The following is a 57,671-nucleotide window of genomic DNA, read 5'->3' as shown; positions in this document are numbered from 1 at the left end:
GGGAAACCCAGAGCAACACGTCGGTGACGTCGAAGGTCGGGCAGCGATACCTCAATCACCGCGACCAGGACACGAAGATCCTCATCTTCGCCCGCGAGCACAAGCTCACTGAGCTAGGCACCTCGCCGTACCTCTTCCTCGGCCCAGCCACCTACACCTCCCACACCGGCGACCGTCCAATAGCCATCACCTGGCAACTAGACCACCCGATGCCCACCGAAATGTTCCAAGCCGCGTCGGTCGTGGCATAACCGACCGCCTGGAGGGGTCAAGTCCGGCCGCTGACGTGCTGAGGCAGCTGAGACTGGGTGACAACCGGGGGTTGACATTGACAACTGGGGGTTGTCATTCTCGGGTTATGGCGGACAAGGATCTTTCTGGGCACGAGGGGACGTTTGAGCGGATCAAGGAGGTGCGGGCGCAGGCGCTGCACCATGCTCGGCTGGCTCAGGAGTTGGCTGCCGAGCGTCGGGAGCTGATGCAAGGCCTGCTCGACCAAGGGCTGTCGCGAGCTGACATCGCTCGGGAGCTCGGCGTGACGCGGCAAGCGATTCAGAAGATGTTGGCCTGCTAGACGCTCCCGCCACTCAGAAGGACGAGTAATCGAACTGAGCGGATTCCTCTGTTGGACATGTCAGCTGGGGCGAGGGAGGTTGGAGGGTATGGAATTTACTCAGCTTGGGCGTACGGGACTGAACGTCAGTCGGATCGTGTTGGGGACGATGAACTTCGGGCCTCTGACCGAGGTGGGGGATGCGCACGCGATCATGGATCGGGCGCATGAGGTGGGGATCAACTTCTTTGATACGGCCAACGGGTATGGGCGGTCTATCTACCCGGGGCGGACCGAGGAGATCATCGGGGAGTGGTTCGCCAAGGATGCCAAGAACCGGGAGAAGACGGTGCTGGCGACCAAGGTGTACGGCGACATGGGGCAGGAGTGGCCGAACACGAGCCGGCTGTCCGCGCTCAACATCCGCCGCGCGCTCGATGCGAGCCTGAAGCGGTTGCAGACGGACTACGTGGACCTGTACCAGTTCCACCACATCGACCGGAACACGCCGTGGGAAGAGATCTGGCAGGCGATGGAGGTCGCCGTACAGCAGGGGAAGGTGCTGTACGCCGGGTCGAGCAACTTCGCCGGATGGCACATCGCTCAGGCGCAGGAGGCGGCGGCGCGACGCAACTATGTCGGGCTTGTCAGCGAGCAGTCGCTGTACAACCTCGCACAGCGTGACATCGAGCGGGAGGTGCTGCCGGCGGCGCAGGCGTACGGGTTGGGCGTGATCCCGTGGTCGCCGCTGCACGGTGGGCTGCTGGGCGGCGTGATCCGGAAGGAGAACGAGGGCGTACGGCGCCTCGAGGGCCGGTCCAAGGAGACGCTCGAGAAGCTCCGGCCGCAGATCGAGCAGTACGAGGCGTTCGCGGACGAACTGGGCCACGAGCCGGGTGAGCTCGCGCTCGCGTGGCTGCTGCACCAGCCGGGCGTGACGGGTCCGATCGTCGGCCCGCGGACGATGGAGCAACTGGAGTCCGCCGTACGCGCCGTCGACATCAAGCTCGACGAGAAGTCCCTGACCCGCCTCGACGAAATCTTCCCGGGCTACAAGACCGCCCCGGAGGACTACGCCTGGTAAGGCGGACATGCCGCCGTACACAACCAGGTGTACGGCGGCATTCAGGGCTGGATCGAGTTGAGGAACGCACGTACGGCGTCGCGGTTGTCGGTGCGGCGCCACGCGACCGCCAGCTCAGCAGGTGGGAGATCCGGGACGGGGCGGCAGACGAGGCCGGGGCGTTGGTAGAGACCCGTGTTGCCTTCGGCGAGGAGGGCGATGCCGACGCCGGCGGTGACCAGTTCGAGGACCTCGTCCGCGGCGGTGGCCTCGGCCGCCACGACAGGCGGCCCCGACCGCGCGTCAACGGCCAGCCAGAAGTCGCGGAGTGGACCGGCTGCCGCAGGAAGAGCTACGAAGGGCTCGTCCAGGAGCAACTCGAACGGGACTGATGGGCGGTCCGCCAATGGATGCTGGGTGGGTAGCGCGACCCAGCGGGGTTCGGTGATCAGCACGCGGGTCGCGAAGTCGGCGGAGATCGGGAGCCAGACGAAGGCGACGTCGCTGGTTCCGTCGGCGAGGCCGGCGGTCGGGTCGTCCCAGCCGACCAGGCGCAGCGAGACCGTCCAGCCGGGGAGCGCGGCGCGGAAGCGTTCGACGGCAGGGCGTTGCAGATCGCGGCCGACAGCAGTCTGCATGCCAACCACCAGCTGATTCGGGTGGGCGGCTGCTCGCGCTTCGGCGTACCCGCGGTCCCAAGCGGCGAGCACCTCCCTCGCGACTGGGAGCAAGACCGACCCCTGCGAGGTCAGCGTCAGTCCACGCGGCAGGCGCTCGAAGAGGTCGAAGCCGAGGCGGCGTTCGAGGGCCCGGAGTTGTTTGGACAGAGCGGGCTGTGACACGAAGAGGCGCGCTGCCGCGGCCGTCACGGTCGCCTCCTCGGCGGTCGCGACGAAGTAGCGGAGTTCGCGCAGGTGCGCATCCATAACCAACGGTTATACCAACAGGTCTTGGACCGTGCGGTATCGGCGATCCGATGCTGGACTCATGACAAGCACACGCAATCTCGGTGGACTCGACGTACCGGCGATCGGGTTCGGCGCCATGGTTCTCTCCCCCGGCATGTACGGCGACATCGACGACGACCGCGCGGTCGCGGCACTCGACGCGGCGATCGGGGCCGGTGGGACGTTCATCGACACCAGTGACGCGTACGGCGACGACGGGCACAACGAGAAGGTGGTCGGACGGGCGATTCGCGGGCGGCGCGACGAGGTGACGGTGGCGACCAAGTTCGGTCTCAAGTTGCCTGACGGCGCGCAGCCGCATCCGTTGGCGGTGGGTTTCGCGTTCGAACAGTTACTGGTGAACGCGGAGCCGAAGTACATCCGCGGGTACGCCGACAGCAGTCTGACCAACCTCGGCATCGACGTGATCGACCTGTATTACCTGCACTTCCCGGATCCGCAGGTGCCGATCGAGGATTCGGTCGGCGCGATGGGCGAGCTGGTTGCCGACGGCAAGGTTCGGTATCTGGGGGTGTCCAATGTGACGCCGGACGAGCTTCGTCGGGCGTACGCCGTATATCCGATCGCCGCCGTACAGACCGAGTGGTCGATGTGGCGGCCGATCGATCCGGAGTTGCTCGATGTGGCGCGGGAGCTCGGTGTTGGCGTCGTACCGTGGAGTCCGCTCGGTGCCGGGTTCCTGACGGGCACGGTCGAGAAGTTGGACGACGATGACTTCCGGAACAATGCGCCACGGTTCGATGCGGAGAGCCTGAAGGCCAACAATGCGTCGTACGCCGCCCTCGAAGCGCTGGCCGCTGACCTCGGGATCACCCGGAGCCAGCTCGCGCTCGCGTGGTTACTGCACCAGGATCCGGCGGTGGTGCCGATCCCGGGCAGTCGTACGCCGGCGCACATCGTCGAGAATCTGGCGGCGGCCGACATCACCCTGCACCCGGACACGCTCGAGCGGATCGACGCCGTCCTCGCCCGATTGATGCCGGTGGGCGGCACGTTGCTCCAGGACGAGCGGTGAAGATATCCGCCGTCGCTGCGGTCGCCGTGGCGCTCGTCGGCTGCAGCGGCTCCAATCCAGGCGCGGCTCCTGCGCCTACGACGGTGGACGTTCTTCCGGCAGTGCAGGCGTACGTGGACGCCGTGAACCGACGGGACCTGGACGGGCTCGTGAACGCGTTCCACACGGACGGACGGATCGTCGATGTGTCGCGGACGATCGCCGGCCAGGACGCGATCCGCACCTGGGCGCGCAACGAGGTGATCGGCGGATCGCTGCAAGCCCTGGAAGTAGTCGAACGACGGCCGACCGGACAGAATGTGCTGGTGCGCTGGGCGCCGGCCGGGTCGGACGGATGGCTGGCGCACTACGACTTCACCAGTGACGGCGGCGCATCCAGGTCGCGGACCTGCAGTACGCCTAGGCGTGGACGGCGGTCGTGGGGAGCATGCCGATGAGTGCGTCGGCGGCGAGTGAGGCGGCGGGGCCGGTGGGGACGGCGACGGAGACCTGCCAGTCGGAGGCGGTGCCGGGAGCCAGGGAGACGGTGATGTGGTCGCCGCGTTTGGCGGCGATGCGTTCGGGGACGAGCGCTACGCCCAGGTCGTGGGCAACGAGGGCCAGGAGCGTGTGTACGTCGTTGACCTCGATCGTCACCGGGTGCGCGACGCCGGCCGTCGTGAAGGCGCGGTCGGAGATGGCGCGGGCGCCCCAGGTCGGGTCGAAATCGACGAACGACTCCCCCGCCAAGTCGTCGAGAGTCACGCCGGACGCCTTCGCGAGCCGGTGGTCGGGAGCGCAGACGAGCACCATCGACTCGCGCGACAGCGGCCGCAGGTCGAGCCCGTCGACCGGGTCGCCGGCGGTCGCGACGAACGCGACGTCGAGCCGGCCGGACGCGAGTTCGTCGAGCATGGGCGTGGAGCCGCCTTGGCGGACCTCGATCTCCACGCCGGGGTACGCGGACCGGAACTTCGCGAGCAGCGCCGGTACGTCGACCACCCCGAGGCACTGCTCGAGCCCGACCGTGAGGTGACCGCGGAGCAACCCCTGGACCGCGGCGACGGCGTCCTTCGCGGCCTCGGCGGCGGCGAGGGTACGTCGTCCCTCGCACAGGAGCGCCCGGCCCGCCTCGGTGAGTTCTACGCTGCGGGTGTTGCGGACGAACAGACTCGCGCGGAGCTCACGTTCGAGCGCGCGGATCGAGGCGGACAACCCCGACTGCGAGATCGACATCGCCTCGGCAGCCCGCGTGAAGTGCTTCTGCTCGGCCACCGCCACGAAGTGTTCCAAGTGCCTCAGCTCCATGACTAAGAACTGTAGTCGATCGAACCACGACAATTCTGCGGCCCCGCATGTTGGCGCGGACCCCCGGCTCGCCGGCGGCCCATCGTCGCGGACCGCCAGGCCATCACAATGCGCCCATCCGGCTTGCTTCAGGCGGGGAACCGCGCCTGGAGCGCGATCGTGACGGGCTGGCGGTCCGCAACTAACTGGAACAGCGGACGTGGGCCACTCACCAAGCGGGCCAGGACCGGGAGCCGCGTCGAGCCGTCACGCTCAGGAGGCCGACGTTGCACCGCGGCGATGGCGGTTGGTGAGTGCGGCAGTTCCGCTCGGAGCGGCGATGGGGGTTGGTGACTGCGGCAGGTCCGCTCGGAGCGGCGATGGGGGTTGGTGACTGCGGCAGGTCCGCTCGGAGCGGCGATGGGGGTTGGTGAGTGCGGCCGGTCGGCTCGGAGCGGCGATGGGGTTGGTGAGTGCGGCCGGTCGGCTCGGAGCGGAGGTCTGGCCGAGCAGCGACAGCCCTGGCCGGCTGGGAAATGGGCCCACGCGACGGGAAGGGGGCTGCGGGTCTGCGTGCTGGGGCGGACGGCCCGCTCGGTAGGGTGTGCGCATGGCGGATGAGGAGTTTCGGGTTGAGGTTGTGCTTGGGAGTGACGAGCACGGGTTGACGGTCTGGGATCGGTTGCGGGCGTTGGATCTGGATGACGACGCGCGGAAGCGGCTCGGGAGTCAGGTGACGGTGACCCGGGACGGGAACCGGATGCTGATGTACACGCACACGCTCGACGACGCGCAGGAAGCTGAGCGGACCGCCAAGGATCTGGTGGCCGACGAGCACCTCGACGCGACCTACACCGTCGCGCGCTGGAATCCGGCCGAGCAGGACTGGACCGACCCGAGCGTGCCGGTAGGCCCGCACGACGCCGCCGGCGACGCCGCGAAGAACGCGGACATGGAGGTCCCGGACCCGCGGTACGTCGTGATGCAGGCCTACAAGCCCGAGTTCCTCCGCGACCTCGGCCTGTAAAACCCGGTCGCCCACCCCGCAAAGCCGACTCGATGGCGTACGACTCCGCGAGGGCCTGGATGTCGGCGAGCTCGACCTCGCCGTCGAGGAAGTTGCACTGAGCAAGGTCGGCGTGGAGTTCGGCGAGGACGGTGCCGTAGCCCGACTTGGTGGTGAGTGCCTGCAGCGCGAGGCAGGCGTCGTACCCGTTGTCCAGTTCGCCAAGTTCCTTGTTAGCCCCAGCGCGGTTGACCGAAGCACGCGACCCGCGCTCAGCCCGCGTGGCATCCAGGCCCTTTAGTCTGGCAGGCATGGATGTCTTGCTGCGGCCTGTTCAGGAAGAGGATGTGGCGTTGTTCCAGCGGTTCGCGGTCGAGCCGTGGCTGATCGGGCTGGACTGGAACGGGTTCCGGGACGCGCAGGCGCCCGTACGGCGGTATGCCGAGGACGGGTTCCTCGGCAAGGACGACGGACGGTTGATGGTGCGCACCGGCTCCGAGACGGCGGGGCTCGTGAGTTGGCGGACGGGGTCGTTCGACGGGCGTACGCCGTACTGGGAGATCGGGATCGCGCTGCTGCCGGAGTACCGCGGGCGTGGGATCGGGTGGCGGGCGCAGGCGCTGCTGACGGCGTACCTGTTCGAGCACACCGCGGTGCACCGGATCCAGGCTGCGACGCATCCGGAGAACGTGGCCGAGCAGAAGTCCTTGGAAAAGGCGGGTTTCCGGCTCGAAGGGGTGATCCGCGGGTGCGAGTTCCGGGCCGGGCGGATGCGGGACGGCTACCTGTACAGCCGGTTGCGGGACGATCCGGCACCGGAACTCGGCAACGGTTCGGTGACGGGATCCGGCACGGCGCCTGTTGAGGAACCTCTCTCAGATTAGTCTCGGCGGGTCGTTGCACGCTTACGTGGCGTGGTTCTGCGACGCTGAAAATCTGAGGGAGAGGGGAATTCGTGTCTCGTCGACGTGGTCTCGTTGCCGGTGCGGTCGTCCTGTCGTTCGTACTCGCCGGCTGTTCCGATGTGGCCGCGAGCGAGTCGACACCTTCTCCTACTCAGGCCTCGAGCAGTACGCCGAGCGCGACTCCGAGCGCCACTCCGACGGCCAAGCCCACTGTGCAGCCGACGGTCAAGCCGAAGCCCAAGGTGAAGCAGAAGCCGGAGTACTACGCGCTGCGCGTGGAACGGCAACTGGACAAGCTCGGATACCCGGTCGGTGACATCGACGGTGACATCACGGCCCGCGCCAAGCAAGCGCTGTGCGCGTGGCGCGAGACCAACGGCCTGCCGGTCAGCCGCAAGGGACTCAGCCTGAACGACGCGTACTCGGTGCTCAACGCAACCAGTCGCCCGGCGCCGACCCGCTCCCCCGGCATCTACGTCAACAAGACATGCCAGATCCTGTACCAGATCGTCGGAAAGACGTACAAGCGGATCGTCTGGATCTCCACCGGCGGCCCCGGCTACGAGACCCCGAACCGCACCGGCGCGGTCTGGCGCAAATGGGCCGGCGCGCACGAGAGCAGCCTGTACGACGACGCGTACATGTACGACTCCCTCTACTTCCTCAAGGACCGGCCCGGCATCGCCCTGCACGGCTCCCGAGTCAACTCCCTCGTCAAGCCCTACCCAGACAGCCACCGCTGCGTCCGCGTAGTACGCCCCGAAATCCACCAAATCTTCGCCGACACCCCCCTCGGCACCAAGGTCCAGATCTACGGCGAGTACTAATCGGCGAGTGACTCCCGGGCCGCACACCCGCAGACCCCCTGCCACGTCCGCTAGCCCTTGAGGCCGCTGTTCGCGACGCCTTCGATGACGTAGCGCTGCACCACGACATACAGGATCAGCACTGGGATCGCGGCGAGGGTCGCACCGGCCATGACGACGGGGTAGTCGGTGGTGTAGGCGCCGTACAGCGTGGCCAGGCCGGGTGCCAGGGTCATCCTGTCGGGGCTGAAGAGGACGAACACCGGCCAGACGAAGTCGTTCCACGCGCCGAGGAAGCTCAGTACCGCGAGCGTCACCAGCGCCGGCTTCGACAGCGGGAGCATGATGCGGGTGAAGATCGTCCAGGAGTTGGCCCCGTCGATCAGCGCGCTCTCCTCCAGTTCGCGAGGGATCGCGAGGAAGAACTGGCGGAGGAAGAAGACGCCGAAGGCGCCCGCCGCCCCCGGCACCACCAGCGCCCAGTAGCTGTCCAGCCAGCCGAGCTTGCTCATCGTGAGGTAGTTCGGCATGAAGAAGATGAAGCCCGGCATGAACAGCGTCGCAATCAGCGTGCCGAACAGCAGGTTCCGGCCCCTGAAGGTCATCCGCGACAGCGCGTACGCCGCCATCGCCGCCACCACCACATTGAGCACCATGTGCAGGACCGACACCACAAGTGAGTTGATCAGCCATGTGTAGACGGGGTTGGCGGCGTCGTCGAAGATCAGCCGGTACGCGCGCAGCGTCCATTCGCTGGGCATCACCCGGATCGGGATCGAGCGCGCGTCGGACTCGGTCTTGAACGTGGTCAGCAGCATCCACAGCAACGGCAGGATGAAGATCAGCGAGATGACCGTCATCGCGACGTACGTCAGCGGCCCCACTCTGGTCCGGGAGTAGGCCCGCCGGCGCCGGGCCGGTCCGCCGGGTTCGGTGGCGGCGGGGTCGGAGGCGCCGGGACCGGCGCCGGTGATCGGACTGGTCGTCGTCATGATGGTTTGCGCTCTCTCATGATCAGGAAGTTCGCGACCGAGATGATGGCCAGGGCCAGCGCGAGCACGTAGCTCATCGCCGCCGCGCTGCCCATCCGGAAGCCGCGCAGGCCTTCGTTGGTCATCGCCATGATCGCCGTCGTCGTACTGTCACCCGGCCCGCCCTTGGTGAGGATGTACGGCTGGCCGAAGAGGTTCGCGCTGGCGAGGACGGTGGTCATCACCACGAAGAGGAAGACGTTGCGAAGGCCCGGCACCGTGACGTGCCGGAACTGGGACCACCGGCCGGCGCCGTCGAGTTCCGCCGCCTCGTACAGCTGTTCGGGCAGACCCTGCAGGCCGGCGAGGAAGATCACCGCGTTGAACCCGATGGTCCACCAGATCGTCATGACCGTGATCGTGATCCACGCCTGCGGCTGGGTGGACAGCCAGGAGACCTTGGGCAACCCCACCCCGTCGAGGATCCCGTTGACCAGTCCGACCTCCGGGTCGAAGAGGTAGCCGAAGATCAGGCCGACCACCGCGACCCCGAGGACGAACGGCGTGAACACCACCGCGCGGAAGAAGGTCCGCCCGCGGAACTTCCGGTTCAGCAGCAGCGCCAGCCCCAGCGGGATGGCCACCAGGAACGGCACGCTCATCAGGACGAACAGGAAGGTGTTCTTCATACCGTTCCAGAACGGATGGAAGAGCACCGAGCTGGAGTCGAACAGGTCGCGGTAGTTCTGCAGTCCGACCCAGGGCTTGCCCGGCAGCATGAAGTCCCAGTTGTGCAGGCTCATCCAGACACCGAAGACGGCAGGCCCCACGAGGAACGTCAGCAGGAGTACGACGTACGGCGCGACGAACAGGTACGGCGTGACCGGATGGTGGTGCCGCAACGGGCTGCGGACCGGCCGGACCAGGCCGGTGATCCGCCCGCTCATCCGCCGTACTTCTTCTGGTTCGCGGCCAGGATCTGATCACCCTTCTGTGCCGCGTCCTTCAGCGCCTGGTCGATCGGCTTCTTTCCGGTCACGGCGAGGCTGATCGCCTTCGTCCACTCGGGGTCGGTGTCGCCGGCGCCCGGCACGTTCGGCGGGAAGTGCGCCCAGTCGATCATCTTCTCGAACTGCTTGACCTCGGTGTACTGCGCGAAGTCCGCGGACTCGCGGACCGACTTGCGGGCCGGAACCATGCCGGCCTCGGCCCAGCCGACCGAGTTCTGGCTCATCCAGTTGACGAAGACCCGGGCCGCCGTCGCCTTGTTCTTGTCCTGGTTGGTCTGCCGCGGCAGCGTGAAGCAGTGCGAACCCGCCCACGTCTGTTCCTTGGATCCGAGCACCGGAATCGGCGCGCAGCCCCACTCCAGCCCCTTGGCCTGCTTGCACGGGGTGACCATCCACGGGCCGCTGATCATGAAGGCGGCCTTGCTGTTGCTGAACGAGACCCAGTCGCCGTCGCCGGCCGCGTTCTTCGGTGAGTAGTCCTTGTCGATCAAGCTCTTGAAGAAAGTGATCGAGTCGATCGCGGGCTGATCGCCGAAGCCGGTCTTGGCGCCGTCGTCGCTGATCATGTAGCCGCCGTTCTGGAAGATCATCGACTGCGCGACCAGACCTCCGACGCTCAGCGCGCTGACCCAGTAGCCCTTGACGCCCTTGGACTTGCACTTGTCCAGGACGGCCATGAACTCGTCCTTGGTCGTCGGCGGCTTCGTCGGGTCCGCGCCCACCTGGGTCAGGACCTTCTTGTTGTAGTAGAGCCCGGCCGGATGAATGTCGAGCGGGATGGCGTACTGCTTGTCCTGGTAGAAGGTGGCCTTCCACACCAGCTCGGCGTAGTCGTCGGCGCTGAGCTTGGCGCCCGCGACCACGTCGTCGATCGGCTGCACGACCCGGCGCGCGGCGTTCGTGGCGATGTCGGCGGTGTGCATCAGGCAGACGTCCGGTGCGCGGCCGCTCTGCACCGCGGCGGGCAGCTTCTGGAACAGGTCCGCCCAGGCGATCGACGTGGTGGTGACCTTGATCTTCGGGTGGGCGTCCATGAACTTCTGCGCCAGCTTCTTCATGACCGGGCCGTCGCCGCCGGTCAGACCGTTCCAGTACTGCAGTTCGACGTTGGGCCCGTCGTACCCCTCGGCGCCCCCCTTGCCGGTCGCGGGCCCCGCCTGCGGCGGGCCGCTGGTGCCGCCACACGCGGTGAGGGCGAGTCCGGCGCCCGCACCGGCGACGGCGCCGAGGAGGGTACGGCGGCCGAGACGCACCAGATCAGGAGTAGTCATTGTTCGTCCTTTCGAAGATCACCGGGTGGCGAGCCGGATGCAGTGCCACGAGGCCGGCGGCAGCGTGACGGTCAAGCGGTCGCCGGAGAGGGCGGAAACCCCTGGCTGGGGAACGACACGGTCCGGGGCGTCCTGGGAGTTGACTGCGTTGCGGTCCTCATCACCGACCGCGAGGTGCTCGAGCAGGCGGAGCTCACCGAGTGAGCCGAGCCGGACTGTCCAGGAGGCAGGTTCGGTCAGCGACCGGTTGGCGGCGAAGATCGCCAGCTCACCGGACTCTTCGTCGTACGTCGCGACCGCCCACACCTGCTCCACGGATCCGTACGCCGGCGTGTCGACCTCACCGCGGTCGCCGGCAAGCATCAGCACCGTGCCGCGGGCGTACTTCGCGGTCAGTGCGAACGGGTGAAAGATCGTCTGCCGCCAGGCGGCACCGCCTTCGACGGTCAGGATCGGCGCGATCGCGTTCACCAACTGGGCCTGGCAGGCCACGCCAACCCGATCGGTGTTGCGCAGCAGGGTGATCAGCAGCGACCCGACCACCACCGCGTCCAGGGCGGTGTAGACGTCCTGGATCAGGGCAGGCGCCTCGGACGCCTCGGCGCGCTCCTCCTCGTGCTCCGCGTGCCGGGCGGCGAACCACACGTTCCACTCGTCGAAGGAGATGTTGATCCGCTTCGACGAGTGCCGTCTCGCGGCCACATGGTCGGCGGTCGCCACGACGTCGCGGATATAGCGGTCCATGTGCGCCGAGGACGCGAGGAACGACACCTCGTCGCCGCCGACCGGCTCGTAATAGACGTGCGCGGAGATCAGGTCGACGTCGTCGTAGCAGTGCTCGAGGACGACGCGCTCCCACTCGCCGAAGGTCGGCATCGACGTGTTCGACGAACCACAGGCGACCAGGAGGAGCTTCGGGTCGAAGGTCTTGTACGCGTGGGCGACCTCCTGCGCGAGGCGGGCGTACTCGAGCGGCGTCTTGTGGCCGATCTGCCACGGGCCGTCCATCTCGTTGCCCAAGCACCACAGCCGTACGTCCCAGGGTTTCGGGTTCCCGTTGCTCACCCGCTGATCGGCGTACCGGGTGCCGGGGGCGCCGTTCACGTACTCGAGGTAGTCCACCGCCTCGGCCAGTCCGCGGTTGCCGAGGTTGACCGCGAGCATGGGCTCCAGGCCGACGCGCGAGCACCAGGCGAGGAAATCGTCGGTGCCGACCTGGTTGGTCTCGATCGAACGCCAGGCCAGGTCGAGCACGCGAGGTCGCGACGCGCGCGGCCCGACGCCGTCCTCCCAGCGATAGTTGGACACGAAGTTGCCGCCCGGGTACCGCACCACGGTCGCACCGAGCTCGCGGACCAGCGCGGCGACGTCTCCGCGGAAGCCGTCCTCGTCCGCCGACGGATGCGTCGGCTCGTAGATACCGGTGTAGACACACCTGCCGAGATGCTCGACGAACGTGCCGAACAGCCAGGGATTGACCGGTCCGACGGTGAAGGCAGGGTCGATCGTGGAGGTCATGGGCACGGGCGGACTCCAGACTCGAATGCAACGATGTAATCTGCAGTGCCAGGGAGTTTGCACCGTTGTAATCGGCGCTGTCAACGGCTCGGCCGCAGCAAAATTCAGGTGCCGGAGCGACCTAGGATTGTGCGCATGCGAGCCACCGTGCGGGATGTCGCGAGTTGGGCCGGGGTGTCACCGAAGACGGTCTCCAACGTTCTCAACGGGACCGTGAACGTGCGTCCCGCCACCCGTGCGCGGGTCGAAGCGGCGATGGTCGCGCTCGACTACGTCCCGAATCTCTCCGCTCGCGGACTGCGGAACGGGCGCACCGGCATGATCGCGATCGCGCTGTCGGACCTGCAGGTGCCCTTCTTCGCCGAGATGCTGCACCACTTCGTCAACGCGGCGGCGGCGCGCGGCCTGCAGGTCCAGGTCGAGGAGACCGGCTGGGATCCGGGGCGTGAGGCCCGGCTGCTGTCCCGGGCCCGGGAACACCAGGTGGACGGCCTGATCCTGAATCCGGTCAATCATGAGACGACAGCCGTGCAACCCGGGGTCGCCCTGCCGCCGGTGGTCCTGATCGGTGAGGTCTACCTACCGATCGTCGACATGGTGTGGATGGACAACGCGGCCGCGATCGCCGACCTGACCGGCGAGCTGATCACGACCGGGCATCGCCGGATCGCCCTCCTCGGTATGTCCGATCACCCGGCGGCGATCGCCCGTCTGGAGGGCTACCGGCAGGCGCTGCGGTCGGCAGGCATCCCGACGGATCCAAGGCTCGAGATTGCCAGCGACGACTGGCGACCGACGTCCGCGGCACGGGCCCTGAACGCCTTCCTGGACAGCGATCCCGGGCCGGTCGACGCAGTGGTCTGCTGCACCGACGGCGCGGCGATGGGGGCCCTGCTCGCATTGCACGCGCACGGCCTCAGAGTGCCCGAAGACGTCTCGGTGACCGGCTACGACAACATCAACGAGTCGGCGATCACCGTGCCACCGCTGACCACGATCGACTTCGACAAGGCGCGTGTCGCCGACACCGCGATGGCACTACTGATGCAACGAATCGCCGACCCGGAACGCTCGCCGCGCAAGGTGACTCTCCCCCACCGACTCGTCTGGCGATCCAGCACCACCTCCAGATGAAACTCATCCAGCGGTCGGTTGCCACCTACGCACGCGCTGGTGCAAGCCCGACTGAAGGACGGGTTGTGGTGAAGTGGCCTGGTGGGAGTGTGGCCTGTTCGCCGTTGGGGAAGGTGACTTCGGCGGTGGAGCCGGGCGGTACGTCGACGGTGAGCCGGAAGGTTTCTCCCTCGATCTGCCACGCGACCTCGACGCGGCCCTGGGGACTTTCGTAGCTGCCGCGCGCCCAGGTGATCTCCGGATGGTGGGCCGGGGCGACGACGAACGACTCCCAACCGACCGATCCTTCGGCCTGTCGCAGGCCCAGGACGTGGGTGTGCAGGAAGTGGACGACGGCGCCCTTGCTGTAGTGGTTGAGGGAGTCGTGCGGGTTCCCGTTGACGTCGATGCCGTCCCAGTCCTCCCAGATCGTCGTTGCTCCGCGGTCGAGCATCGCCAGCCAGGACGGGGAGGTTCGCTGGAAGAGCAGGTCGTACGCAACGTCGGCGTACCCGTGGTCGGCGAGCACCGGGAGCAGCTGCGCCGTAGCCAGGAATCCGGTCCCCAAATGGTTGCCCGCGGCCCGGATCAGTTCGACGAGACGTCGTACGGCGCTCTGTCGCAGCTCGCCCGGGATCAGGCCGAACGACAACGCCCGCACGTAGCCGGCCTGGGTATCTCCGGCCGTCTGCCCCGACTCGTCGAGGAACTCCACGCGCCAGGCATCGAGCACCTGATCCGCGATCGCGGCGTAGCGGACCGCTTCCGCGGGCCGGCCGAGGATCTCGGCGATCCGCGCCAGCGTGGCGCTCGACCGGGCAGCTGGTCGTCGCGAACCGAGCGCAGCCACTTCCGGCTGAACCCGAGAACGTCGTACAGCCGCGCCGCGGCGGGCGCGAAGACCTGGTAGTCGCCGGTCCAGCCGATTCGTTCTCGCGTCGGGCAGTCGGTGGGCACCCCCCACAGCGTTGCCGCGAAAGCTCCAGACCGCGACGTCCTGCAGGCGGTTGAGGTCGGCACTGCTGCAGATGAACGTTCCGGTCCGGGCGAGATCCGAATGCACCACGTGCATGGTCCGCCGGCGGAGACGACCTCGTCGCGCTGCCGAAACCGGACCGGACCGCCCTCTGGCAGGACGGAGTCCAGATGGGAGGTGGTCAGATCACCGTCAGGTCGGGCGAACTCGCCGTAGTCGATGACCGTGCGCGCGCCCGCCGGGCCGAGGTCGGCCAGCGAGATCCAGCCCGAGGCGTTCTGGCCGAAGTCCGCCACCCAGCTCCCGGTGTCGATCTGCCGCATCGCGACCGGCAGCGGGGTCTCGATCTTGCGCACAGGCGGGGCGGGAGACCACTCGATGCCAGGGGCAACCACGTGGTCGACCAGAACCGGACGCCGTACGTCGGGCGGTGATCCAAGGTCCACCACCTGTCCGTCCATGAGGTCCGCGCGGGTGATCCTCGATCGTGAGCTGGTCCACGTGTCGTCGCTGCGAACGATCTGTCGGGAACCGTCGTGGTGCCAAAGGTGGAGCTCGAGCCGCACGGCCGTCGTCGTACCCCATCCGGACGGCAGGCGGAAACCGCCGGTCTTGCCGCGATACCAGCCGTCCGACAGCAAGACCTCGAGCTCATTGCCGCCGCGCCTGACCGGATCCGGACGCCCCTCCAGCAACTTGCCAACCCTCACACCACCGTGGTCGACCACCCACCGTGCGGATGCGTTTGCTCAGCTGCTCACGAAGGCGGTTGCGCGGCTCGATGCCGTGAGTTGGCGAAGGCCTTTGCCAGGGATCGGATTGCTGGGGCTACGTCGTTGTCGGTGAGGTTGCCGTAGCCGAGGACGATGCCGTCTTGGGTTCCGGCGGTGCGGATTCGGTAGTCCAGGAGCGGGACGATTCGGATTCCGAGGTCTCGCGCGGCTGTTGTGAGGAGGCGTGTGCCGGGGTTGCTCGGGTGTGTCAGCGTCAGGTGGAGACCAGCCGCGGCGCCGCCGACTGTCCAGGTTGGTAGTTCGTGCTGGAGCGCGGTGAGGACGCAGTCGCGGCGACGTTTGTACCGGCGCTGCATTGTGCGCAGGTGCCTGTCGTACGCGCCGGCTGCCACCAGTTCCGCGAACGTCGCCTGGTTGATAGTCGACGGGCCTGGAACAGACGAGTGGTCAAGCAAGCTGCGCCACTCGCCTTGGGCCACGAGCCAGCCGATCCCGATCGCCGGGCTCAGCGTCTTGCTCACCGAGCCGAGGAGTACGACGTGTTCCGGAGCCATCCCCTGCAACGTGCCGGCCGGGCTTCGGTCGTACCGGAACTCGGCGTCGTAGTCGTCTTCGAGGATCACGCCGTTGTTCCGGCGCGCCCAGTCGATCAGCCCCAACCGTCGATGCGGTGCAAGCACAACGCCGGTGGGGAACTGATGAGCCGCCGTGACGATCACGGCCCGCAGATCGTCCCGCCTCGAGAGCCGCTCGACCTGGAGGCCGTGCTGGTCGACCGGGACCGCTTCGAGCCGCATTCCCGTCGACTCGATGACGGTACGCAACCTCGTCCAGCCGGGATCCTCGACGGCGATGCGACTGATCCCCATCGCCCGTAAGCCGGTGCAGAGCTGGGCGACGCTCGCACTGACTCCGCTGCGGATCACCACGTCGGCGGCGGATGCGATCGCTCCCCGACTTCGCTGAAGATAGTCGGACATCAACTCGCGTAACGGGAGGTATCCCTGCTCGTCCGGGTACCCGAGGTCAGCAGTCGGTACCGTTCGTGCGGCCGCCCGCGCAGCCTCGGCCCAGCGGGTGCGTGGGAACGCGCGCAAGTCGGGGGCACCGGGAGCCAGGTCGAACCTGTACGTCGCGACCCCGCCGGCAACCGTACGCCGGGCAGTCCGCCGCGTCGGGCCCGACCAGCTCACCCAGGTCCCGGAGCCCACCCTGGTCGCCAGGTAGCCCTCCGTCACGAGCTGGCTGTAGGCCTGCGTGACTGCCCACCGCGAGCAGTCGAGTTGCGCTGCCAGTTCGCGGCTCGGCGGCAGCACGGTGCCGGTCGAGACGCGCCCGGATCTGATTGCCTCGCGCAACGCGCGCTCGACCTGCCGGTGGAGCTTCCCGTCGCCGTCCAATGTCAGCACCACAGTCCAAGCCGCGCGCGTGGACTGCTTCGCCATGACCACAGATCCTAGTCACGACGCTTCGAGGCCGGTACGACGCGCTGCTCCGGCTCATGATCTGCGAGCGTGGCGCCGTACCGGCCGAAATCAGCGCTTGAAGTTGCGCAGCAGGTCGTAGGGGTAGACCGACGGCTTCTCGCTGACTGTGGTGAGGCGGGTGAGTTGGTCGTCGGTAAGGGAGAAACCGGCGGCACCGATGTTGTCGACGTAGTGCTCGAAGGTGCGCGGTCCGATGATCGGAGCCGTGACGGGATCGGTCTGGATCAGCCAGCGCAGAGCCACCTGCGAGACACTTCTGCCGCTCTCAGCCGCGATGTCGTGCAAGGCGTCGAGGACGTTCCAGGTCCGCTCGTTGTTGTAGTAGTCCCACGCCTCCAGTAGTCCCCGCTCGGCCGCGGCGGCCACCCGAGTGTCCTCCGGCGGCGCCTCCATGCCGCGACGGAACCTGCCCGCGAGCCACCCCGCGCGCAGCGGACTCCACGGCATCACGCCGAGGCCCTCGTTGCGGCAGATCTCCAGCAGTTCCCACTCGGCCTCACGGTCGAGCAGGTTGTACAGCGGCTGCAGCGCCTTGTACCCGTTCGGCCCGGCGAGATCGATCGCCTTCTGCAGCTGCCAGCCGGTGACGTTACTCGCGCCGAGGTACCGGACCTTGCCGGACGTGACCAGCGTGTCGAGCGTCGCGAGGGTCTCTTCGAGCGGCGTCGCCGTGTCCCAGACGTGCGTGTAGTACAAGTCGATGTAGTCGGTACCGAGGCGGCGCAGGCTCGCTTCGACAGCGGCGATGATGTGCTTACGGCTCAGCCCGTCGTCGTTGGGCCCCTCGCCCATCGCGCCGTACACCTTGGTGGCGACCACGAAGGCGTCGCGGTCCCGGCCCTTCAGCCACCGGCCGAGGACCGCCTCCGACTCACCCGCGTTGTACACGTCTGCGGTGTCGATGAACGTACCGCCGGCCTCGGCGAACTCGTCGAGGATGCGGACACTGGTCTGCTCGTCGGTGGGCCCACCGAAGTGCATCGCCCCCAGGCACACCTCACTGACCTTCAAACCCGTCCTGCCGAGATTCCGGTATTCCATGTGTCGATCCAGTCCTCTTGCCCGATTACGTACCAACAATCTAGGAGCAGATCGGTCGGGATCCACGCCCAATCACGTCGCGGAATCGCAGACCAATTCGCCACGGACGAGACGGTCGCCCAGATTGCCAACACTCACGTCGCCATGGTCGACTTCTGCCCGCGCTGAGCCTCGCGAACGCCCACAGGATCTCGACCCCGCGTCACCGCTACGACGAGCGTGCGGACCAAGTTCAGCATGATGGCCAAGCAGGTGCGGGTGCCCGGTCTGAAAGCTCAACTCCTCAGCAAGGCGGTTGCTCGGCTCGACGCCGTCAGCTAATGCTTCGGTAGGCAGCTCGTCAGCGCGGTACGCCGTAGCTCCGGGGCCGTTCATCGGAGCAAGTCGTCACCTCATCGGCCAGTCTCGCTCCTCCGTACGCCGGCTGTCGAGGTAGTCGGCCAGGGCGAGGGCGCGCAGGTCCTGGTGGTGCGGTACGGCGAGTTGGGCGCCGATCGGTAAGCCGGAGGTCGACCAGCCGGCGTTGACCGTGGTCGCGGGGTGGTGGGACATGTTGTATGGGACCGTGAACGCGATGTGCTCGAACGGCTTCCCGGGATCGTCCGTCGGGTACGCGAGCTCCGCCGGAAACGCGGTGATCGGGGCAACCGGCGACAGGATCACGTCGTACGTCGTGAACACCCGGCCGACCGCGGCGGCCATCGCGCCCATCTGGCTGTACCCGTCGAAGACGTCCGAAGCGGTGAGATCGGAGGCCGTCGAGACCCATTCGCGGATCTGCGGAAGGACCTTCGCGCGGCGTTCCTCGGGCAGCGCGGCGATGTCCGTGGCGGAGCGGATCCGCCAGAAGCGGTCGAGGCCGTCGAGCATGTCGCGGGTGATGATCGGCGTGATCGGTTCGACGATCGCGCCGGCCTTCTCGAGTACGGCGGCCGCTCCCGAGACCGCCGCGGTGACCTCGGGATCGACCGGCAGCCCGACGCCCGCATCGAGCAGCAACGCGACGCGCAAACCCTCGACGTCGACCTCGAAGACGTCGGATGCCACCGGTGTCGAGGTGTGGTCGCGCGGGTCGTACCCGGACATCACCTGCAGCGCGAGCGCCGCGTCCGGCGCCGTACGGGTCAGGGGTCCGATCGCGCGCCCGGCGTACGGATTGCCGACCGCGATCCGGCCGTGCGTCGGCTTCAGCCCGACCAGTCCGCACCACCCGGCCGGCAACCGGATCGACCCGCCGATGTCGGTGCCCACGTGGATCGGCCCGTATCCGGCGGCCGCCGCAGCCGCCGCGCCCGCGCTCGAACCGCCGGCCGTCTTCGTCAGGTCCCACGGGTTGCGGGTCAATCGGTGAAAGGTCGAGACGCCGGACGACAACATCCCGTACTCGGGCATCGTCGTCTTGCTGAAGATCACCGCACCGGCCGCCCGCAACCGCGCCGCGGCCGGCGCATCCTCGGTCGCTGGGACGAGAGTGGTTGCCGCGGTTCCTTGCGGTACGGGCGTTCCGCGCGTGGCGATGTTCTCCTTGACAGTCACCGGTACGCCGTCCAGCGCGCCCGCCGTACCGTTCCGCCAGCGACGCTCCGACTCGTGCGCCGCGGCCCGCGCACCCACCGGATCCAGCGCGTAGAGCGCGCAGAGCTGGGATTCGAGTTGGTCCACGCGGGTCAGTACGTCCTCGATGACCTCGACCGGGGACACCGCGCCGTCGCGGTACTTCGCCAGCAGTTCAGTTGCCGTCAGATCGGCCAGAGTCATGGATACCCCTCAGTTCGGTGGGTCGAAGCGGCCGTCGACCGCGGTCCAGCCGCCGTCGACCGCGAGGACGCTCCCCGTGACGAAGCTCGAGGCATCGGAGGCGAGGTACACGACCGCGCCGGCGAGCTCGCTCGGTTGGGCCCAGCGGCCGAGCGCGCCCTTCTGGGCGTAGGCGTCGTACCAGCGCTGGTCGGCCTTGATCTGCGCGGTGAGCGGTGTCTCGACGACTCCCGGGGCGATCGCGTTCGCGCGGACGCCGGATGGGCCGAGCTCGGCGGCCGCGGTGCGCAGAAGCTGGACGAGGCCGGCTTTCGTTGCCGCGTACACCGATTGCCCCGGCTCGACGGTGGTGCCGCGGATCGAGCTGAACCCGATGATGCTGCCCCTCCCCCGCTCCGCCATGCCCCGTCCGAACGCACGCAGCAGCTGGAACGACGCGCGCAGGTTGAGCGCCACGACGCGATCGAACTCCTCGCCCGTGTAGTCGAGGATCCGCTTCCGCACGTTGGTGGCCGCGGTGAACACCAGCACATCAACAGGATCCAGCTCAACCACAGCCCGCTCAATCGCCACGTCGTCAAGCACATCCAGCCCGTACGCCGCCAACTCGCCGGCGGCCGTCTCTTGGGCCGCGGCGAGGTCCCGATCGGCACACGTCACCCGCGCGCCGTGTGCGGCCAACGCCAGCGCACTCTCGCGCCCGATCCCACTCCCCGCGCCGATCACCACCGCGTGCTTGCCGTCGAGCCTGAACAACGTCGAGTAATCCGTCACCGTGTCACCTCGGATCCGTTGGTCATGGGCGGGGGCGGATGATGGCCATCCGGGTCGTGGTGAGTTCCTCGATCGCGAAGCGCGGGCCCTCACGCCCGGTACCGGAGTCCTTCACCCCGCCGTACGGCATCACGTCGGACCGGAATCCGGGGACCTCGTTGATCACCACGCCCCCGACGTCGAGCCGATCGATCGCCGCGAACGCGGTGTCGAGCGAGGACGTGAAGACGCTCGCATGCAGCCCGTACCGCGTCTCGTTGACCGCGCGGAGCGCGCTTTCGATGTCCGGAACGGATCGCACCGCGATCACCGGCCCGAAGATCTCCTCGTCCCATGCCGACAACCCGTCAGGTACGTCGGTGAGCACGATCGGCCCGAGTACGTCGCCAGGGGCCTCGTACGCGATCGATGCGCCGGCATGGACCGCATCGCCGACCCATTGCCGAACGCGATCGGTCGACGCCGGATTGATCAGCGCAGACACCCGGGTCGCCGGATCACGCGGATCGCCGACGACCACGCCGGGCATCCGCGCGCCGAGCTTGTCCAGCAACGCTTCCCGCACCGACTCGACGGCGATCACGCGCTGCACGGAGATACAGGCCTGCCCGGACGCGTAGTACCCGCCGCGCACGATCGCGTCGGCGGCGGCGTCGAGGTCGGCGTCCGCGGCAACGACCAGTGCGGAGTTGGATCCCAGTTCGAGCAGCACCTTCGTCGGCGCCGCGTCGCGCGCGATGCGATGCCCGACGGCCGCGGATCCGGTGAAGGAGACGGCGCCGATCCGATCGTCGGTGGTGAGCGTGGCGCCCACGTCCGCTCCGCCCGTGATCAGCTGGAGAGCACTCTCTGGCGCTCCCGCGTCGGCGAGTGCAGACCGCATCATGTGCGTTAGCCAGAGCGTGGCGAGCGGCGTTTGCGGCGCGGGCTTCACGATGATCGGGCACCCGGCCGCGAACGCCGGAGCGATCTTGTGCGCCGCGAGCAGCAAGGGGTAGTTGAACCCGGTGATCCCGATGACCACGCCGATCGGTTTGCGCACCCAGAAACCCTGCAGCCCTTCGCCGCTCGGCAACAGGTCGAGCGGCACCGTCTCGCCGTGCAGCCGGGCAACTTCCTCGGCCGAGATCTCCAGGGTGAGCAGGGTCCGATCGATCTCGACCCGGCAGTCGACCAGCGGTTTGCCGGTCTCGAGCACGAGCAGCTCCACGAACGCGTCCCGCTCGGCGAGTACGGCGGAATGCACGCTCCGCAAGACGTTTCGGCGCAGGTACGACGGGAGCCGGCCAACCGTTTCTCGCACGGAGAGCGCGTTCTCGAGCGCCGCCCGGGCGAGCTCGACGTCCCCGAACGGTGCTTCCGCCACGGTCGAGCCGTCGTACGGGAAGATCACCGGCGCCGTGGCCGGTGTCTCGACCCAGGTCTCACCGATCGGCAGACCGGCCGGAATCGTGATCGCCTCGCCGCCGTCGAGCTGGATCTTCACGCTGATTCCCCCTTCGCGAGTAGGTCGGCAGTGGTCGCACCGGAGAGCGCCCTCTGAAGCGTCGGGATGGCCGACACGAGGCGCTGCGTGTACGGATGCTGCGGGGCGGCGTACACATCACCGGTGTAGCCCGTCTCGACGATCTGGCCGGCGTTCATCACGGCCACGCGGTCGCAGACGTGCTTGACCACGGACAGGTCGTGCGAGACGAACACGAGCGTGAGGTTGAGTTCGTCGACCAGGTCGGAGATCAAGTTGAGCACCTGGGCGCGGACGGAGACGTCGAGAGCGCTCACCGGCTCGTCCGCGATCAGGATCCGCGGGCGCGGGGCGAGGGCGCGGGCGATGGAGATGCGCTGCCGCTGACCGCCGGAGAACTGGTGCGGGTACCGGTCGCCGGCGTCCGCGGAGAGACCGACGGCTTCGAGCAACTCGCGAACGCGCTGTCCCGACGCCGGATGTCCTTGCACGACGAGTGGTTCGGCGATGATGTCGCGGACCCGCATCCGTGGGTCGAGCGAGCTCATCGGGTCCTGGAACACGAGCTGGAGGTTTTCGCGCAGCGGGCGCAGCCGGCGTTCCGGGAGACGGGTGATGTCGGTGTCCTCGACGATCACGTGCCCGGACGTTGCCCGATCGAGCGCGGCGATCAGGCGCAGCAGTGTCGATTTGCCGCAGCCGGATTCGCCGACGATGCCGAAACGCTCGCCCTGCTTGACTTCCAGGCTCACACCGCGCAGAGCGTGCACGACGGGCGCCGGCTGCAGCAACGACGTCCGCGGTCGGGGATAGTCGCGTACGAGGTCGACAACCCGGATGGCGGTCGGAGCTTCAGGATCGTGGATATCAGGCATCAGCCGCCCCTGCCGGGTGATGGCATGCGAACCCTCCGGTCTCGGACCCGGTCCACGCCGGCGTCTCTTCGCAGAGAGCGGTTGCGTGCGCGCACCGGGTCCGGAAGACGCAGCCGGACGGGAAACGCCCGGCGGGCGGCACATTGCCGGGAATCGTGGTCAGTCGACGCGACGTGCTCTCGAGATCGGACGCTGCGAGTAGTCCCTCGGTGTAGCGGTGCCGAGGACGCGTGAACACCTCGTTGACCGGGCCTGCCTCCACCACGCGTCCGCCGTACATGACGAGAACCCGTTCGCAGACGGTGGCGACGACGGCGAGGTCGTGGGTGATGAAGAGCAGCGCGGAGGAGCGGTCCACGACGCCGCGGACGATCAGGTCGAGTACGAGGGCCTGGACCGTGACGTCGAGTGCGGTGGTCGGTTCGTCGCAGATCAGCAGCGCCGGATCGTTGGCCAGGGCAAGCGCCAGGACGACTCGTTGCCTCATGCCACCTGACAGCTGGTGCGGAAAGGCGCGAACGGTCTCGGCCGGGAGCTGCACGAGTTCGAGCAGCTCGGCCGTCGCGGTTCGGGCCGCTGGCTTGGTGAGGGTCTTGTGGATCAGCATCGACTCGGCGATCTGGTCGCCGATCCGCATGGTGGGGTTGAGCGCGGTCATCGGTTCCTGGAAGACCATCGCGATGTCGCGGCCGCGAACGCGGGACATCCGCCGTTCGTCCGCGCCGACCAGTTCATGGTCGACTCCGTCGAGCCGCACCGATCCGCCGGCCCGGACGTCCTCGGGCAACAACCCGAGGATGCTCAGCGCGGTCAGTGACTTGCCTGATCCCGATTCTCCGATCAGCCCGACCCGCTCCCCCGCACCGACCGTCAGATCGACGTCGGACACGAGCGCCGTATCCCGCACGGTCACGGACAACCCGCGCACGGTCAGTACGTCGTTCATCGGCGATCCTCCAGTTTCGGATCGAAGCGGTCCCGGAGGCCGTCGCCGAGCAGGTTGAATCCGAGGACGGCGATCGCGATCGCGATCCCGGGGAAGATCGCCAGCCGTGGGGCACTGAACAGGAACTCCTGGCTCTCCTGCAGCATCCGGCCCCAGGACGGCGTCGGCGGCGGCGTTCCATACCCGAGAAACGACAACGCCGCCTCGGCCAGCACCGCGATCGCGAAAGACACCGAGGCCTGAACCGTGATCAAGCTGGTCACGTTCGGCAGCACGTGCCGCAGAGCGATCGGAAACGGCTGCCGGCCGGCCGCGCGCGCCGCGAGCACGTACTCCGTCCGCATCACCTGCAGCGCCCCGCTCCGGATCACCCGCGCGAAACTCGGCACCGAAGCGATGCCGATGGCAACCATCGCGGTCAGCGTGCTGGCCCCGAACACCGCGCCGAACATGATCGCCAGCAGCAACGCCGGGAACGCGAGCAACAGGTCGTTGGCCCGCATGATCACCTCGCTCGGCCACCGCCGTACCATCGCCGCCAGGATTCCCAGCGGTACGCCGATGACCGCGGCGACACCGACCGCGACGACGCCGACGAACAGGGTTGTCCGCGAGCCGACCATGATCTGGCTGAGTATGTCCCGGCCGAACTTGTCGGTCCCGAACCAGTGCGACCACGACGGTTCCAGCAGCCGAGAGGCGGGAGTCACCAGCGTCGCGTCGTACGGCGTCCACACGAACGACACCAGCGCCATCAGCACGATCACCGCGACGATCATGCCGCCGGCGATCAGACTCGGGTTCAGCCGCTTCATGACGCCGTCCTGAGTCGCGGGTCGAGGGCGACGTACAGCAGGTCGACGACGAAGTTGACCAGCAGTACGGCGATGACCAGGACCATCACCACGTCCTGGACGAGCAACAAATCGCGGTTCGACACACCGTCGAGCAGCAGGCTCCCGAGGCCCGGGATCACGAACACCCGCTCAACGACCACCGCGCCGATCAACAGCGTGGCCAATTGCAGGCCGAGCACAGTCACGACCGGTACGGCGGCATTGCGGAGACCGTGTCGCCACAGGGCCTGGAACGGTCGCAAACCCTTCGCCCGCGCGGTTCGGAGATAGTCCTCGCGCAGCACCTCCAGCACAGCACTGCGGACGTAGCGGGTGAGCACGGCGCCCTGGACCAGCCCGAGCGACAGCGCCGGCAGGATCAGTTGCTTGAGGAACATCGCCGGATCCTGCGCCGGCGGCGTCCAGCCGTTGGCCGGCAACCAGCCGAGCCGCACCGCGAACACCACGATCAGCAGGATCCCGGCCAGGAACGCCGGGACCGCGACGCCCACCTGAGAGAACGCAGACAGCGCCAACCCGGAGATCTTGCGGTGCCGCGCCGCCATCACCGTCCCGGCCGGGGCGGCGACCACCAGGGCGATGATCATGCCCGCGACGACCAGCCACAGAGTGACCTGCAGCCGGTCGAACACCTGCGGGCCGATCGCCGCCTTCGACACGTACGACGTACCAAGGTCACCGCGCAGCAGTCCGCCTAACCAGTCGAAGTACTGCGTCGACAGCGAGCGGTCGAGGCCGAACTGCCGACGCAGTTCGGCCACTGCCTCGTCGGAGGCGTTCACCCCGAGCGCGACCCGGGCGGGATCGCCGGGCAGCACCGCCATGAACGCGAAGACCAGTACCGAGCTCACCACAAGACTGACCAAGAACACGCCGGTGCGCTCGATCAGGCGGAGAATCATCGGGCGAGCTTGGAGAGATCGAAGTTCTCGGTGATCGCGTTCGTCGGCAGTCCCTTGACGCTCTTGTCGGCGACCATCAGGTTCGGCAGCAGGAACAGCCAGTCCCCCGCAGCCTGCTCGGACAGCCGGCGCGCCGCCTTCTTCATGTTGTCGACCTGCGCGGCCTCGTCGCCGGAATCCGCCGCGGCCAGGTAGCCCTGCAGCGTCGGGTCGTCGTACCGGGTGTAGTACTTCGGGTTGAACACGGCGCCCAGGTCGCGTGGCTCGACGTGCGCGATGATCGACATGTCGTAGTCGGCGTTCTTGAACACCGTCGTCAGCCACGCCGCCGGGAACTCGAGCTGGTCGATCGCCACCTTCAGACCGGCCTGCTCCAGCTGGCTCTTCACCACCTGGCCGCAGGACGTTGCGTACGGCAACGTCGGGAGCCGGAGTCGCAGCGTCTTGCCCGCCGCGCCGGAGGCCTGCAGCAACGACTTCGCCTTGGCCAGGTCGTACGGCGCGACTCCGGTGAGGTCCTCGTACCACGGGTCGGTCGGTGGGACCATGCTGCCGATCAACTTGCCGCGGCCTGCCCAGCAGGTGTCCAGCAACGCCTTGTGGTCGATCGCCATCCGGATCCCCTGCCGGGTCCGGACGTCCTTGAACAGCGGCAGCGAGTTGTTGAACGACAGCAGCACCTCGCCGTTCGTCGTGCCCTCGATCACCTGGTACTTGTCGTTGCTGGTGAACTGGCTGAGGGCCTCGGGCGCCTGCACCGTGCCGACCACGTTGATCGTGCCGGTGAGCAGCGCGTTGTTCAGCGCGGTCGCGTCCTTGAAGTACTTCAGCGTGATCTGCTGGAAGAACGGCTTGCTGCCCCAGTAGTTGTCGTTGCGGACCATGACGATCGAGTCGCCGCGGTTCCACTTGGAGAACTTGAACGGGCCGGAGCCGACCGGTGCGGTCGCGAGCGCGCTGACACCGCTCTCCGAGAACATCGCGCCGATCCGGGTGGTCATCCGGAACAGCCAGTCGTTGCTCGGCTTCGCCAGCGTCACCTGCAACTGGGTCGGCGACAGCGCCTTGGCCTGGGAGACCACGTCCATCGCGGCCTTCAGCGAGGTCGTCCACGCGGTCTTCACCCGGTTGATGCTGAACACGGCGTCGTTCGCGGTGAACTGCTTGTCGTTGGTGAACTTCGCGTTGTCGACCAGGTCGAACGTGTACGTCTTGCGGTCCGGCGACACCGTCCACGACTTCGCCAGCGACGGCACGATCTTGCCGGAGTCGTCCTGCTTGACCAGCGTCTCGTAGACGTTGCCGAGCAGCGCCTGCGGGATCGCGGCGCCGTCGGTGGTGGTGAAGTCCAGGCTGGCCGGCTCCGCGACCAGACCGATCGACAGCTTCTGGTCAGCTCCCGGTGAGCTGCCGCCCGACGTACCGGATCCGGCCGAGCAGGCCGTCACGGCCAGCAGCGCGGCGGACGCGAGGACTGCGACCGCTCGAGTGGAAAACGACGGCTTCACGTCTACTCCTCCGATGCGCCGACTGGTCTGACCAGTGGACTAGGTCTCAATGGGCCACTAGGTTTGTCCCCTGCTCAGGTGCCTGTCAAGCGAATGGGGGTGTGCCGGATGACAAAGCGTCCGCAGTTCGAGCCGGTACAACCCGTGCGCGCCTATCAGCGGATCGTCGAGCAGGTCGAGGACGCGCTTGCCCGCGGTGACCTGGCACCGGGCCAGCGGCTGCCGAGCGAGCGTGAACTGGTCGCACAGTTCGCGGTCAGCCGGTCGACGGTGCGCGAGGCGCTGCGGGTGCTGGAGAGCAACGGCGTGGTCCGCTCCCGGCCCGGCGATCCGAACGGCCCGGAGATCCTGCCGTACTCCTCGTCCGCGCTGCGCAAGCAGGTGACGAGGCTGGCGCGTGTCGACGAGCTGACCCTGAGCGAGCTGATCGGGTTCCGGATGATCATGGACGGCGCCGCGATCCAGGTCGCGTCCCGGCTGCGGACCCCGGAGGAGCTGGACGACCTGGAGGCGACCCTGGTCGCGATGCGGGACGCGATCGACGTCGACTTCGCCGCGTTCAGCGAGGCCGATCTCGCGTTCCACGAGCTGATCGCGCGGATCAGCCGGAACTCGCTGATCCAGACCTGCAACGAGGTCGTCCGCGGCGTCGTACTCGGACTGATCGCCGACAAGATCGCCCACGCCCCGAACAGCCGCGCCCTGATGCTCGAGTCGCTGCACCACCACGCCGAGGTCGTCGACGCGATCCGCACCGGTAACGGCCACGCCGCCGCCCGGATCGCCCGCCAGAACATGTTCGACTACTACGCCGGGTACGTGCCCGACTCCGAACAGGAAACGTTGCGTGCGCTCATAGATGACTGAGCGCATCTGAGGACTCTGCGCCGTCGCGAGCAGGTGCTCGGCGGAGTGCCTCGGCGTGCTGGAGGGAAGGCCTCGATGTGGTTTCATCGTGGCCTTCCCTCCAGTGCGGCGAGGTGCCCGCCGAGTGCCGCGCAGTAGGCGCAGAGTCCTCAGATGCGCTCACACTGATTCCCGTGGCATTCTGAGGGATCAGTTCACTGCAGTGGGGGGCACCGCGTGAGCAAACCTGCGATTCTCACGGTCGACGACGACCCGATGGTCTCGGCGGCCATCTCCCGCGACCTGCGCCGCCGGTACGGCGACGACTACCTGGTCGTCCGCGCGACCTCGGGCGACCAAGCGCTCGCCGCGCTGACCAAGCTCGCCTTGCGCAACCAGCCGATCGCGTTGGTCGCGACCGACCAGCGAATGCCCGGCATGACCGGCATCGAACTGCTCGAACGCGCCCGCGAGAACGCCCCGAGCGCGAAGTACCTGCTGCTCACCGCGTACGCCGACACGGACGTGGCGATCCGCGCGATCAACGAGATCGGCCTCGACTACTACCTCCTGAAACCCTGGGACCCGCCCGAGGACCAGCTGTTCCCGGTCGTCGACGACCTGCTCGGCGACTGGCGGCAGGCCAACCCCGAGCACACCTCCGATGTCCGTGTCGTCGGCAACCGCTGGTCGGACCGCGCGCACGACATCAAGACGTTCCTGGCCCGCAACCACGTCCCGTACCACTGGTACGACGTCGAGCGCGACACCGAGGGCCGGCGCCTCAAGGACCTCGCCGACGCCGGCGACCACGACCTCCCGCTGGTCCTGATCCCGGAAGGCGACACGCTCCGCTCCCCCACCGCCCGCGACCTCGCCGCGGCTCTCGGTCTGCGGACCCGCGCCGAGCAACCGTTGTACGACGTCTGCATCGTCGGCGGCGGACCGGCCGGACTCGCCGCCGGCGTGTACGCCGCGTCCGAAGGCCTCAGCACGGTGATCGTCGAACGTGAAGCACCCGGTGGACAGGCCGGGCTCAGCGCCGCGATCGAGAACTACCTCGGGTTCCCGCGCGGCCTGACCGGCTCCGACCTCGCCCAGCGCGCGGTCGCGCAGGCGTCCCGCTTCGGCGCGGAGATGGTGCTCGCGCGTTCGGTCGTGGGCCTCGAGTCCCGCGGCCCCGTGCACGCCGTACTGCTCGAAGAATCCGGTGAGATCGAGGCCCGGGCGCTGATCGTCGCGACCGGCGTCTCGTACCGCAGCCTCGACGTCGACGGCCTCGACGCCCTCACCGGCCGCGGCGTGTACTACGGCGCGACGGCGAGCGAGGCCAGGCAGGTCCAGGACGACGACGTGTACATCGTCGGCGCGGCGAACTCGGCCGGACAGGCCGCGCTCAACCTGGCCCGGTACGCCAAACGCGTCGTTCTCCTGGCCCGCGGCGGCACGCTCGAAAGCTCGATGTCGCGGTACCTCATCGACAAGATCACCCAGGCCTCGAACATCGAGGTACGGTGCCGGACCGAGGTGGTCGGTTGCCGAGGCGAGGGTCATCTCGAGGCGCTGAGGTTCGCGGATCGCACCTCCGGCCGGGTCGAGGAGGTGCTCGCCAGCTGGCTGTTCGTCTTCGTCGGCGCGATCCCGCGGACCGATTGGCTCGGCGACTCCGTCGTACGTGACGCCAAGGGGTTCGTCGTGACGGGGACGGACCTGATTGCGCAGAACCGGTGGCCGCTGACCAGGCCGCCGTACGCGCTGGAGACCAGCGTTCCGGGGGTGTTCGCGGCCGGCGACGTCCGGCTCGACTCGATGAAACGGGTGGCGTCCGCGGTCGGCGAAGGCGCCATGTCGATCTATCTCGTCCACCGCTACCTTGCGACCGTCTGATGTACGCCGCCGACTTGCACGCCATCCCGCTCTTCGCCGGGTTGACCGATGCGCAACTGGACGAGCTGATCGACGGCAGCACCGAGGTGACGATCGAGCGCGGCGTCGACCTGTTCCACGAGGGCGAACCCGCCGACTTCTGGTGGGTGCTCGTCGACGGCGCGATCTCGCTGCACCGCAAGATCGGCCGCGAGGACACCGTGCTGGGCAAGATGGACGTACCGGGCCGCTGGGCCGGCGGCTTCCGCGCCTGGGACGAGCACGGCCTGTATCTCGCCAGCGGCCGCGGCCTGGCCGAAGGACGGGTACTTCGGGTGCCGGCCGACGTACTGCGAGAGCGGATCGACGACTGGTTCCCGCTCGCCGGGCACCTCATCAAGGGCGTTTACGGGACCGCGCGGGCGATCGAGTCGACCGCCCGGCAGCGCGACTCGCTGATCACGCTCGGCACGTTGGCGGCCGGGCTGGCGCACGAGATCAACAACCCCGCCGCGGCGGCCGCACGCTCGGTCAGCGCACTCGACACCGCGTGCGTCACGCTGCTGTCGGCGCTGCGTGGCCTCGCGGAAGGCGACGCAACGGCCGCACAGTTCAGTGCGCTCGACGAGCTGCGGCTCGAGCTCGGCTCGGGTACGGCGGCGCCGGATCCGGTGGACCTCGCCGATCACGAGAACACCATCGCGGACTGGCTCGACGACCACGGCGTCGAGCGGTCATGGTTCATCGCTCCCCCGTTGGCCGCGGCAGGCGCGAAAGTCGACTGGTGCGAGCGGGCGGCCGACGTACTCGGTGACGCGCTGGAGCCCGGTCTCGAATGGGTGGCCAGCACGTTGTCGGTCGCGACCCTGCTCGGCGAGGTGAAGGAGTCGACGCGGCGGATCACCGAACTGGTGGCCGCGGTCCGCTCGTACTCGCAGATGGACCGAGGCTCGATCCAGACGATCGACGTCACCGAGGGCATCGAGAGCACGCTCGTGATGCTCGGGCACAAGCTGCGCGACGGCGTCGAGGTGGTTCGCGCGTACGGCGCCGGCGTACCGCGGATCGATGCGTACGCCGGCGAACTCAACCAGGTGTGGACGAACCTGATCGACAATGCGGTCGACGCGATGGACGGCGCCGGCACACTGCGGATCACGACCCGAACCGACGGCGACCGGATCGTGGTCGAGTTCACCGACACGGGTCCCGGGATGCCGCCGGAGGTCGCAGCCCGCGCGTTCGAGCCGTTCTACACGACCAAGGATGTCGGCAAGGGCACCGGCCTGGGCCTCGACATCGCGCAACGCATCGTCGCCGAGCACCACGGCGGCACGATCGGTATCACCTCACGCCCAGGCGACACCACGGTGCAGGTGCGACTCCCGCACCAACCGCCGAGCTGATCAGGTGTCGTGTTCGAGGATGCGGACGCGGGGCACCTTCAGGATCCTGCGTGCCTTCGTGGTCCAGTCGGAGCACACGAAGGCTGCGGCGGTCTCCGGCCAGGCGACCACCACGACCTCTTGGCTGGCGGTGGTCTTCACCACCTGCATCAGCGCCAGCAGCACCTCGCCGTGCGTGATGGAGACGTGTACCGGGTAGCCGCTGGCCGCCCGGAGCCGCCGGGAGCTGTGCTCGATCACCGCGGCGAGGTCGACGGCCGGGTCGGCGAGGGTCGCCGTCGGCGTTCCGCCCTGGGATCCGCCCTGGGTTCCACGCTGGGTTCGACTCTGGGTTCGACTCTGTGCTCGGTCAACTGTTGCCGGCGGGCCGACGCGCGCCGACGCCACCGTCGCAGAGCCGACCACGGACGCCGAGCCGGTCAGGCCGGCCACGTCCGCGAACGTCGAGCCCAGCAACGCCATCGGACCGCCGAACCCGCTCTCCGGATGACTGGAGACCAGCAGGTGGTAGTCCACGGTGTCCTCGCGCCTCGCATGCAGGGCGGCAACGCGGCGCGCGTCGCCCTCGCTCATCTCCCGCTCGATGAGCACCACCACGTCGTACGTCATTCGTGGCTCCCTTCGCGTCAATTCCGTTGTACTCCTGCCGAGGACCGGTCCAAAGCACCGGCCCCGCCTCCGTCACGGAATTGTCAATTTCTTCTCAGGCTCCTGCCAGGGAGTGTCGGATGGTTCCACGCCGTCGCGAGGAGGTGCTCGGTGCGGTGCATCGGCGTGCGGGGGCGAAGGTCTCGATGCGGAGCATCGTGGCCTTTGCACCCGTGCGGCGAGGTGCCGTGCCGAGTGCCCCGCAGTAGGCGTGGAACCATCCGACACTCCCTTCACACGCCCGAGCGCAGGTTATGGAGTGGGAGAGGTTGCTCCGAGGCTTGCGTGAGCGCGGGTGTCGGGGGCCAGACCCGACAGCAGGTACGGCGCGTCGATCAGCGACAGGCTCGCGCCGTCGAGGAGGCGCGGATGCAGCGCGTACACTTCCGCGCCCGCGCGCGGCGTGATGTCACCGGTCAGCACCGCGACGAAATCGGCGCGTTTCGCCGCGTCCTCGTCCCAGGTCCGGTCCGGCTCCAGCCGCGCGACGACCCGCCGCGCGAACGTCGGCAGCTCCTCGGCCGGGTCACGGACGTAGCCGACGACCGACCCGTCGGCGCACCGAACCGCGATCTCGTCGGCGCGGGCCGCCGCGTGCCAGCAGCAGATCTCCCACAGGCTCACCCGGTCGCCCGACCCTTGCACCTCTTCCAGCGTCGCCGCCATCAGCCCGAGATGACCGCCGTACCTCGCGATGTTGTGACCGTATCCGGCTGCGCCGAGGTTCACGTCGTACCAGCGCAGTTCCTTGGTCCGCAGGTCGACGCCGAACGGCATCAGGATCTTCGCCGGCCCGGCCAGGTCGAAACGATCCTCCACCGCCGCCGGATCGAAGAGCCTGTCAGGTTGCCGCAGCACGCCGACGAAACCGCGCTCCAGCTCGTCGAACGGTACGTCGTTGTAGCTGAACACCACCGGCAGCAGGTAGCGACCGCCCACCCGGCGCACCGCGCGCAGGTCGATGTCCACGAACTCCGTCGATCCGTCGGGGCCGGGCGCGGACGTCAGATCGCCGGAATGCACCAGCGCGTCCTGGTCGAACCGCAGCCGGGTGTAGTCGCACAGCCCGACGAACGCCCACTCCTCGTCGAACACCGCCACCGACAGGTCGAGATCGATCCGCCGCCCGCGCGGCTCGACCCAGTGCAGGAACAGGCGCAGCAACTCGTCCTGGGGGATCGGCACCGCACTCCCCCGCGTCATCCGCAGCAGGCTCGATGACGCGTTCCGCTCCGAACCGGGCGCAGCGATCCGGGACAGCTCCTCGTCCAGGAACACCCGCCGCCAGCGCGGCAATCCCGTTGCCCGGCGCAACATTTCCCCGGTGAGTACGCCGGACAGCTCGACGGCGAGCGCGGTGGGCAACGGCTCCCGGTCGTCGACCGACGTCCAGATCCGGGCGGTCCCGCCCCGCGGGAAGAACAGCCGCAGATCGCCCGGCGGTGTCCGGACCTGTCCCAGGGCGGCCGTGATGACCGCAGGCGAGACGTCCGACACCGCCGTCGTGACGGCGTCGACGAGCTCCGCGTGCTGCTCCGGCGGAAGGGCACGCGCCAGCTGCACAAGACGGCGTACCAACTCGCCTGGACGCTGCCGCAGCAGGTCGAGCGCCTGCTCCGGCCGCCCTTGCGTGAAAGCGCCCTCGACACGCGAGCTGAAGGTGCTCATCACGAGCCGCCCGCTCTCCACTCGCACCAGCGGATACCGCGAAGCCTCGCCCGCCACTGCTCGTCCGGCCGCCGTTCCGAGGTCCAGAGCGGTGCGCCGGAGGACCGCGAATGCCAGCGCGGCGACCGGGAACCGGGTCGCGAACTCGAACGGATGCAGGTTCTCCCCGATCCGTTTCCAGGCACGCTCGTGGCGCAGCATGTCCTCCACCAGCGTCTCGACCGGCAGCCGGTCGAGACGCTCCAGGACGAGCCGTCGAGTGGCCCGCGGCAACGACTTGCGCCGGGCCGGCGGCGTCCGCAGCCCGGGGTCGGCGTCCATCAACGCATACACCAGCCGCAGTACGTCGGTGGCGGTGTCGGCACGATCGATCAGCTCGGGATCCTCGGCCAGGAAGTGCGCGATCACGAGCGCACGGGTCTCCCGGACCGGGATGTCATCAGGGATCCAGGCCGAGCTGGCGCCGTTGAGCAGCACCTGCAGGTCCGCGCGGTCCGCAGCGGACAAGGGTGCGCGCCGCGCCAGCAGGGCGCTGACGGTCTGACGGACCGAGTCAGCCGTGGCCAGCGAGAGCAGCCGCAGGCGATCCGAGCGGACATGCGCCTGGGGCTCCTCGACCGGCGACGGCTTGAGGAACGGATCATTCGGGTCGATGCGCCGCAGACACAGCGGACAGGCGCTGAGGTCGGCGCCGTCCCAGCACGTCCGGCAGACCAGGTGGGCACACGGGGCGACCGCGTGCACGGAGGTCGTGTCGCCGCAGAGCACACACGGTTGCTCCGGCTCCTGCAGCAGGCGGGCGAAGACCCGGTTCACGTAGAAGGTCTCGGTGTTGCCCGGCACGCTCTCCGGGAAGCCCCGGAACAACGGCGTGTGCTTGGCGTCGAACCCGGACTCGGCGTCGAGCAGGTCGAGGAGCGCACCGCCGAAACCGGCCAGCGCAGGCGCCGACAGCGAGGCACAGTGCCGGTACAGGCCGACCGAGAGCAGGAGACCGCGCTGGATCAGGTCCGCCTGGAGCGCGGACAGGCCGGCCTGGATCGTGAGCGGTCGGCGCAGCCACTGCCAGGCGGAGCGCCGTACCGGAGGGGTGAGGGCGGTGGCGTCGACGAGCCGGCGGCGGCGCAGCAGGACAGCAGCTCGCGGATCCGCTGGTTGGTCCGGCATGGCGTCTCCCCACTGACGTCCTTCATCCAAAGAGGGCGCCAGGGGCGGAGAGCGGACGCGCTACTTGCCTGGTGGAGGAGAAGGAAGCACGTCCAGGAGCCGCCCCTGGCACTGAGAACGCTACCGGGAGGCACCGACAGTTTCCGGGGCCCGCCACGGAAGGACTGGAGCAGATAGGGCTGAAAAGAAGAGCTCCGGTAGCAAGGTCGGGGCCGCCCCGCCCAGACCTCGCTACCGGAGATCTCCAGAGTAGAACGTTCATCCAAATCGCGCGCCACCGGGTCCCCGATTCGTTGCGAAACTGGCACTGATGCGCCGCCGCGCACCCGATGCGATCACCCTCGGCAGGCAGGACACCACGGATAGTAATTGGCGCAGTCCACGCACATTTCACCGTGCGGTAAATTGGCAGACTCCCACCTTTAAAACGTTTTCCGAGGAATGTAAGAAGAAAGTAAAGAAATGCCAGTGGTCACCAGTCGTTGCCGCCGGTGAACCAGTCGTTGCCGCCGTGGCCGTCGATGCCGGTACGGACGGGGAACGCTGAGATCTGCATTGTTTTCGACCCTTCTCGGTGCTGACCAACTGGTGGAATGACCCGGGCATCCGGGTGACCTGGTGTGAGCAGGTCGTTACTATGAACGCATGACCGCTCAGATCGACCGCTTGTGAGGCTGACGATGATTCTGATCGGTCGGAGCAGCTGGGTGCTACCTCGGCAATGGAAGCTCTGGTCGTTGCCGAGGGCCGCTTTGGCTTATGTGCTCGCGATTGATTTGATTGCGGTGACGATTACCACATTTGCGGTCCGGAGCACGGTGAGCGGCCCTGATGCGGGAGTCCGGCATTCCGAGTGGGTGGCGTTCGCCGTACTGGCCGTGGCCTCGACCATGCATCTGGAGTTCGCCCGCGGAATCGAGCGCCGGCGCGAACTGGCGGCCAACACCTCGCCGCACACCAATCTCAAGTGCCTGTGGATCTTCGCGGCCCTGCTGCTGCTCCCGCTGTCGCTGGTCGTCCCGCTGGTGGTTCTGGCCTACACCTATTCCTGGTTCCGCGTGTACGGCCGGACTGTCGCGCACCGCAAGGTGTTCTCAACCTCGACGTACGTCCTGGCCAGCGCCGCAGCAGCCGCCGTACTGCGTGCCGGCGGTCTGCTGGACGCTCCCCGCGTACCTACAGGTTTCTGGACGCTGCTGGTCGTTCTGGCCGCAGCCGCGACCTGGTGGCTGGTGAACTACGCACTGGTGATCGGAGCGATCCTGCTGTCCACTCCGGACGCCACGGCGCGTGAGGCGCTCGGCGAACTGTCGGACCAGATCGTTGTGTGCGCCGGGCTGGGTCTGGGGGTAGCGATCGCTGCGGTGCAGACGTCGTACCCCTGGGTCGTTCCGGTGCTCATGGTGACGGTGCTGGCGCTGCACAGGGACCTGCTGCTCCCGCAGTACCAGCGGGCCGCCGGCATCGACTCCACGACCGGTCTGGCCACTTCGTCGTACTGGGCGAGCGCCGTGCCCGCAGAGCTCGCCCGGGCGGACACACTGCGCAGCACGGTCGGGCTGCTGATGCTGGACCTGGACAAGTTCAAGGAGATCAACGACACCTACGGTCACCCGGCTGGTGACGAGGCGCTGCGTGCTGCCGGCGAGGCGATCCGTGCGGAGGTACGCAACGGCGATCTGGTCGCGCGAGTCGGTGGAGACGAACTGGCGGTGCTGCTGCCGGGTGCGTTCGAGTCCGAGGTGCTGGAGATCGCGGAGCGGATCAGAGGGCGGCTCGCGACCGTCACAGTCTCGGTCAGTACGACGGACGGGGGTACGGCGACGCTCGACGGCGTACCGGCGTCGTTCGGCGCGGCTGTCTACCCGGCTGTCGCGAACACGATGGACCAACTGATCCTCGCCGCCGACGACGCCCTGCTGCGGGCCAAGCGGTCCGGGCGGAACCAGATCGTGGTCGCCCGCCCGAACCACTCCTCCGACAAGGTTGCCGAGCAGACCCTCAGCGACTGACCTCGATCAGCGCCTTCCCGCGGAGCGTGCGGTTCTCGAGCGCCCGGTGTGCGTCGGCCACGTGGTCGAGGTCGTAGACCTGGTCGATGACCGGCTTGAGATCCCCGGCTGCCGCGCGAGCCATCACGGCGGCGCCGGTGACCGACGTGGTCGTCGAGTCGGCGCGCAGATCCATGATTCCCTTCACAGTAAGCCCGCGCCGCTCGACCTCGGCGGCGTCGTACGGCGCGAAGCTGCCACTCGGGGCTCCGTGAGCGGAGATCCAGCCGCCGTCCTTCAGCACGCTGAATGCGGCCGCGCCCAGCTCGCCGCCGGCACCCTCGAACACGATGTCGGCTCCTCGACCGTTCGTTGCCTCAAGCACCAACTTCTCCCAGCCGGGCTTGCTGTAGTCGATCAGTACGTCGGCGCCCTGCGCCCGGCTGAGTTCGAGCTTCTCGTCGCCGCGGGCCGCCGCGATGACGTGGGCTCCGGCCTTGTGCGCCAGCTGGATCAGCAGCAGGCCCATGCCGCCGGCGGATGCGGTGATCAGGACGTCCTGCCCGTCCATCGGCGGCGCGAGTTCTTCGAGCATGAGGGCGGTGAAGCCGTCGCCGTACACCGCGACCGCGGTCCGCAGGTCGAGTTCGGGCGGTACCTCGACCAGGTCGGTCGAGGTCAGGGCCAGCTCCGCATGCGCGCCGAAGGCCACGCCGCGCCCTACGACGGTCTTGCCGATCCAATCCGTCGATACGCCGGGACCCACCGCGCGGACCCGGCCGCCGAGGTTGCTGCCGGTGACGTACGGCACCTGCACGTCGAAGAACTCGCCGTGCTGACCCTGGCGGATCGCGGTCTCGACGAAAATCACATCCGCGACGCCGACCTCGACAAGCACCTGCCCGGCCGAAGGCTCCGGGGCCGGGATGTCGCGGGTCTCGATCACGTCCGGACCGCCGAACGCGGTCACTACTGCTGCACGCATCTTCACACTCTCCGGTTGTCTGCTGGAACTACCGAGCGTGCAACCTCAACGTAGGTTCAGGTCAAGTCCGGGATTGTCGGTGGCGCGGCGTACTGTGCGGGGCATGTTCGACGCCGTCTTCGTGCCTGCTGACCCGCCGCGCGCGGGTCGGCTGGCGCTGTACGGCGACCTGGCCGGCTCGGGTGAGACCGCCAACGGGACGGTCGACCTGGTCCTCCCCCGCGGCACCACGGTCCGCCGTACGACGGTCCCCGCGCGCCTGCTGGACATAGAAGAGGTGCTGACCCGCCTCGCCGAGCAGGACTCCGAGCGACTGGACGGCTCGGGCAGCTGGGCGGCGTGGCGGGCGGCCGGGCTTGCGGGGCTGGTGCTGATCGGGCGCGGGCGGCTGGTGCCGGATCGGAGCCCGGAGGGGTACGGCGCTTGGCGGGTGGCGCCGCTCGACCCGCTCGACCAGGCCTGGCTGCGGAACCTCAGCGCCGCAATGCCGGCGTACGGTCATGCCCTGCCGCTCGACGGCACCCGACCCGTCCGGCTGATCGAGCCGGAGCAACTCGTCCGCGCGTTCTGGGACGCGCTCGCGGACACACTGGTCCGCACCCCGGCCGCAGCCGTCGCCGTCCGCCCTGGTGCCGCGCCGTTCGCGGCCGCCGAACCCACAGCCCTCCCCGGCCCGACCGCCTGGCTCGACGAAACCGCCCTGGCCGAACAAGCCGGCACCCGCCTGGTCCTACGCATCGAACCACCCGATTCCACGGACGACTTTCGGGCCGTACTCCAGTTGCGGAGCGGGGTGGATCCGAGCCTGCTCGTCGACGTCGCGGACATGTGGAACGCACCTGCCGCCGTACTCACGGCCCTTGGCGAACGCGCCGAGACCGATCTCCTCCTCGCCCTCCGCCGCGGCGCCCGGGTCTGGCCGCCGCTCGGTTCGGCCCTCCGCGACGCCGCACCGGAAGATGTGCCGATCGACGACGCCGCGTTGGAAGAGCTCGCCGAGGGCAGTACGGCGCTGGAAGGCGCCGGCATCGAGGTGCTCTGGCCGACGGAACTGTTCGCCGGCGAGCTGGCCGTCCGCGCCACCGTCGCGACGCCGACTCCCGGCGCCGTCACCGGCCCCGATTTCAGCCTGACCGAGCTCGTCGCGTTCCGCTGGCGTCCCACGCTCGACGGCCAGGACCTGACCGCAGCCGAGGTCGCCGCGCTCGCCGAGGCAAAGCGCCCGATGATCCGCATGCGCGGCCGCTGGATCCGGGTCGACCACGACCTCGTCCGCCGGCTCCGCAACGGCTCCACCCGCCGGCTCACCGGAGCCGAAGCCCTCGGCGCAGCCCTCACCGGGACCATCGAGGTCGACGGCGAGCTGGTGCCGTTCGACGCCGACGGATCGCTCGCCGCGATGCTCGCCCGGCTGCGTACGGCCGAGGAGCCGGCGCCGTTCACCGAGCCCGTCGGTCTCAAGGCGACCCTTCGGGACTACCAACGCCGCGGCGTCGCGTGGATGGCGCAGCTCGCCAACCTCGGCCTCGGTGGTTGCCTGGCCGACGACATGGGCCTCGGCAAGACCATCCAGGTCATCGCGCTGCATCTGCAACTCAAGGGCCGCGGCCCGACGGTCGTCGTCTGCCCGTCGACACTGCTCGGCACGTGGGAGCGGGAGTTCGAGCGGTTCGCCCCCGACGTACCGACCCGCCGCTACCACGGCACCGGGAGGACGCTCAGCGATCTCGCCCCAGACGAGGTCGTGCTCACGACGTACGGCGTGGTGCGCCAGGACCACCGCGTTCTCGGTGAGATCGCGTGGGGCCTGGCCGTCGCGGACGAGGCACAGCACGCGAAGAATCCGTTGTCCCGCACCGCCCGTGCGTTGCGAACGTTGCCATCAGCAACCAGGATCGCGCTGACCGGCACGCCGGTGGAGAACCGGCTCTCCGAGCTGTGGTCGATCCTCGACTGGGCGGCGCCCGGGCTGCTCGGCACGCTCGACAGGTTCCGCCACGACATCGCCGTACCGGTCGAGCGGTTCCACGACGAGGAGGCCACCGCTCGGCTCGGTCGGGTGACGCGGCCGTTCCTGCTGCGTCGGCGGAAGAGCGATCCGGGGATCGCGCCGGAGTTGCCGCAGAAGTCCGAGCACGATGTCGTCGTACCGCTGACCACCGAGCAGGCCACGCTCTATCAGGCCGTCGCGAAGGAAACCCTCGCGAAGATCGAGGACGCCGAGGGCATCGCGCGGCGCGGGCTGGTGCTGAGTCTGCTCACGCAGTTGAAGCAGGTCTGCAACCATCCGGCGCAGTTCCTGCACGAGCCCGGTCCGCTCGAGCGGCGGTCCGGCAAGCTCGCGGCCCTGGACGAGCTGCTCGACGTGATCCTGGCCGAGGGCGAGTCGGTGCTGATCTTCAGTCAGTACGTCGAGATGTGCCGGCTGATCGAGGCCCATCTGGCGGCGCGGCAGGTGAAGACGCTGTTCCTGCACGGTGGCATCGGGGTGCGGAAGCGCGAGCAGATGGTGGAGCAGTTCCAGTCGGGCGAGGCGCCGGTGTTCCTGCTCTCGCTGAAGGCGGGCGGCGTCGGACTGACGCTGACGCAGGCCACGCATGTTGTGCACTACGACCGGTGGTGGAACCCTGCGGTCGAGGATCAGGCGACGGACCGCGCGTACCGGATCGGTCAGGACCGGCCTGTGCAGGTCCATCGGCTCGTCACCGAGAACACTCTCGAGGACCGGATCGCCACGGTGATCAACGCGAAGCGCGACCTCGCGGACGCCGTCGTCGGGTCGGGTGAGGCGTGGCTGAGCGAGTTGTCGGACGCGGAGCTGACCGAGCTCGTCGAGCTGTCGACGGCGCCGGTGAAGTCTGGATCGGCGAGTGCGTACAACCCTTCTGCGGTGGGGAAATCCGATGGCTGACGACGATCGGACGCCATGGCAGGGGTGGCGGCGGAAGGGCGAGGACGCCGGGTTGCCGGCGGCCAAGGGCGCGGGGAGCCGGCGGTCGTTCGGGGCGACGTGGTGGGGGCGGGCCTGGTTGGAGGCGCTCGAGCAGCGGGCGCGTCTCGATCCCGGCCGGCTGTCGCGCGGACGGTCGTACGCGCGGCGCGGCAGCGTGCTGGAGCTGACGGTCACGCCGGGCGAGGTCGAGGCGGTGGTGCAGGGCAGCCGCGTCACGCCGTACCAGGTGACGGTCCGGATCCGTGCGTTCTCCGCGGACGAGTGGGACGCCGTACTCGAGGTTGTGTCGGCGCAGATCGGGCGGGTTGCGGCCTTGCTCGACGGGGAGTTGCCGCCGGAGGTCGTGGAGGACGTACAGGCGGCCGGGCTGGATCTGTTGCCGGGCGCGGGCGAGGTGCTGACGAACTGCAGCTGCCCGGACTTCGCCGTACCGTGCAAACATTCCGCGGCCGTTTGCTACCTGGTCGCGGATGCGCTGGACGACGACCCGTTCGCGTTGCTTCTGCTTCGCGGGCGGCGCAAGGACGAACTCCTGACCGCGCTGCGCTCCCGCCGCACCGGCAACGCCAACAACACCGGCGCACCGGCCGCGCCCCGCACACCCGCACCAGCAGGCATCCCGGCAATCGCAGCCTTCGCCCGGCATCTAGCCAACTCGGGTGACGGCGGTGAGCGGCGGGTTGCGGGTGTGGTTCCTGTGCCGGCGCCGCCTCGGCCGCTCGGGGCGCCCGGCGTACCGGCGGCGGTGAAGGTGCTGGACCCACCCCGATCGTCCGGGGTCGACGTACGCGATCTCGTCGCTCTGGCCACCGACGCCGCCCGCCGAGCCTGGGAACTGGCCTCTGGCGACGCCAACCGGGCCCTCACATTCGAGCAGGACCTCGCCCGCCGAGCAGCAGCTTCCCTCGGTACGCCGGAACTCGCCGACCTAGCGCACCGCGCCGGCATCTCCGCCCGCCAACTCACCACCCGGGCCACCGCCTGGCGCCAAGCCGGCCCCGGCGGCCTCGCCGTCACCGTAGACGACCCCCACGACGTCGACCCCGAAGCCCTCGCCGAAGCCCTGGAAGCCCTCCCCCACGCCACCACCGAAGCCAACCGAGTAACGGCCGGCAAAATCCAACTCCGCCTGGGCCGCGACAACCTCTGGTACCGCTTCGACCAAAGCTTCAACGACTGGAGCCTCACCCACCCACCCGCCCCGTCCCCCCAAGACCTCCTCTGACCATCACCCCCGCGCCGCGACGAAAGCCTCGGCGAGGCGGGTGATGAGGTCGTACGGGATCGGCTTGTCGAGGGGGAATTTGAGGGTGCCTTTGCCGGAGCGGTAGGGGGTTAGGGCTTCGGTCAGCGTGGCGTCGGTGGGTGGGATCGGGTAGATCGCGAGGTGGCTCTTCCAGCCGCTGAAGTGCAGTAGGGAGGTGCCATCGAGGGTGATCGTCGGGATCTGGTAGCTGATCTTCTCGCCCGCGCCGGGCACAGCCGCGTGGATCGTACGCCGTACCTCGTCCAGCACCTCACGGACCTCCGCGGGAAACGACGCGATGTACTCGTCCACGCTCTGAAACGTCATCTGCCAATCCTGCCGCGTGCAGCGGCACGAAGGACATCGCTTCGAGCTGCGGCCGATCCGCCGAAGAGCGGAGCCACTCGTGGCCCTCGAGTCGTGGATTTCGGCGACCAAACGCAGCCGCGATCCACGACTCGACGTTCCGGGGGCCAACCACACGCCACGACTCGGCGCGAGCCCAGTTGTCACGCAGGCCCGAGCGCCGGCAGAAGAGCCGGGGAGGGCCGGCCAGCGGGGCGGCGGTGGGGAGTGGGGACAGGCGCTGGTGACTGGGGACAGGCAATACCAGGTGCCGACTCACCGCTAGCTGTTGCACGCCCCAGGCTGATCACCACCTACACATCGGACCGGAGCCGAATATCCGTCCGTGGGTGGCCAAACGCACGGTGGTTGTGCTGCGCGGAGGGTTAGGCGGGGCGGCGGAGGGAGGTTTGCTCTTCGAGGGCCTTGATCAGGTGGGTGGCGATCTTGGTGTGGCCGGTGACTGTGGGGTGGACCTGGTCGGTGCAGTCGGCTTCGGTGATCCAGCCGGCGGAGTCGATGCAGATCAGGTTCGGGTCGTCGAGGGACTTCACCGCCGCCTGGATCGTGTCCGCGTGCTTGCCGTTGAACGGGGGCAGCGACACGATCGTCGCGGACGGGTACGCCGACCGCACCCGGCGTACGTATTCGGCGTACTCCTCGATCTCCAGCGTCGGGTCGTTCACGCCGAGGTTGATCACCACCACATCCGACGGCTCGACGCGCTCGGCCGGTGAGCCGGCGAAGTTCCACCCGAACGAGTCGATCCCGGCCGGCACCTCGCCGTTCCCCGGCTTGCTGATCCCCTGGCTCCCGAAGCCGACCTGGTACGACGTGGCACCGAACGCGCGCGCGGTCAGATAGGCGTACGACGTCGTACCGTCAGCCCCCTCCGACTCCGGGTGCTCGCTAAGCGACCGCACGCCCTGCGTAATCGAATCGCCGTAGAACTCCAGCCGCGGACCACTCGGCCGACCGCTGAGCCGCAACACCGACCGCACGTCGAGCACGAGACCGGCGAACACGACCGCGCACTCGAACGGTGGGTTCCACCGGTTCACGTGCTCGTTGACGTCCTTCACCACCACCGACACCTGGTGCCTGCCGTCGGGCGCCGACAGTTCGATAACCGGTGCGTCGAGCACATGCAGCGAAGGCTCGCCGTCGTCGACCGTGATCCACAGGTGCGGAGCCACAGTCAGCCCGTCGGTGTCGAACAGCAACTGCAGCCGCTCGCCGGCGTACGAGAACGAGATCCGCGACCCGGAGTTGACCGTGATCGCCACGCCCGGCTGCTGTCCCCACTGTCCTTCCAGGACGATGCGCGGATCGGACGGGGCGACGACCTCGCCTGGCTCGAACGGCACGACAAACTCCTTCTGCTCGGTTGCCGTGCCATTCTGCCCGGCCATTCCACCGAGTCACCAACCTTCCTTCCGAGCCCGTGCCTCGAAGAGCAGGATTCCGGCCGACAGCGCGACGTTCAGCGAATCCGCCTGACCGAGCATCGGGATCGACACCGCGTCGAACCCCTCGTCGTGCCACGCCCGCGACAACCCCGAGCCCTCCGAACCGACCACGAACGCGGTCGGACCGTCGTACTGCGGGACTCGGTACGTGCCCGTCGCGGCCGGATCCGCGAGGTGGACACGGAACCGGTGGCTCCGCAGCCACGCGGCCGCTGACGGGATGTCGTCGAACTCCACGATCGGAGTCGAGAGGACGGTGCCGCGGCTCGCGGAGTACACGGCGGGATGGGTCGGGCGGGCGCGGCGGCTGGTCAGGACGAGGCAGTCGGCGTTGGCGGCGTCCGCCGTACGGATCAGGGTGCCGAGGTTGCCGGCGTACTCGACGCCGTCGGCCACCAGGACCAGCGAGCGGCTGGTGAAGCGGAACGCGTGTGGTCGCCACTCCGGGACCCGGGCGATCGAGATCAGGCCGTCGGGGCGGGTCTTGCGGGACAGGCGGGCGAGCAGCTTCTCCGAGATCCGGTAGACCTCGGTGGCGCGCTCCACGATCCGGTCGACGTCCGTCGCACCGGCCTCGGGGCACCAGAGGAAGGTCTCGATGGTGGCGGTTGTGGTGAGTAGGCAGTCGTGTTCCCAGGTGCCTTCGACCATGATCCGGCCGGGTGAACCGTCCTTACGCAGCGCAAGCAGGTCACGGACACGGGGGTGTTGAGCGCCGATAGAGCGGACAAAGGGGTGCACAGTCATGTGCAAGCTCCGTACGGAGAGAATCAGCAAGCGCGCCGGGGACCCTGCGACAGGGCCCGCACCGGCGGGGCGACACCTATCAGGTGCCGTGGTACTGACGCGGCCTATCGACCGCGTCAGCCAAGGATTCTCATCACACCTCGGATGGTAGGCAGCCGCGCATCCGCCGTCATCCGGTTTTCCACAGGCCGGTGACGGGTGAGTTTTGGTCTGTCGGTGCGGGTGGTTAGAGTCCTTTTCCTATTGCTGTTGCCAGCACCCGGGAGGAGGGCGGATGGACGCGACACTGCTCGACGCCGAGGCCGACGCGGCCGTGCTGCGTGTCTACCGTCAGGTGTTCGCCGTGCTCGCCCGCGAGGCCGGCGCGATGATCGTCGATCCCGACCTGCTGGACGTCGACCAGGCGATCCTGGACGCATTCGCCGAGGCGGGCAGCGACGGTCTGACCGTGGAGCAGGCCACCCTCGCCTGCCGGGCGTATCCGCACGACGTGATCGTCCGCCGCTTCGACGTCCTCCGGCAGTACGGCGCGATCACCAAACTCGTCGACCGTCCGAACGAGTTGCGCCACCGCGCCGCCTTCGCGCCGTACGTGATGCTGATGTTCCTGCGGCGGATGTCCGTGCAGGGCGGCCAGGGCGAGCTGCACCAACTGCTCACCCTCGAGGCGCACAGCGTCAGCGACCCGCAGGCGACGGCCGACGACGGCAAGGCCTCGATCGGCCGCCTGACCAAGGTCTTCCGCCTGCTCGGCAACGAGCTCGCGATCCTCGTCTCGACCAGCACCACCGCCCAGCTCCGGGAGAACGCCCAGCTCGCCTGGGGCAACGAGCGCCTGATCGAGCAGGCCGAGAAGGTGCACCGGCTCGTCCTGGACCGCTGGCCCGAGCTGCACCGCGACTGCACCTCGCTCCGGATGGCGCTGGCGGCGTACGCCGATGCTGTGCAGCTCGCCGCCGGCCGCCTGGTCGAGCGCGCCGGCACGACGCGGGCGCTCGGCCTCCTGCCCATCGAGACCTGGCTGACCTTCTCCCGGAGCAGCGAGCCCGACACGCTGGCCGCCGTACTCGATGGTCTGTTGTTCGACGCCGCCGCACCGGACTTCTCGGCGCAGACGCTGGTCGAGGCAGTCGAGACAGGACGTCGCAGCGGGACCGCGCGGATGGCGCCACCACGTCCGACCGCAGACGCGGATGCTCCGGAGTCGGCCGCTGCGACGGACCGTGAGGACCTGCGCGCCGAGGCCGAGCGAGTGCTGGCCGGCCGCCCGTCGGTCGATATCGTCGAGGTCATCGACGAGGCAGGTGACTGGATCACCGCGCGCCGCGTCCTCGCCGAGCTGACCGCGGCGCATCTGCACGACGAGCTCGACTACGAGCTCGTGTGGTCCGACGGCATGCGGATCGATCCCACCGCGGGTACGCCGTGGGCCACCGAGGGCGTGTTCCGCCGGGTGGTTCGATGAGCACTGAGGCGGTCGAGCGGCGGCTGTACAACGCGTTGTGGTGGGCGAAGGTGCAGTCAGCCGGCCCGCTCGAGGTCGACCCGGACACACCTGCTGTCGCCGGTCTCACCCGCGCGGCGGCACCGGACGGGTCCTCGGTCTGGCTGGTGCCGACGCTCCCGTCAGGCGCGGGTCATGGCGTGCTCGACGAGCTCGATGCTCCCCCGGTCGCGGTCGAGCAGCCGAACGAAACGGCCCGCATCCTCGCGATCTGCGTCGCTTGCTGCTGGACCGACCGCAGCGCGCCGGCCTGGCCCGGTTCGACGGGCACGCTCGCGCAGATCAGGTCCGTGTACGCCGGGATGCGCGGCCGCCCCGAGCAGTCGAGCGACCTCACCCTGATCATCGGCAGCCTGCGCCGTCTGCACGCCACGCACTGGCTCCTGTGGAACGACAAGGCCGGCGAGGTTCGCCTCGGCCCGCGCGTCATCACCTGGACCCCGGCCGACCTCTCCACCCTGCGCGACCTGTGCAGGCACCTGCCGGAGCCGCCGCCGGCCGTCCTGTCCACCGAGCACCCGACCGAGCGCCCCGCCGAGCCGGCACCTGACGACGCCCTGCCGGACCCCGCTCCGGCCGGCGCTGCGGAACCTCACGCTGAGCCTCAAGCGGAGCCTGATGCGGAGCCTGATGCGGGGGTGGTGTCGGATGACTGAGCAGCAGCACGCGTTGTTCGACCCTCTGCTCCAGGACCTCAGCGACCGCTCCCGCGACGAGGTCCTCGCCGCGTTCAGCGCGGTGCAGTACGCCGCGCACCCGGTCGCCGAAGTGCAGCTGGCCGGTCTCCGCGACGTCACCCTGCGCCGCCAGGTGCAGCGCATGCTCAAGCTCATCGGCCGGACCCTCGTCCACGTCGACGGCACCCATTGGACCGCGGGGTACGACGACGACATCGCCGCCAGCCTCGTGGCTCAAGGCTGGCAGCCCCTGTCCGTCATCGACCGCGCGGTCCTGGTGCTCGTGCTCATCCACTCCGTCGCGATCCCCCGCAGCGAAGGCATCCTGACCGGGGACAGCTGGAAGTCCGCGCGACCCACCACGGTCGACGAACTGCGGACGACCAGGATCAGCGGCGAGGAGCGGCGCCTTGCCCTGCAGCGGTTGCGCGCCGCGGGGTTGATCCAGCTGTCCGGCGATCATTCCGGCGGCCCGTCGTACATCCCGGGTCCGCAGCTGCAGCGTCTGACGCCGGCCGCACGTCGTCGTCTGCAGGATCAGCTGATCCTCGCCGCCGCCCCGGCCAGCCCGATCGCCGAAGCCATCCGCGCCCGCAACGGCGTCCCAGCAGAAGTCAGCACGACAACGGGAGAAGGCAAATGAGCACTGAGGACGGGCCGTTCGACATCCTGGGGTCGAAGGTGCTGCTCGGTGTGCAGGTCGTCGACCTGTCCCGCCTGTCGACGCATCCGATCCCGATGATCGGCCGCGGCCTGATCACGGTGGCCGGCCAGGGCCCGACCGACTCGAACGGCGCCGGCAAGTCGTCCTGGATCGCCGCGCTCAGCCTTCTGCACGCCGACGACCAGTGGCGCCTGACCAGCGGCGCGCCCGGCGCCGCCGAGCTGCTGTTCACCGCCGAGGCGGCCGGCCAGGAAGGCAATTGGTCGAACGTCGACCGCGGCTACATCGTCGGCGTCTTCTCCGATCCCGACCTCACCGACCTCGACGAGATCGAGGCGGCCGCGATCACCGTCTGGATCCGCATCAACCGCAAGGCGTCGTACATCGACCTGCGCTGGAAGCAGGGCCTGCACATCCCGTACGGCGCGACCGAGGCCGAGCGGGCCGCCGGCGCCGACGCGTTGTGGGCCTCCCTCCCGCACTCGAACGGCCGCACCGATTTCCACGCCAACAAGCTCTCCCAGGTGCTGTACGGCGGGCAGGTCCGGTGCGTCTCGTTCTTGTCGACGTCGGTGCGGTCCAGCCCGACGGCGAACCTGCTCGCCGAGCCGCTCAACGAGCTCGGGCCGGCCCGCATCTTCAACGCGATCGCGACGCTCACCGGTCTCGACCACGAGCTCGAGCAGGAGCAGGCGCACCGCTCCGCCGAGCACACCCAGCGCGAGGCGACGAAGCAGGCGACCGCCGACCTGCAGCGCTGGGAACAGGAGATGGCGACCGTCGAAGCCGGCATCCTGCAGCGCGCCGCGGCACGCGAAGCGCTCGCCGCGGCCAAGGAGTCCTGGCAGGCGCGCTCGGCGCGGCATCTGCTCGACGGATCCGCGCGGAACGACGAAATCCTTCAGGAACTGGCGGTTCTCGACGAGCGCGTCGCCGAGCAGGAGGCCCGGAAGGAAGCGATCGAGTCCGACATCGATGCCTTTGGCAACGAGGAGGGCCTGCTCCGGGATGTCCAGCTGACCCGCCAGGAGCGGGACAAGCTCGACGCTCGCGACCGGGAGCTCGACCTGGCGCAACGGTCGGTGCGGGAGCAACTGGAGCGTCTCGGACAAGAGCATCGGCGGCTGCTGGAGGCGGGCCGTTCGGCCGACGGCCGCGATCTGTCCGCGGCTGCTGAGGAGCAGGACGAGGCTCGTGCGGTGCTCGAGGAGCACATCGGCCGCGACCACGCCGCACGCTCCGCGGTCGACCAGGCGACGGCCGAGCTCCGTGAAGCCGAGAGCGGTCAGACGGTCTCCGCGCCACAGCAGCAGGTTCTGGAGAACGCCGGCATCGACTGCGGCGCGCTCACCGACATCACCGAACTGGCCGAAACCGACCGAGCCGAGTGGGAGCCACGACTCGCGCCGTACCGGGAGGCGGTCGTCATCGACGCCGGCGACGCCACCGTCGCGTCGACTGCGCTGGCCGACGCCGGGTACGCCGGATTCGTGCTCGTGCTGGCAAACCGGCCGGGAGCCAAAAGCTCCACGCGGAGCTCTTCAAAGATGGGCGGGCCCAAGTCGGCGGACAAGCGCTTCGTGCTGGACGCGTTCTTCGCCGCGATCGGCGAGCGTGCGACCAAGGACAACATCGACGATGTCGCCGGCGTGGTGGCTGTCGGCCAGTTCGACGAGCCGATCACCGGCCGGACCGCGCGAATCGAGGCCGCCCGTCGCCGCGTGGAGGCCGCGGTCGAGGCCCGCGCTCTCGCATCAGCAGCCTTGGACCAGGCACGGTCGCGGGTAGAGCAGGCAGAGCGTCGTACGGCGGCTGCTCGCGCGCTCGCCGATGCGGAGTCGGTGCAGGAGCAGATCCTCGCGCTCCGTGAGACCGTCGACCGTCACGAGAGCGACCGCGACGCGCTCGCACCGCAACTGCAGGCGGCGAAGGAGTCCGCCGAGACCGCCGCCGGCCAGCAACTGGTCCGCGACGAACGACTGAAGAACCTCGAAGCGACCCGTCGCGACCACGACCGGATCCTCGACGAGCTGACCGGCCGCCGCCTCGCGCTGCGCGAGGAGCAGACAACGCTCGACCTCACCACCCGGGCCACGGCCTGGGGCGGGACGCCCGCCGAGGCCGAGGAGTTCATCCTCGGACTGCCCGACGACGCGCAACGCCGTACGACAGCCGACTGGAACCACCAGGCCTGTACACAGCTCGACGACGTCATCCGCCGCTGCTTCCCGAACGCCCGATCGCGGGAAGAGATCCCGACCGAGCTGTGGGAGATCCTGAACGGTCCGGACGGCTGGACGAACGGCACCCTCGGCGACCGCGTCGGCCTGGTGCTGGCGCTGCAACGCACGCTGAGCACCCACCTCGCCCAGCACGAGACGTACGACAGCCTGCAGCAACAGCAGATCGCCAGCCAGCGCGCCGAGCGGAACGCCGCGCTCGAGCGCGCCCGCGAAGGCCTCGGCGAAGCGGAGAGCACGGCCCGCGCCCATCGCGCGTCGCTCGCCGACGGCATCAAGGCACGGCTCCGCCTGGTCTCCCAGGAGTTCGACCGCCTCGACCAGCAGTACGGCGGGTACGGCGCGAAGCTCGAGTTCCCCGAGCCCGATCCGCCCGCCGAGCCGGACAAACCGTGGCGCTGGACGGTCACGCCCAAATGGCGGCGGTCCGAGGGCGGCCCGTTCTCCGCGTTCAACGTCAAGGGCAACACCGCCCAGATGGACGAGAAGGCGGTGAAGCTGGTGTGCGCGGCCGCGCTCGCCGGCGGCTCCGACCGTCCACTGCTGCTGATCCTCGACGAGCTCGGACGCAACCTCGGCTCGCAGCACCGTCGCGAAGCGGTGGCGCTGTTCGAGCAGATCGGTCGCGACCGGAACATCACCGTGATCGGCGCGCTCCAGGACGACATGGAGCGGTACGCGCTCGCCTCGTCCCGGCTGTACGTCAAGCTCCGGCGCAGCTCGGACACCATGCCGTACAACCAGGCGCCGGTGGTGAAGGGCAACGAGGACAACGCGGCCCGGGTCGAGCTGCTCCGCGAGTGGATGACGTCGTACCGCGGTTCGACGCCGACGCTGGAACTGGCCTCGCCGACGCTCACGTAGTCCGACAATTTCCGACAGAAACAATCACGCGAGGTCTTGACCTGGCTCTGTGGGCCCGCATACTCACGGTGAGAGCGCTCTCTTCCTACCGCCCCAGGGAGATCCCCCCATGCTGTCGCGACCGTTTCTGCTGCTGACCACAGTCCTCGGCCTCTTCGCCGTACTCCTGACACCGCTCGAAGCGAGCGCGTTCACTCCGAAGCCACCGCCGTTGGCCACGCCGTGGACCAACCAGGTGTCGGTGACCGATCCGCTCCCGGAGTACCCGCGGCCGCAGCTGACGCGCACCGAGTGGCAGAGCCTCAACGGCGTCTGGCAGTTCGCGCCGACGAGCGACCTGAACAACCCGCCGACCGGGACGCTGCCCGAGGAGGTCCTCGTCCCGTACCCGATCGAGGCCGCGCTCTCCGGCATCCAGCGCCACGAGAACCGCATGTACTACAAGCGCACGTTCACCGTCCCGGCCGGCTGGTCGGGACGCCACGTGCAACTCAACTTCGGCGCGGTGATGTGGCAGTCGAAGGTCTGGGTGAACGGCACGCTGCTCGGCACGCACGAGGGCGGGTACGACGCGTTCTCGTACGACATCACTTCTGCCTTGCGGGCCGGGAGCAATGACATTGTCGTCGGCGTCTGGGCGCCGGTCGACACCGAGGACATCCCGCTCGGCAAGCAGCGCGTCAACCGCGGCGGCATCTGGTACACACCGTCGTCCGGCATCTGGCAGACCGTCTGGATCGAGCCGACGCAACCCACCTGGATCACCCGGCTCGACACGATCCCGAACGTCGCCGGCGGCGGCCTCGATCTCACCGTGCAGGCGCCAGCTTCAGGACAACGGGTCCACGCCCAGGTGCTGTCCGGCGGCCAGGTTGTCGGTGAAGCGAGCGGCGTCAGCGGGACGCAGTTCCGGATCGCCGTACCGAACGCGCATCTGTGGTCGCCCGACGATCCGTTCCTCTACGACCTTCGCGTGACGATGGGCAGCGACTCGGTCGGCGGGTATTTCGGGATGCGCTCCGTCGGCAAGGCGATGCTTGGTGGTTTCCTCCGGCCGACGCTGAACGGCAAGTTCGTCTACGCGCTCGGCACCCTCGACCAGGGATTCTGGCCGGACGGCCTCTACACCGCGCCGACCGACCAGGCGCTGCGGTTCGACCTGGAGCAGCAGAAGGCGCTCGGCTTCAACATGGTCCGCAAGCACATCAAGGTCGAGTCGGCACGCTGGTTCTACTGGGCCGACAAACTCGGGCTGATGGTGTGGCAGGACATGCCGTCGCTGGTTGCCGGACGCAACGCTTCCGCCACCGGCGAGGCGCGGTACGAGTCCGAGTTGCGCCGGATGGTCGACAACCACAAGCAGATCACATCGATCACGCAGTGGATCCCGTTCAACGAAGGTTGGGGCGAGTTCCAGGCCGGCCGGATCGCCGACCTGGTGAAGAACCTCGACCCGAGCCGGCTGGTCAACCACAACTCCGGTTCGAACTGCTGCGATTCGGATCCCGATCCCGGCAACGGCGACGTCATCGACGACCACCTGTACGTCGGACCCGGCGTCGCGCGGGCGCCGTCGACGACGCGCGTACTGCAACTCGGTGAGTACGGCGGACTCGGCCTGCACGTCCCCGGTCACGAGTGGCCCAGTGGCAACAGCTTCGCGTACGAGATGCTCCCGACGAGCGACGCGCTGACGACGCGGTACGTGCAGATCACCAGCCAACTGCCGGACCTGATCACCGGATCCGGCCTGTCCGGCTCGGTCTACACGGAGCCGACCGACGTCGAGGACGAGATCAACGGCTTCTACACCTACGACCGCCAGGTGCAGAAGATGGACTTCGCGCGGGTGCGGGCCGTCAACCTGCAGGTGCTCGCGGCCGCCAACGGTACGACGCTGCCGACCGGCAAGCTGGTCTCGTTCCGCGTCACAACCCCGACGTACACGAACCGCTACCTGCGGCACATCGACGGCGTCGCGAACACCGAGGTCGTCGATGCCGGCAGCAACCAAACGCTCAAGCAGGACGCGACGTTCTGGGTCCGGCCAGGGCTGTCCAACAGCAGCTGCTACTCCTTCGAGTCGCGCAACTTCCCCGGTCAGTACCTGCGCCAGCGCGACCTTCGGATCTACAAGGAAGCCAACCCGAACGCGGCCGACGCCACGTTCTGCACGCATCCCGGCCTGAGCGGCGGCGGTACGTCGTTGGAGTCCGCCGCGAGGCCCGGGTACTACCTGCGGCACCGCAACTCCGAGGTCTGGCTGGACACCGACACCGGTGGCTCGTACCGCGACGACGCAACCTGGAACCTCGTCCCGGCCTGGTGGCGCAGCGGGGCGGACCTCGCAGTCGGCCAGACCCGCACCTTCCGCGTCACCACACCCGGCTACACCGCTCGAGTACTGCGTCATCGCGACGGGCTGGCCCGGACCGACGTGATCGATGCGAACTCGTCGCTCACAGACCGGCAGGACGCGAGCTTCGTGATCCGCACCGGTCTGGCCGAGAGCAGTTGCTACTCCCTCGAGTCACTCAACTTCCCGGGCCAGTACCTCCGGCACAGCAACTACCGACTGCAGAAGGCGTCCAACGACGGCACCGACACGTTCCGCAAGGACGCCACCTTCTGTGCGCAGCCACCACGCGCGGGCGGCGCCGGCAACGTGTCACTGCAGTCGATCAACTACCCGACCTACTACGTCCGCCACGCCAGTGAGCTGGTCTACATCGCCACGGTCGGCGGGGCGAACCCGTGGGACGGCGGCGGTTCGTACGACGCCGACACGACGTGGGCCGACCAGCCCGGACTCGGAGGCTGACATGAGGGTTCTCTTGGCTCTCGTCCTGGTGCTGACCTTGGCGCCCGCGATCCCCGCCGAGGCGCAGCCCTTGGCAGCACAGGTCTGTTCGGTCTCGTGCGACACGCTCGATCCTTCGAAGGCGCAGGAGGAGACGTTCCCCGTACCGGAGAAGGTGATCAACGGGCGTCACGTCGTACTGCACGTTTCCGACAAGGATGCGATGGCGTGGGGCAGCATCGACAACGGGTCCACCAACGACGCGGTCTGGCTGGACCGCAGCTGGGACGGCGGCGCGACTTGGGACGGCCTGCTCGGCAAGGCCTCGATCCCGTCCGGGTGGACCGGCACGCGCACGCTCATGTACAACCTCGCCGACCCAGCCGGACACCGCCGCGGCCTGATCCGCGCCTGTGGTGACGCGGCTGGGGTCGACTGCACCGCCTGGGTCCACACCGCGGTCTGCGCGGCGGCCTGCGACGGTAGCTCGGGCGCCTCCGGCGACAACCAGCCGGTGCCGTCGACCACCCTGTCCAACCGGCGCATCTCGCTCCATATCGACAATCGCGGAATGGCCTGGGGTGCGCTGGAGAACGGCACGGCAGGTGACGAGATCTGGCTCGATCGCTCCTGGAACGAGGGCGCGTCCTGGCCCGGCGGCTCGTCGCTGGGCCGCACCAGTGTCGCCTCCGGCGCCAGTGCAGGCACAACCCGTCTCTACGCTGTGGTCGATCCGGTCTCCAAGCTGTACGGCGGCGCGGTCCGCGCCTGCGGGCGAGCCGTCGAAGGCCAGAACGGGAGCTGTACGGCGTGGGCGCGGCCGGCCTCCGACCGCACCGGGGCAGCCGCCGACGCGTTGATGTACTCGTACCAGCCGCACACCGCGTGGTGGCTGTCGAGTTGGTGGAACTCCGCGGTGGCGGTGACGACGCTGATGGATTACCAGCAGCGCACCCGCCGTACCGATCTGCGCTGGATCGTGAACGAGGTGTTCGAGAAGAACAAGGGAGTGTTCCCGGCCGGCGAGAAGAGCGGTGACGCGCTGGATGGGAACTTCATCAGTCGCGCGATCGACGACACCGAATGGTGGGGTATCGCGTGGATCGAGGCATACGACCTGACGGGCGACCGTCGGTACCTGGATAAGGCGGTCACCATCGCCAACTATGTCCAGGGGTACTGGGACACGAGCACGTGTGGCGGCGGGGTGTGGTGGGACCGCGAGCGCACGTACAAGAACGCGGTGACGAACGGGCTCTACATCCGGATGACCGCAGCGCTCCACAACCGGCTGGCCGGCGACACCGTCTGGTTGCAGCGAGCGACCGCAGGATGGAACTGGTTCGTTGGCAGCGGGATGATCAACCCTTCGAACCTGGTGAACGACGGGGTTACCGGGGCGTGCACCAACAACGGCCAGACCGTGTGGACGTACAACCAAGGCCTGGCGATCGGCGGCGCGCTGGAACTGTGGCGGGCCACCGGAGACGGCTCCCTCCTCGCGAGAGCTCGGCAGCTGGGTGACGCGGCGATGTCCTCGCTCAGCCCGGGCGGCATCCTCACCGAGAGCTGTGATCCCGCCGGCAACTGTGACGACAACCAGAAGCAGTTCAAGGGCATCTTCATGCGGTACTTCATGGACCTGGCGGACTCCACCGGCGATGCGTCGTACCGGACCTATGCCCAGCGGCAGGCCGACTCGATCTGGCAGAACGATCGCGACTCGCTGAACCGGCTCGGGCAGCGTTGGGCGGCCGGCGGCACGCGCGACTGGCGCACGCAGGCGAGCGCTCTGGGAGCACTGGTCGCGGCGGCTCCGGCGGGCTGAGCTTGACACTTGTCCAGATTTCGATGTGTTGTTACCAAAATCGGACCCCGGTGCTGACCTTTGACCAGGCGGTACAGCAGACTGGTCCGGTGACTTTTCCGGAGAGGCGCCGTACCTGCTCACACCGAGTAGGCGGAGCTCTGGTCAAGCGGTCGTATGACGGCGTACCGTCGCCTGCATCCGGCACCGTGTCACGGCCTGGCGCAGCATTGCCGCCGCCTCATCATGATCGGAGGGCGTGAATGGCATCCTGGCTGCTCCGCGCCCAATGGCCGCATCGTGACGAGTCCGTCGAGCACCGCGCGCTCCGGGTCGGCCGGACGCTGACCGCGGTGGCGGTCGCGTTCCCTGACGTCCACATCTGGACGCAGGACGAGCGCTGGGGGTACCACGTCCTCGAGGCCGACGGCTCCACCCCGCTGCAGGAGATGGTCGAGGCGACGACGAAGGTGCTCGCGAACGGCACGAGTACGACACGTCTGCACCTGCAGAGCACGGGCGAACTACCGTGGCTGTTCGACCTGTCCATGGGCGGCACGATGACGACGGTCTCGGACCAGCTCACGCTGCACTGGAGCGACGAGGACGCGCTGCAACAGTCCGAACGCTTCGCTCAGGTGCTGCGCGCGGTCGTCACGATCTGGGAACCGCAGTGGGCGAGCATCGCCGACACTGAGCTCGCGGCGGCGGCCGGTGTCTTCCGGCGCGGGATCCCGATGATGGGCTGGCTCACGTACGTTCGGGGCATGGTGGCCGGCGCTCCCGGCATCGACATCACGCTTACGCCGTACGAACGCGGCACCCTTCTGCAGGCGCCCGTCTCCCCCATCGACCTCACACCGGTCCACATCTGCGCAGCGGCCGCACTCGTCGGCATCGCGCCCGAGGAATAGCTACTCCTTCACTACGAGCTGCCGATCCCAACGCTGCAGCTCGTTCGCAGTCGGCACTTCGAACCTGCCGTGCCACTCCGTGAGCTCCTCCCGGCTGATGCGGAACGTCGCCTGCGGCAGGTTCGCGTTCCGTCGCTCGATCCGCTCCCAGAGCACCTCGAACGGCAGGTCGAGTACGACGATCTCCGCACTCGCACCGATCGCCTGCGCCCGGGTCCGGAACAGATCTCGTTCCTCCTCCGACCAGCAGCCGTAGTCGAGGATCACATTGACCTCGAGCGTCAACGCCCTCGCCGCGACGCCCCAGAGCAGCTCGGACTCCAGCACCCAGCGCCGTCCGTCGACCTCGTTGGTGTTGAACAAGGCGTCCATCCACTCGTCCGGCGTGAACCGCAGCGCCTTCCGCTCCTCCTCGATCCGTCGAGCCCACGAAGTCTTGCCCGCGCCCGGCAACCCGACGATCAACACCATCCCAGCCATCTGGAGAGCCTAGTCGGCGGGGGCGGCACTGCCTGCACCGCGATGTCTGAGCGTCACCAGATCGTGGCGAGCGACGGGCAACGTAGGCTGCTCCATCCCTTCGATCGTGAAGCCGGCGTCGGCGATCAGCTGCAGATCGTCCCCACCCGGCTGACCCTCGCTCGTCAGGTAGTCACCCAAGAAGATCGAGTTGGCCACATGCAACGCCAGCACCTGCATCCCACGCAGGTGAATCTCCCGTCCACCGGCCAGCCGTACCTCGACATCGGGGAAGCAGAACCGGAACAGCGCCAGGATGCGCAGGCACCGCTCGGGCGTCAGGTCCCAGCGTCCCTCCAACGGCGTCCCCTCGAACGGGATCAGGAAGTTCACCGGCACCGAGTCCGGATCCAGATTTCGTAATGCGAACGCCAGATCCACGATCTCGTCGTCCGACTCGCCCATCCCGAAGATTGCCCCCGAACACGGAGACAGTCCGCCCCGCGTCGCCCGCCGTACCGTGTCCACCCGATCTGCGAACGTGTGCGTCGTACAGATCTCGCCGTACCGCTCCTCGCTCGTGTTCAGATTGTGGCTGTAGGCATAGGCGCCCGCGTCGCGTAGCCGCTCAGCCTGACCGTCCTGCAGGAGGCCGAGGCAGACACAGACCTCCACCTGCGGGTGCTCGGCCTTGATCGCGCCGATCGTGGTCTCGACCCGACGGATGTCACGGTCTCCGGGGCCACGTCCGCTCGCCACCAGACAGACGCGTTTCACCCCGGCGTCGACGGCCTTGCCGGCGAGTTCCGCGGCCTCGGCCGGATCGATCCACGAGTACTTCATGATCTGCGCGGTGGACCCGAGTCGCTGGGAGCAGTACGTGCAGTCCTCTGGGCAGAGGCCGCTCTTCAAGTTGACGATCGTATTGAGCTTCACCCGCCGGCCGAAGAACTCTCGCCGTACCCGGAACGCCGCCGCCACCACATCCAGCAGCTCGTCATCCCCGGCGAGCACCCGCAGCGCCTCCGCGCGCGATGGCAACTCCCGATCCAACGACTTCGTCACCAGCGTCTCGAGTACAGTCACCGCTCGATCCTCACCCGAGGGGAGAGCTCCAACAATTGTCAGAAACCTCCAAGGACCTGGACCTGATCTTGCGCGGGTCAGGCTTGCCTACCGAGGCGACAACGTCCGATCCGTTCAAGACCTGCATCAGCCGGACGCGGCATGGTCGAACCATGTCGAAGACCGAACTCACGAGCCTCATGAACGTTGGCCCGGCCGTCGCCGACTATCTGAGCCGGGCGGAGATCACGCGGATCGACCAACTGGCCAGCCGGGATCCTGTCGAGATCTACGAGACGATCTGCGAACGAGACCAGCAACGGCACGACCCGTGTCTTCTGGACACGATCATGTCCGCCGTCGATCAGGCCAACGGCAACCCGATGCGGCCCTGGTGGACGTATATCCCCGAGCGCAAGGCCGGCTGATTGCCATGCCCGTACAGAAACTCAGGCATACAAATGTTAAGGGCCACCCCTTGCGGGGTGGCCCTTAACAGTGTGAATGTCCGGCGGCGTCCTACTCTCCCACGACCTCCCGGTCGCAGTACCA

At 68.4% G+C, this 57,671-nt stretch carries 47 protein-coding genes and 2 pseudogenes (1 of these 49 running past the window's edge); 23 read left to right on the top strand and 26 right to left on the bottom strand.

Annotated features, from left to right (window positions below; genetic code table 11):
* The 3 genes from EV651_RS29200 to EV651_RS29190 form a co-directional block, all read left to right on the top strand.
* On the top strand, nt 1-251 hold the 3' end of the coding sequence (locus EV651_RS29200) for a DUF3427 domain-containing protein (protein WP_133788479.1). Its footprint begins 2,848 nt before the window's first position; 251 of the gene's 3,099 nt are visible here — the last part of the coding sequence; its start codon lies off the left edge, out of view; its stop codon occupies nt 249-251.
* 107 nt (nt 252-358) lie between these two features.
* A complete protein-coding gene (locus EV651_RS29195; RefSeq protein ID WP_133788478.1) occupies nt 359-574 on the top strand; it encodes a TrfB-related DNA-binding protein in 216 nt (71 codons plus the stop codon).
* 148 nt (nt 575-722) lie between these two features.
* Nucleotides 723-1,637 carry an aldo/keto reductase gene (locus tag EV651_RS29190; RefSeq protein WP_238157265.1) on the top strand — a complete coding sequence of 305 codons (915 nt, stop codon included), beginning with the start codon at nt 723-725 and terminating at the stop codon, nt 1,635-1,637.
* A gap of 41 nt (nt 1,638-1,678) precedes the next feature.
* On the opposite strand, the gene EV651_RS29185 is transcribed toward EV651_RS29190, so the two are convergent.
* Nucleotides 1,679-2,542: a LysR family transcriptional regulator gene (locus EV651_RS29185; protein WP_133788476.1), complete on the bottom strand. Its 864-nt coding sequence runs from the start codon at nt 2,540-2,542 to the stop codon at nt 1,679-1,681.
* A gap of 61 nt (nt 2,543-2,603) precedes the next feature.
* Here EV651_RS29185 and EV651_RS29180 point away from each other — a divergent pair, with 61 nt between their 5' ends.
* Nucleotides 2,604-3,599 (top strand): aldo/keto reductase, encoded by a 996-nt coding sequence (locus EV651_RS29180; protein ID WP_133788475.1) that lies wholly within the window; start codon nt 2,604-2,606, stop codon nt 3,597-3,599.
* Entirely contained in the window at nt 3,596-4,036 is a 441-nt protein-coding gene (locus tag EV651_RS29175) for a nuclear transport factor 2 family protein (protein ID WP_166658831.1), read from the top strand. Before EV651_RS29180 ends, EV651_RS29175 begins: the two co-directional genes overlap by 4 nt.
* On the opposite strand, the gene EV651_RS29170 is transcribed toward EV651_RS29175, so the two are convergent.
* Nucleotides 3,999-4,886 carry a LysR family transcriptional regulator gene (locus tag EV651_RS29170; protein WP_133788473.1) on the bottom strand — a complete coding sequence of 296 codons (888 nt, stop codon included), beginning with the start codon at nt 4,884-4,886 and terminating at the stop codon, nt 3,999-4,001. The two genes, EV651_RS29175 and EV651_RS29170, sit on opposite strands and share 38 nt — an antisense overlap.
* Before the next feature lie 589 nt (nt 4,887-5,475).
* Between EV651_RS29170 and EV651_RS29165 the strand changes: the two genes are divergently transcribed.
* The 3 genes from EV651_RS29165 to EV651_RS29155 all read left to right on the top strand — a co-directional run bounded on the left by EV651_RS29165 (nt 5,476) and on the right by EV651_RS29155 (nt 7,603).
* Entirely contained in the window at nt 5,476-5,892 is a 417-nt protein-coding gene (locus EV651_RS29165; protein WP_133788472.1) for a hypothetical protein, read from the top strand.
* 290 nt (nt 5,893-6,182) lie between these two features.
* The gene (locus EV651_RS29160) at nt 6,183-6,755 is read left to right on the top strand and encodes a GNAT family N-acetyltransferase (RefSeq protein WP_133788471.1); all 573 of its coding nucleotides are present in this window, start codon (nt 6,183-6,185) and stop codon (nt 6,753-6,755) included.
* Nucleotides 6,756-6,826: 71 nt separating this feature from the next.
* Nucleotides 6,827-7,603, top strand: coding sequence for a L,D-transpeptidase (locus EV651_RS29155; protein WP_238157264.1), 777 nt, complete (start codon nt 6,827-6,829; stop codon nt 7,601-7,603).
* A 50-nt stretch (nt 7,604-7,653) separates the two neighbouring features.
* Here EV651_RS29155 and EV651_RS29150 read toward each other — a convergent pair whose 3' ends face one another.
* From EV651_RS29150 to EV651_RS29135, 4 genes are read right to left on the bottom strand one after another with little or no spacing between them, the layout of a single operon-like run.
* Entirely contained in the window at nt 7,654-8,574 is a 921-nt protein-coding gene (locus tag EV651_RS29150; protein ID WP_133788470.1) for a carbohydrate ABC transporter permease, read from the bottom strand.
* Nucleotides 8,571-9,500 carry a carbohydrate ABC transporter permease gene (locus tag EV651_RS29145; RefSeq protein WP_133788469.1) on the bottom strand — a complete coding sequence of 310 codons (930 nt, stop codon included), beginning with the start codon at nt 9,498-9,500 and terminating at the stop codon, nt 8,571-8,573. Before EV651_RS29145 ends, EV651_RS29150 begins: the two co-directional genes overlap by 4 nt.
* Nucleotides 9,497-10,834 (bottom strand): ABC transporter substrate-binding protein, encoded by a 1,338-nt coding sequence (locus EV651_RS29140; protein WP_133788468.1) that lies wholly within the window; start codon nt 10,832-10,834, stop codon nt 9,497-9,499. Before EV651_RS29140 ends, EV651_RS29145 begins: the two co-directional genes overlap by 4 nt.
* 18 nt (nt 10,835-10,852) lie before the next feature.
* Complete coding sequence (locus EV651_RS29135; protein ID WP_166658836.1) at nt 10,853-12,352, bottom strand: alpha-N-arabinofuranosidase; 1,500 nt, start codon at nt 12,350-12,352, stop codon at nt 10,853-10,855.
* A gap of 135 nt (nt 12,353-12,487) precedes the next feature.
* On the opposite strand from EV651_RS29135, the gene EV651_RS29130 reads away from it, so the two are divergent.
* Nucleotides 12,488-13,486, top strand: a complete 999-nt coding sequence (locus EV651_RS29130) for a LacI family DNA-binding transcriptional regulator (RefSeq protein WP_133788466.1) — start codon at nt 12,488-12,490, stop codon at nt 13,484-13,486.
* Nucleotides 13,487-13,511: 25 nt separating this feature from the next.
* Here the strand turns inward: EV651_RS29130 and EV651_RS41980 are convergent, their stop codons facing one another.
* From EV651_RS41980 to EV651_RS29075, 12 genes and pseudogenes are all read right to left on the bottom strand, one after another.
* The gene (locus EV651_RS41980; protein WP_202870556.1) at nt 13,512-14,315 is read right to left on the bottom strand and encodes an alpha-L-rhamnosidase C-terminal domain-containing protein; all 804 of its coding nucleotides are present in this window, start codon (nt 14,313-14,315) and stop codon (nt 13,512-13,514) included.
* Between the two features lie 27 nt (nt 14,316-14,342).
* Nucleotides 14,343-15,151, bottom strand: a pseudogene (locus EV651_RS43395) (family 78 glycoside hydrolase catalytic domain); the annotation flags it as partial.
* A 47-nt stretch (nt 15,152-15,198) separates the two neighbouring features.
* Nucleotides 15,199-16,620: a PLP-dependent aminotransferase family protein gene (locus EV651_RS29120; RefSeq protein ID WP_133788465.1), complete on the bottom strand. Its 1,422-nt coding sequence runs from the start codon at nt 16,618-16,620 to the stop codon at nt 15,199-15,201.
* A 90-nt stretch (nt 16,621-16,710) separates the two neighbouring features.
* The gene (locus EV651_RS29115; protein WP_133788464.1) at nt 16,711-17,703 is read right to left on the bottom strand and encodes an aldo/keto reductase; all 993 of its coding nucleotides are present in this window, start codon (nt 17,701-17,703) and stop codon (nt 16,711-16,713) included.
* A 387-nt stretch (nt 17,704-18,090) separates the two neighbouring features.
* Nucleotides 18,091-19,461 carry an amidase gene (locus tag EV651_RS29110; protein ID WP_133788463.1) on the bottom strand — a complete coding sequence of 457 codons (1,371 nt, stop codon included), beginning with the start codon at nt 19,459-19,461 and terminating at the stop codon, nt 18,091-18,093.
* Between the two features lie 9 nt (nt 19,462-19,470).
* Nucleotides 19,471-20,235 carry an SDR family NAD(P)-dependent oxidoreductase gene (locus EV651_RS29105; RefSeq protein WP_133788462.1) on the bottom strand — a complete coding sequence of 255 codons (765 nt, stop codon included), beginning with the start codon at nt 20,233-20,235 and terminating at the stop codon, nt 19,471-19,473.
* 22 nt (nt 20,236-20,257) lie between these two features.
* The gene (locus EV651_RS29100) at nt 20,258-21,721 is read right to left on the bottom strand and encodes an aldehyde dehydrogenase family protein (RefSeq protein ID WP_238157263.1); all 1,464 of its coding nucleotides are present in this window, start codon (nt 21,719-21,721) and stop codon (nt 20,258-20,260) included.
* On the bottom strand, nt 21,718-22,575 hold the full coding sequence (locus EV651_RS29095) for an ATP-binding cassette domain-containing protein (RefSeq protein ID WP_133788461.1): 858 nt from the start codon (nt 22,573-22,575) through the stop codon (nt 21,718-21,720). The genes EV651_RS29100 and EV651_RS29095 overlap by 4 nt, the downstream gene beginning before the upstream one ends.
* Nucleotides 22,568-23,521, bottom strand: coding sequence for an ABC transporter ATP-binding protein (locus tag EV651_RS29090; RefSeq protein WP_133788460.1), 954 nt, complete (start codon nt 23,519-23,521; stop codon nt 22,568-22,570). Before EV651_RS29090 ends, EV651_RS29095 begins: the two co-directional genes overlap by 8 nt.
* Nucleotides 23,518-24,336, bottom strand: coding sequence for an ABC transporter permease (locus tag EV651_RS29085; protein WP_133788459.1), 819 nt, complete (start codon nt 24,334-24,336; stop codon nt 23,518-23,520). The genes EV651_RS29090 and EV651_RS29085 overlap by 4 nt, the downstream gene beginning before the upstream one ends.
* Nucleotides 24,333-25,280, bottom strand: coding sequence for an ABC transporter permease (locus tag EV651_RS29080; RefSeq protein WP_133788458.1), 948 nt, complete (start codon nt 25,278-25,280; stop codon nt 24,333-24,335). Before EV651_RS29080 ends, EV651_RS29085 begins: the two co-directional genes overlap by 4 nt.
* Nucleotides 25,277-26,788: an ABC transporter substrate-binding protein gene (locus tag EV651_RS29075; RefSeq protein WP_133788457.1), complete on the bottom strand. Its 1,512-nt coding sequence runs from the start codon at nt 26,786-26,788 to the stop codon at nt 25,277-25,279. The genes EV651_RS29080 and EV651_RS29075 overlap by 4 nt, the downstream gene beginning before the upstream one ends.
* A gap of 108 nt (nt 26,789-26,896) precedes the next feature.
* On the opposite strand from EV651_RS29075, the gene EV651_RS29070 reads away from it, so the two are divergent.
* From EV651_RS29070 to EV651_RS29060, 3 genes are all read left to right on the top strand, one after another.
* Nucleotides 26,897-27,655 carry a FadR/GntR family transcriptional regulator gene (locus EV651_RS29070; protein WP_133788456.1) on the top strand — a complete coding sequence of 253 codons (759 nt, stop codon included), beginning with the start codon at nt 26,897-26,899 and terminating at the stop codon, nt 27,653-27,655.
* A gap of 216 nt (nt 27,656-27,871) precedes the next feature.
* On the top strand, nt 27,872-29,521 hold the full coding sequence (locus EV651_RS29065; RefSeq protein WP_133788455.1) for an FAD-dependent oxidoreductase: 1,650 nt from the start codon (nt 27,872-27,874) through the stop codon (nt 29,519-29,521).
* Nucleotides 29,521-30,906 carry a sensor histidine kinase gene (locus EV651_RS29060; protein WP_133788454.1) on the top strand — a complete coding sequence of 462 codons (1,386 nt, stop codon included), beginning with the start codon at nt 29,521-29,523 and terminating at the stop codon, nt 30,904-30,906. The genes EV651_RS29065 and EV651_RS29060 overlap by 1 nt, the downstream gene beginning before the upstream one ends.
* On the opposite strand, the gene EV651_RS29055 is transcribed toward EV651_RS29060, so the two are convergent.
* Nucleotides 30,907-31,515, bottom strand: a complete 609-nt coding sequence (locus EV651_RS29055; protein WP_133788453.1) for a hypothetical protein — start codon at nt 31,513-31,515, stop codon at nt 30,907-30,909.
* Between the two features lie 291 nt (nt 31,516-31,806).
* Complete coding sequence (locus EV651_RS29050) at nt 31,807-34,389, bottom strand: MXAN_6230/SCO0854 family RING domain-containing protein (protein WP_133788452.1); 2,583 nt, start codon at nt 34,387-34,389, stop codon at nt 31,807-31,809.
* Between the two features lie 818 nt (nt 34,390-35,207).
* Between EV651_RS29050 and EV651_RS29045 the strand changes: the two genes are divergently transcribed.
* Nucleotides 35,208-36,401: a diguanylate cyclase gene (locus EV651_RS29045; protein WP_238157262.1), complete on the top strand. Its 1,194-nt coding sequence runs from the start codon at nt 35,208-35,210 to the stop codon at nt 36,399-36,401.
* On the opposite strand, the gene EV651_RS29040 is transcribed toward EV651_RS29045, so the two are convergent.
* Nucleotides 36,391-37,365, bottom strand: coding sequence for a zinc-binding dehydrogenase (locus EV651_RS29040; RefSeq protein WP_133788450.1), 975 nt, complete (start codon nt 37,363-37,365; stop codon nt 36,391-36,393). The genes EV651_RS29045 and EV651_RS29040 overlap by 11 nt on opposite strands.
* Nucleotides 37,366-37,468: 103 nt before the next feature.
* Between EV651_RS29040 and EV651_RS29035 the strand changes: the two genes are divergently transcribed.
* Both EV651_RS29035 and EV651_RS43390 read left to right on the top strand, forming a co-directional pair.
* The gene (locus EV651_RS29035; protein ID WP_133788449.1) at nt 37,469-40,276 is read left to right on the top strand and encodes a DEAD/DEAH box helicase; all 2,808 of its coding nucleotides are present in this window, start codon (nt 37,469-37,471) and stop codon (nt 40,274-40,276) included.
* Nucleotides 40,269-40,772: pseudogene (locus tag EV651_RS43390) on the top strand (SWIM zinc finger family protein); the annotation flags it as partial. The gene EV651_RS29035 and the pseudogene EV651_RS43390, both read left to right, overlap by 8 nt.
* A 774-nt stretch (nt 40,773-41,546) precedes the next feature.
* Here EV651_RS43390 and EV651_RS29025 read toward each other — a convergent pair.
* The 3 genes from EV651_RS29025 to EV651_RS29015 form a co-directional block, all read right to left on the bottom strand.
* Entirely contained in the window at nt 41,547-41,891 is a 345-nt protein-coding gene (locus EV651_RS29025; protein WP_133788447.1) for an iron chaperone, read from the bottom strand.
* Nucleotides 41,892-42,295: 404 nt separating this feature from the next.
* Nucleotides 42,296-43,276 carry an SGNH/GDSL hydrolase family protein gene (locus tag EV651_RS29020; protein ID WP_238157261.1) on the bottom strand — a complete coding sequence of 327 codons (981 nt, stop codon included), beginning with the start codon at nt 43,274-43,276 and terminating at the stop codon, nt 42,296-42,298.
* Nucleotides 43,277-43,330: 54 nt separating this feature from the next.
* Complete coding sequence (locus tag EV651_RS29015; protein WP_133788446.1) at nt 43,331-44,125, bottom strand: RNA methyltransferase; 795 nt, start codon at nt 44,123-44,125, stop codon at nt 43,331-43,333.
* Nucleotides 44,126-44,399: 274 nt separating this feature from the next.
* On the opposite strand from EV651_RS29015, the gene EV651_RS29010 reads away from it, so the two are divergent.
* From EV651_RS29010 to EV651_RS28980, 7 genes are all read left to right on the top strand, one after another.
* Complete coding sequence (locus EV651_RS29010) at nt 44,400-45,590, top strand: hypothetical protein (RefSeq protein ID WP_133788445.1); 1,191 nt, start codon at nt 44,400-44,402, stop codon at nt 45,588-45,590.
* Nucleotides 45,587-46,285: a hypothetical protein gene (locus EV651_RS29005; RefSeq protein WP_133788444.1), complete on the top strand. Its 699-nt coding sequence runs from the start codon at nt 45,587-45,589 to the stop codon at nt 46,283-46,285. The genes EV651_RS29010 and EV651_RS29005 overlap by 4 nt, the downstream gene beginning before the upstream one ends.
* On the top strand, nt 46,278-46,949 hold the full coding sequence (locus EV651_RS29000; protein ID WP_133788443.1) for a hypothetical protein: 672 nt from the start codon (nt 46,278-46,280) through the stop codon (nt 46,947-46,949). The genes EV651_RS29005 and EV651_RS29000 overlap by 8 nt, the downstream gene beginning before the upstream one ends.
* Nucleotides 46,946-50,074, top strand: a complete 3,129-nt coding sequence (locus EV651_RS28995) for a chromosome segregation ATPase (RefSeq protein WP_133788442.1) — start codon at nt 46,946-46,948, stop codon at nt 50,072-50,074. The genes EV651_RS29000 and EV651_RS28995 overlap by 4 nt, the downstream gene beginning before the upstream one ends.
* Before the next feature lie 109 nt (nt 50,075-50,183).
* A complete protein-coding gene (locus EV651_RS28990) occupies nt 50,184-52,895 on the top strand; it encodes an AbfB domain-containing protein (protein WP_133788441.1) in 2,712 nt (903 codons plus the stop codon).
* Between the two features lies 1 nt (nt 52,896).
* Nucleotides 52,897-54,702, top strand: coding sequence for a glycoside hydrolase family 76 protein (locus tag EV651_RS28985; protein WP_133788440.1), 1,806 nt, complete (start codon nt 52,897-52,899; stop codon nt 54,700-54,702).
* Nucleotides 54,703-54,944: 242 nt separating this feature from the next.
* Nucleotides 54,945-55,595: a hypothetical protein gene (locus EV651_RS28980; RefSeq protein ID WP_130389075.1), complete on the top strand. Its 651-nt coding sequence runs from the start codon at nt 54,945-54,947 to the stop codon at nt 55,593-55,595.
* Here EV651_RS28980 and EV651_RS28975 read toward each other — a convergent pair whose 3' ends face one another.
* On the bottom strand, nt 55,596-56,075 hold the full coding sequence (locus tag EV651_RS28975) for an AAA family ATPase (RefSeq protein WP_133788439.1): 480 nt from the start codon (nt 56,073-56,075) through the stop codon (nt 55,596-55,598).
* 9 nt (nt 56,076-56,084) lie between these two features.
* Entirely contained in the window at nt 56,085-57,140 is a 1,056-nt protein-coding gene (gene bioB / locus EV651_RS28970; protein WP_133788438.1) for a biotin synthase BioB, read from the bottom strand.
* Nucleotides 57,141-57,292: 152 nt separating this feature from the next.
* On the opposite strand from bioB, the gene EV651_RS41600 reads away from it, so the two are divergent.
* Nucleotides 57,293-57,547, top strand: a complete 255-nt coding sequence (locus EV651_RS41600; RefSeq protein ID WP_166658830.1) for a helix-hairpin-helix domain-containing protein — start codon at nt 57,293-57,295, stop codon at nt 57,545-57,547.
* Nucleotides 57,548-57,671: the final 124 nt, after the last annotated feature.

It is taken from the genome of Kribbella sp. VKM Ac-2571, from assembly GCF_004362255.1.
Lineage (GTDB): Bacteria > Actinomycetota > Actinomycetes > Propionibacteriales > Kribbellaceae > Kribbella > Kribbella pratensis.
Note: the sequence above shows the minus strand (reverse complement) of the source record. Positions and strands in the feature narration are given on the sequence as shown.

What these genes read in the sequence shown, in the direction of transcription:
- EV651_RS29195 (WP_133788478.1), top strand. Translation starts at nt 359, where the DNA reads ATGGCGGACAAGGATCTTTCTGGGCACGAGGGGACGTTTGAGCGGATC.
- EV651_RS29190 (WP_238157265.1), top strand. Translation starts at nt 723, where the DNA reads ATGAACTTCGGGCCTCTGACCGAGGTGGGGGATGCGCACGCGATCATG.
- EV651_RS29185 (WP_133788476.1), bottom strand. Translation starts at nt 2,542, where the DNA reads ATGGATGCGCACCTGCGCGAACTCCGCTACTTCGTCGCGACCGCCGAG.
- EV651_RS29180 (WP_133788475.1), top strand. Translation starts at nt 2,604, where the DNA reads ATGACAAGCACACGCAATCTCGGTGGACTCGACGTACCGGCGATCGGG.
- EV651_RS29170 (WP_133788473.1), bottom strand. Translation starts at nt 4,886, where the DNA reads ATGGAGCTGAGGCACTTGGAACACTTCGTGGCGGTGGCCGAGCAGAAG.
- EV651_RS29165 (WP_133788472.1), top strand. Translation starts at nt 5,476, where the DNA reads ATGGCGGATGAGGAGTTTCGGGTTGAGGTTGTGCTTGGGAGTGACGAG.
- EV651_RS29160 (WP_133788471.1), top strand. Translation starts at nt 6,183, where the DNA reads ATGGATGTCTTGCTGCGGCCTGTTCAGGAAGAGGATGTGGCGTTGTTC.
- EV651_RS29150 (WP_133788470.1), bottom strand. Translation starts at nt 8,574, where the DNA reads ATGACGACGACCAGTCCGATCACCGGCGCCGGTCCCGGCGCCTCCGAC.
- EV651_RS29145 (WP_133788469.1), bottom strand. Translation starts at nt 9,500, where the DNA reads ATGAGCGGGCGGATCACCGGCCTGGTCCGGCCGGTCCGCAGCCCGTTG.
- EV651_RS29140 (WP_133788468.1), bottom strand. Translation starts at nt 10,834, where the DNA reads ATGACTACTCCTGATCTGGTGCGTCTCGGCCGCCGTACCCTCCTCGGC.
- EV651_RS29135 (WP_166658836.1), bottom strand. Translation starts at nt 12,352, where the DNA reads ATGACCTCCACGATCGACCCTGCCTTCACCGTCGGACCGGTCAATCCC.
- EV651_RS29130 (WP_133788466.1), top strand. Translation starts at nt 12,488, where the DNA reads ATGCGAGCCACCGTGCGGGATGTCGCGAGTTGGGCCGGGGTGTCACCG.
- EV651_RS29120 (WP_133788465.1), bottom strand. Translation starts at nt 16,620, where the DNA reads ATGGCGAAGCAGTCCACGCGCGCGGCTTGGACTGTGGTGCTGACATTG.
- EV651_RS29115 (WP_133788464.1), bottom strand. Translation starts at nt 17,703, where the DNA reads ATGGAATACCGGAATCTCGGCAGGACGGGTTTGAAGGTCAGTGAGGTG.
- EV651_RS29110 (WP_133788463.1), bottom strand. Translation starts at nt 19,461, where the DNA reads ATGACTCTGGCCGATCTGACGGCAACTGAACTGCTGGCGAAGTACCGC.
- EV651_RS29095 (WP_133788461.1), bottom strand. Translation starts at nt 22,575, where the DNA reads ATGCCTGATATCCACGATCCTGAAGCTCCGACCGCCATCCGGGTTGTC.
- EV651_RS29090 (WP_133788460.1), bottom strand. Translation starts at nt 23,521, where the DNA reads ATGAACGACGTACTGACCGTGCGCGGGTTGTCCGTGACCGTGCGGGAT.
- EV651_RS29085 (WP_133788459.1), bottom strand. Translation starts at nt 24,336, where the DNA reads ATGAAGCGGCTGAACCCGAGTCTGATCGCCGGCGGCATGATCGTCGCG.
- EV651_RS29080 (WP_133788458.1), bottom strand. Translation starts at nt 25,280, where the DNA reads ATGATTCTCCGCCTGATCGAGCGCACCGGCGTGTTCTTGGTCAGTCTT.
- EV651_RS29070 (WP_133788456.1), top strand. Translation starts at nt 26,897, where the DNA reads ATGACAAAGCGTCCGCAGTTCGAGCCGGTACAACCCGTGCGCGCCTAT.
- EV651_RS29060 (WP_133788454.1), top strand. Translation starts at nt 29,521, where the DNA reads ATGTACGCCGCCGACTTGCACGCCATCCCGCTCTTCGCCGGGTTGACC.
- EV651_RS29055 (WP_133788453.1), bottom strand. Translation starts at nt 31,515, where the DNA reads ATGACGTACGACGTGGTGGTGCTCATCGAGCGGGAGATGAGCGAGGGC.
- EV651_RS29050 (WP_133788452.1), bottom strand. Translation starts at nt 34,389, where the DNA reads ATGCCGGACCAACCAGCGGATCCGCGAGCTGCTGTCCTGCTGCGCCGC.
- EV651_RS29040 (WP_133788450.1), bottom strand. Translation starts at nt 37,365, where the DNA reads ATGCGTGCAGCAGTAGTGACCGCGTTCGGCGGTCCGGACGTGATCGAG.
- EV651_RS29035 (WP_133788449.1), top strand. Translation starts at nt 37,469, where the DNA reads ATGTTCGACGCCGTCTTCGTGCCTGCTGACCCGCCGCGCGCGGGTCGG.
- EV651_RS29025 (WP_133788447.1), bottom strand. Translation starts at nt 41,891, where the DNA reads ATGACGTTTCAGAGCGTGGACGAGTACATCGCGTCGTTTCCCGCGGAG.
- EV651_RS29015 (WP_133788446.1), bottom strand. Translation starts at nt 44,125, where the DNA reads ATGACTGTGCACCCCTTTGTCCGCTCTATCGGCGCTCAACACCCCCGT.
- EV651_RS29010 (WP_133788445.1), top strand. Translation starts at nt 44,400, where the DNA reads ATGGACGCGACACTGCTCGACGCCGAGGCCGACGCGGCCGTGCTGCGT.
- EV651_RS29005 (WP_133788444.1), top strand. Translation starts at nt 45,587, where the DNA reads ATGAGCACTGAGGCGGTCGAGCGGCGGCTGTACAACGCGTTGTGGTGG.
- EV651_RS29000 (WP_133788443.1), top strand. Translation starts at nt 46,278, where the DNA reads ATGACTGAGCAGCAGCACGCGTTGTTCGACCCTCTGCTCCAGGACCTC.
- EV651_RS28995 (WP_133788442.1), top strand. Translation starts at nt 46,946, where the DNA reads ATGAGCACTGAGGACGGGCCGTTCGACATCCTGGGGTCGAAGGTGCTG.
- EV651_RS28990 (WP_133788441.1), top strand. Translation starts at nt 50,184, where the DNA reads ATGCTGTCGCGACCGTTTCTGCTGCTGACCACAGTCCTCGGCCTCTTC.
- EV651_RS28985 (WP_133788440.1), top strand. Translation starts at nt 52,897, where the DNA reads ATGAGGGTTCTCTTGGCTCTCGTCCTGGTGCTGACCTTGGCGCCCGCG.
- EV651_RS28980 (WP_130389075.1), top strand. Translation starts at nt 54,945, where the DNA reads ATGGCATCCTGGCTGCTCCGCGCCCAATGGCCGCATCGTGACGAGTCC.
- EV651_RS28975 (WP_133788439.1), bottom strand. Translation starts at nt 56,075, where the DNA reads ATGGCTGGGATGGTGTTGATCGTCGGGTTGCCGGGCGCGGGCAAGACT.
- EV651_RS41600 (WP_166658830.1), top strand. Translation starts at nt 57,293, where the DNA reads ATGTCGAAGACCGAACTCACGAGCCTCATGAACGTTGGCCCGGCCGTC.